Source organism: Bradyrhizobium sp. HKCCYLRH1034, assembly GCF_051168375.1.
Taxonomy (GTDB): domain Bacteria; phylum Pseudomonadota; class Alphaproteobacteria; order Rhizobiales; family Xanthobacteraceae; genus Bradyrhizobium.
Window position 1 is genome coordinate 280487 of record NZ_JBNPUW010000004.1, and the last position, 53656, is coordinate 334142.

General features: G+C 65.7%; 58 protein-coding genes and 1 pseudogene (1 of these 59 only partly in view). 25 read left to right on the forward strand and 34 right to left on the reverse strand.

Translation table 11 applies throughout. From position 1 onward, the window contains the following. Positions 1-74 precede the first annotated feature (74 nt). Entirely contained in the window at positions 75-665 is a 591-nt protein-coding gene (locus ACQR0W_RS11550; RefSeq protein ID WP_315712309.1) for an NADPH-dependent FMN reductase, read from the forward strand. 69 nt (positions 666-734) lie between these two features. On the opposite strand, the gene ACQR0W_RS11555 is transcribed toward ACQR0W_RS11550, so the two are convergent. Continuing rightward, positions 735-983: a hypothetical protein gene (locus tag ACQR0W_RS11555; protein ID WP_315712308.1), complete on the reverse strand. Its 249-nt coding sequence runs from the start codon at positions 981-983 to the stop codon at positions 735-737. A gap of 376 nt (positions 984-1359) precedes the next feature. Here ACQR0W_RS11555 and ACQR0W_RS11560 point away from each other — a divergent pair, with 376 nt between their 5' ends. From ACQR0W_RS11560 to ACQR0W_RS11575, 4 genes are all read left to right on the forward strand, one after another. Continuing rightward, entirely contained in the window at positions 1360-2247 is an 888-nt protein-coding gene (locus ACQR0W_RS11560) for a LysR substrate-binding domain-containing protein (RefSeq protein WP_315712307.1), read from the forward strand. A gap of 120 nt (positions 2248-2367) precedes the next feature. Next, positions 2368-3657: a 4-aminobutyrate--2-oxoglutarate transaminase gene (gabT, locus tag ACQR0W_RS11565; RefSeq protein WP_316170431.1), complete on the forward strand. Its 1290-nt coding sequence runs from the start codon at positions 2368-2370 to the stop codon at positions 3655-3657. Between the two features lie 40 nt (positions 3658-3697). Then, a complete protein-coding gene (locus tag ACQR0W_RS11570; protein ID WP_316235110.1) occupies positions 3698-4996 on the forward strand; it encodes an ArgE/DapE family deacylase in 1299 nt (432 codons plus the stop codon). Then, positions 4993-5919, forward strand: a complete 927-nt coding sequence (locus ACQR0W_RS11575; RefSeq protein ID WP_316170526.1) for a 2-hydroxyacid dehydrogenase — start codon at positions 4993-4995, stop codon at positions 5917-5919. Before ACQR0W_RS11570 ends, ACQR0W_RS11575 begins: the two co-directional genes overlap by 4 nt. A 13-nt stretch (positions 5920-5932) precedes the next feature. On the opposite strand, the gene ACQR0W_RS11580 is transcribed toward ACQR0W_RS11575, so the two are convergent. Together ACQR0W_RS11580 and ACQR0W_RS11585 are read right to left on the reverse strand one after the other, a co-directional pair. Continuing rightward, positions 5933-6316 carry a hypothetical protein gene (locus tag ACQR0W_RS11580; RefSeq protein ID WP_315712303.1) on the reverse strand — a complete coding sequence of 128 codons (384 nt, stop codon included), beginning with the start codon at positions 6314-6316 and terminating at the stop codon, positions 5933-5935. 145 nt (positions 6317-6461) lie between these two features. Further along, positions 6462-6695, reverse strand: coding sequence for a DUF6894 family protein (locus ACQR0W_RS11585; RefSeq protein WP_315712301.1), 234 nt, complete (start codon positions 6693-6695; stop codon positions 6462-6464). A 207-nt stretch (positions 6696-6902) separates the two neighbouring features. On the opposite strand from ACQR0W_RS11585, the gene ACQR0W_RS11590 reads away from it, so the two are divergent. The 4 genes from ACQR0W_RS11590 to ACQR0W_RS11605 all read left to right on the forward strand — a co-directional run bounded on the left by ACQR0W_RS11590 (position 6903) and on the right by ACQR0W_RS11605 (position 9747). Further along, positions 6903-7085, forward strand: coding sequence for a hypothetical protein (locus tag ACQR0W_RS11590; RefSeq protein WP_315712640.1), 183 nt, complete (start codon positions 6903-6905; stop codon positions 7083-7085). Between the two features lie 222 nt (positions 7086-7307). Then, the gene (locus tag ACQR0W_RS11595) at positions 7308-8192 is read left to right on the forward strand and encodes a hypothetical protein (RefSeq protein WP_316170433.1); all 885 of its coding nucleotides are present in this window, start codon (positions 7308-7310) and stop codon (positions 8190-8192) included. Further along, positions 8182-8571, forward strand: a complete 390-nt coding sequence (locus ACQR0W_RS11600; RefSeq protein ID WP_434840679.1) for a cytochrome C — start codon at positions 8182-8184, stop codon at positions 8569-8571. Before ACQR0W_RS11595 ends, ACQR0W_RS11600 begins: the two co-directional genes overlap by 11 nt. A gap of 339 nt (positions 8572-8910) precedes the next feature. Next, complete coding sequence (locus ACQR0W_RS11605; protein ID WP_315712295.1) at positions 8911-9747, forward strand: HD domain-containing protein; 837 nt, start codon at positions 8911-8913, stop codon at positions 9745-9747. A 10-nt stretch (positions 9748-9757) separates the two neighbouring features. Here the strand turns inward: ACQR0W_RS11605 and ACQR0W_RS11610 are convergent, their stop codons facing one another. The 6 genes from ACQR0W_RS11610 to ACQR0W_RS11635 form a co-directional block, all read right to left on the reverse strand. Then, complete coding sequence (locus ACQR0W_RS11610) at positions 9758-10432, reverse strand: HAD family hydrolase (protein ID WP_315712294.1); 675 nt, start codon at positions 10430-10432, stop codon at positions 9758-9760. Positions 10433-10601: 169 nt separating this feature from the next. Then, positions 10602-11009 carry a hypothetical protein gene (locus ACQR0W_RS11615; RefSeq protein WP_315712293.1) on the reverse strand — a complete coding sequence of 136 codons (408 nt, stop codon included), beginning with the start codon at positions 11007-11009 and terminating at the stop codon, positions 10602-10604. A gap of 106 nt (positions 11010-11115) precedes the next feature. Then, complete coding sequence (locus tag ACQR0W_RS11620; RefSeq protein ID WP_315712292.1) at positions 11116-11322, reverse strand: hypothetical protein; 207 nt, start codon at positions 11320-11322, stop codon at positions 11116-11118. 133 nt (positions 11323-11455) lie between these two features. After that, positions 11456-12349 carry a hypothetical protein gene (locus ACQR0W_RS11625; RefSeq protein WP_315751739.1) on the reverse strand — a complete coding sequence of 298 codons (894 nt, stop codon included), beginning with the start codon at positions 12347-12349 and terminating at the stop codon, positions 11456-11458. 521 nt (positions 12350-12870) lie between these two features. Continuing rightward, on the reverse strand, positions 12871-14937 hold the full coding sequence (locus ACQR0W_RS11630; protein ID WP_316170435.1) for a sensor histidine kinase: 2067 nt from the start codon (positions 14935-14937) through the stop codon (positions 12871-12873). 64 nt (positions 14938-15001) lie between these two features. Beyond that, positions 15002-15739, reverse strand: coding sequence for a Crp/Fnr family transcriptional regulator (locus ACQR0W_RS11635; RefSeq protein ID WP_315712288.1), 738 nt, complete (start codon positions 15737-15739; stop codon positions 15002-15004). Between the two features lie 393 nt (positions 15740-16132). Here ACQR0W_RS11635 and ACQR0W_RS11640 point away from each other — a divergent pair, with 393 nt between their 5' ends. Further along, positions 16133-16486, forward strand: a complete 354-nt coding sequence (locus ACQR0W_RS11640; RefSeq protein ID WP_315751738.1) for a hypothetical protein — start codon at positions 16133-16135, stop codon at positions 16484-16486. Between the two features lie 31 nt (positions 16487-16517). On the opposite strand, the pseudogene ACQR0W_RS11645 reads toward ACQR0W_RS11640, so the two are convergent. From ACQR0W_RS11645 to ACQR0W_RS11670, 6 genes and pseudogenes are all read right to left on the reverse strand, one after another. Then, a pseudogene (locus tag ACQR0W_RS11645) lies at positions 16518-17076 on the reverse strand (DUF4142 domain-containing protein). 42 nt (positions 17077-17118) lie between these two features. Then, positions 17119-17913, reverse strand: a complete 795-nt coding sequence (locus ACQR0W_RS11650; protein WP_315826941.1) for a DUF72 domain-containing protein — start codon at positions 17911-17913, stop codon at positions 17119-17121. Positions 17914-18008: 95 nt separating this feature from the next. Beyond that, positions 18009-18215, reverse strand: coding sequence for a hypothetical protein (locus ACQR0W_RS11655; protein ID WP_315712284.1), 207 nt, complete (start codon positions 18213-18215; stop codon positions 18009-18011). A gap of 132 nt (positions 18216-18347) precedes the next feature. Beyond that, positions 18348-18545, reverse strand: coding sequence for a hypothetical protein (locus ACQR0W_RS11660; RefSeq protein WP_315712282.1), 198 nt, complete (start codon positions 18543-18545; stop codon positions 18348-18350). 38 nt (positions 18546-18583) lie between these two features. Continuing rightward, positions 18584-19924 carry a PQQ-dependent sugar dehydrogenase gene (locus ACQR0W_RS11665; protein ID WP_315826831.1) on the reverse strand — a complete coding sequence of 447 codons (1341 nt, stop codon included), beginning with the start codon at positions 19922-19924 and terminating at the stop codon, positions 18584-18586. Next, complete coding sequence (locus ACQR0W_RS11670) at positions 19921-20385, reverse strand: DUF2231 domain-containing protein (protein WP_315751734.1); 465 nt, start codon at positions 20383-20385, stop codon at positions 19921-19923. The genes ACQR0W_RS11665 and ACQR0W_RS11670 overlap by 4 nt, the downstream gene beginning before the upstream one ends. A 439-nt stretch (positions 20386-20824) precedes the next feature. Between ACQR0W_RS11670 and ACQR0W_RS11675 the strand changes: the two genes are divergently transcribed. The 6 genes from ACQR0W_RS11675 (at position 20825) to ACQR0W_RS11700 (ending at position 26088) form a co-directional block, all read left to right on the forward strand. Further along, complete coding sequence (locus ACQR0W_RS11675) at positions 20825-21676, forward strand: 3-hydroxybutyryl-CoA dehydrogenase (RefSeq protein ID WP_315751733.1); 852 nt, start codon at positions 20825-20827, stop codon at positions 21674-21676. A gap of 892 nt (positions 21677-22568) precedes the next feature. Beyond that, on the forward strand, positions 22569-22865 hold the full coding sequence (locus ACQR0W_RS11680; protein ID WP_315712278.1) for a copper-binding protein: 297 nt from the start codon (positions 22569-22571) through the stop codon (positions 22863-22865). Positions 22866-22953: 88 nt separating this feature from the next. Next, the gene (locus ACQR0W_RS11685) at positions 22954-23730 is read left to right on the forward strand and encodes a DUF2066 domain-containing protein (protein ID WP_316170436.1); all 777 of its coding nucleotides are present in this window, start codon (positions 22954-22956) and stop codon (positions 23728-23730) included. A 113-nt stretch (positions 23731-23843) separates the two neighbouring features. Then, complete coding sequence (locus tag ACQR0W_RS11690; protein WP_316170437.1) at positions 23844-24683, forward strand: SH3 domain-containing protein; 840 nt, start codon at positions 23844-23846, stop codon at positions 24681-24683. Positions 24684-24815: 132 nt separating this feature from the next. Further along, positions 24816-25538, forward strand: a complete 723-nt coding sequence (locus ACQR0W_RS11695; RefSeq protein ID WP_315751730.1) for a DUF3750 domain-containing protein — start codon at positions 24816-24818, stop codon at positions 25536-25538. A 115-nt stretch (positions 25539-25653) separates the two neighbouring features. Next, entirely contained in the window at positions 25654-26088 is a 435-nt protein-coding gene (locus tag ACQR0W_RS11700) for a Rieske (2Fe-2S) protein (RefSeq protein ID WP_315712272.1), read from the forward strand. A gap of 27 nt (positions 26089-26115) precedes the next feature. On the opposite strand, the gene ACQR0W_RS11705 is transcribed toward ACQR0W_RS11700, so the two are convergent. The 6 genes from ACQR0W_RS11705 to ACQR0W_RS11730 all read right to left on the reverse strand — a co-directional run bounded on the left by ACQR0W_RS11705 (position 26116) and on the right by ACQR0W_RS11730 (position 29249). Further along, positions 26116-26346 (reverse strand): FmdB family zinc ribbon protein, encoded by a 231-nt coding sequence (locus ACQR0W_RS11705; protein WP_316170438.1) that lies wholly within the window; start codon positions 26344-26346, stop codon positions 26116-26118. Between the two features lie 228 nt (positions 26347-26574). Further along, positions 26575-26790: a hypothetical protein gene (locus tag ACQR0W_RS11710; RefSeq protein WP_316170439.1), complete on the reverse strand. Its 216-nt coding sequence runs from the start codon at positions 26788-26790 to the stop codon at positions 26575-26577. A 477-nt stretch (positions 26791-27267) separates the two neighbouring features. Beyond that, positions 27268-27459, reverse strand: a complete 192-nt coding sequence (locus ACQR0W_RS11715) for a hypothetical protein (RefSeq protein ID WP_315712266.1) — start codon at positions 27457-27459, stop codon at positions 27268-27270. A 63-nt stretch (positions 27460-27522) separates the two neighbouring features. Further along, positions 27523-27873, reverse strand: a complete 351-nt coding sequence (locus ACQR0W_RS11720; RefSeq protein WP_315751729.1) for a zinc ribbon domain-containing protein YjdM — start codon at positions 27871-27873, stop codon at positions 27523-27525. Between the two features lie 129 nt (positions 27874-28002). After that, a complete protein-coding gene (locus ACQR0W_RS11725; RefSeq protein WP_315712263.1) occupies positions 28003-28287 on the reverse strand; it encodes a DUF2312 domain-containing protein in 285 nt (94 codons plus the stop codon). Positions 28288-28433: 146 nt separating this feature from the next. Next, positions 28434-29249, reverse strand: coding sequence for a transglycosylase SLT domain-containing protein (locus ACQR0W_RS11730; RefSeq protein WP_409999243.1), 816 nt, complete (start codon positions 29247-29249; stop codon positions 28434-28436). A gap of 128 nt (positions 29250-29377) precedes the next feature. Here ACQR0W_RS11730 and ACQR0W_RS11735 point away from each other — a divergent pair, with 128 nt between their 5' ends. Both ACQR0W_RS11735 and ACQR0W_RS11740 read left to right on the forward strand, forming a co-directional pair. Beyond that, positions 29378-31447, forward strand: a complete 2070-nt coding sequence (locus ACQR0W_RS11735; protein WP_316170440.1) for a methyl-accepting chemotaxis protein — start codon at positions 29378-29380, stop codon at positions 31445-31447. A gap of 835 nt (positions 31448-32282) precedes the next feature. Further along, positions 32283-32516, forward strand: coding sequence for a DUF2171 domain-containing protein (locus tag ACQR0W_RS11740; protein ID WP_315751727.1), 234 nt, complete (start codon positions 32283-32285; stop codon positions 32514-32516). Between the two features lie 35 nt (positions 32517-32551). Here the strand turns inward: ACQR0W_RS11740 and ACQR0W_RS11745 are convergent, their stop codons facing one another. Then, on the reverse strand, positions 32552-33133 hold the full coding sequence (locus tag ACQR0W_RS11745) for a DUF488 domain-containing protein (protein WP_316170441.1): 582 nt from the start codon (positions 33131-33133) through the stop codon (positions 32552-32554). Next, positions 33130-33366 carry a DUF2945 domain-containing protein gene (locus ACQR0W_RS11750; protein WP_315712256.1) on the reverse strand — a complete coding sequence of 79 codons (237 nt, stop codon included), beginning with the start codon at positions 33364-33366 and terminating at the stop codon, positions 33130-33132. Before ACQR0W_RS11750 ends, ACQR0W_RS11745 begins: the two co-directional genes overlap by 4 nt. A gap of 223 nt (positions 33367-33589) precedes the next feature. Here ACQR0W_RS11750 and ACQR0W_RS11755 point away from each other — a divergent pair, with 223 nt between their 5' ends. Then, the gene (locus ACQR0W_RS11755) at positions 33590-33877 is read left to right on the forward strand and encodes a hypothetical protein (RefSeq protein ID WP_315712254.1); all 288 of its coding nucleotides are present in this window, start codon (positions 33590-33592) and stop codon (positions 33875-33877) included. Here the strand turns inward: ACQR0W_RS11755 and ACQR0W_RS11760 are convergent. After that, on the reverse strand, positions 33850-34359 hold the full coding sequence (locus ACQR0W_RS11760) for a CPCC family cysteine-rich protein (RefSeq protein WP_410051827.1): 510 nt from the start codon (positions 34357-34359) through the stop codon (positions 33850-33852). The genes ACQR0W_RS11755 and ACQR0W_RS11760 overlap by 28 nt on opposite strands. A gap of 185 nt (positions 34360-34544) precedes the next feature. On the opposite strand from ACQR0W_RS11760, the gene ACQR0W_RS11765 reads away from it, so the two are divergent. Beyond that, positions 34545-36086 (forward strand): hypothetical protein, encoded by a 1542-nt coding sequence (locus ACQR0W_RS11765; protein ID WP_316170442.1) that lies wholly within the window; start codon positions 34545-34547, stop codon positions 36084-36086. A gap of 111 nt (positions 36087-36197) precedes the next feature. On the opposite strand, the gene ACQR0W_RS11770 is transcribed toward ACQR0W_RS11765, so the two are convergent. The 4 genes from ACQR0W_RS11770 to ACQR0W_RS11785 form a co-directional block, all read right to left on the reverse strand. Next, positions 36198-36443: a hypothetical protein gene (locus tag ACQR0W_RS11770; protein WP_316170443.1), complete on the reverse strand. Its 246-nt coding sequence runs from the start codon at positions 36441-36443 to the stop codon at positions 36198-36200. A 2-nt stretch (positions 36444-36445) separates the two neighbouring features. Then, positions 36446-36814: a hypothetical protein gene (locus ACQR0W_RS11775; RefSeq protein WP_316170444.1), complete on the reverse strand. Its 369-nt coding sequence runs from the start codon at positions 36812-36814 to the stop codon at positions 36446-36448. Positions 36815-36968: 154 nt separating this feature from the next. Then, positions 36969-37229 carry a hypothetical protein gene (locus tag ACQR0W_RS11780; protein ID WP_315712249.1) on the reverse strand — a complete coding sequence of 87 codons (261 nt, stop codon included), beginning with the start codon at positions 37227-37229 and terminating at the stop codon, positions 36969-36971. A 108-nt stretch (positions 37230-37337) separates the two neighbouring features. Next, the gene (locus ACQR0W_RS11785; RefSeq protein WP_316170445.1) at positions 37338-37595 is read right to left on the reverse strand and encodes a hypothetical protein; all 258 of its coding nucleotides are present in this window, start codon (positions 37593-37595) and stop codon (positions 37338-37340) included. A gap of 206 nt (positions 37596-37801) precedes the next feature. Between ACQR0W_RS11785 and ACQR0W_RS11790 the strand changes: the two genes are divergently transcribed. Continuing rightward, positions 37802-38296 carry a phosphatase domain-containing putative toxin gene (locus ACQR0W_RS11790; protein ID WP_316170446.1) on the forward strand — a complete coding sequence of 165 codons (495 nt, stop codon included), beginning with the start codon at positions 37802-37804 and terminating at the stop codon, positions 38294-38296. A 314-nt stretch (positions 38297-38610) separates the two neighbouring features. Here the strand turns inward: ACQR0W_RS11790 and ACQR0W_RS11795 are convergent, their stop codons facing one another. Continuing rightward, the gene (locus ACQR0W_RS11795) at positions 38611-39375 is read right to left on the reverse strand and encodes a metallophosphoesterase (protein ID WP_316170447.1); all 765 of its coding nucleotides are present in this window, start codon (positions 39373-39375) and stop codon (positions 38611-38613) included. A 212-nt stretch (positions 39376-39587) separates the two neighbouring features. Here ACQR0W_RS11795 and ACQR0W_RS11800 point away from each other — a divergent pair, with 212 nt between their 5' ends. Continuing rightward, entirely contained in the window at positions 39588-40634 is a 1047-nt protein-coding gene (locus tag ACQR0W_RS11800) for a hypothetical protein (RefSeq protein ID WP_316170448.1), read from the forward strand. Positions 40635-40659: 25 nt separating this feature from the next. After that, positions 40660-40812 carry a hypothetical protein gene (locus ACQR0W_RS11805; RefSeq protein ID WP_316170449.1) on the forward strand — a complete coding sequence of 51 codons (153 nt, stop codon included), beginning with the start codon at positions 40660-40662 and terminating at the stop codon, positions 40810-40812. Positions 40813-40816: 4 nt separating this feature from the next. Here the strand turns inward: ACQR0W_RS11805 and ACQR0W_RS11810 are convergent, their stop codons facing one another. Both ACQR0W_RS11810 and ACQR0W_RS11815 read right to left on the reverse strand, forming a co-directional pair. Further along, positions 40817-41818, reverse strand: coding sequence for a hypothetical protein (locus ACQR0W_RS11810; protein WP_316186926.1), 1002 nt, complete (start codon positions 41816-41818; stop codon positions 40817-40819). Between the two features lie 114 nt (positions 41819-41932). Continuing rightward, positions 41933-45709, reverse strand: coding sequence for a vitamin B12-dependent ribonucleotide reductase (locus ACQR0W_RS11815; RefSeq protein WP_316170451.1), 3777 nt, complete (start codon positions 45707-45709; stop codon positions 41933-41935). An 818-nt stretch (positions 45710-46527) separates the two neighbouring features. On the opposite strand from ACQR0W_RS11815, the gene ACQR0W_RS11820 reads away from it, so the two are divergent. Continuing rightward, positions 46528-47421: a DMT family transporter gene (locus ACQR0W_RS11820; RefSeq protein ID WP_316170452.1), complete on the forward strand. Its 894-nt coding sequence runs from the start codon at positions 46528-46530 to the stop codon at positions 47419-47421. Here the strand turns inward: ACQR0W_RS11820 and ACQR0W_RS11825 are convergent. The 3 genes from ACQR0W_RS11825 to ACQR0W_RS11835 form a co-directional block, all read right to left on the reverse strand. Next, entirely contained in the window at positions 47418-49676 is a 2259-nt protein-coding gene (locus ACQR0W_RS11825; protein WP_316186927.1) for a CHASE3 domain-containing protein, read from the reverse strand. The two genes, ACQR0W_RS11820 and ACQR0W_RS11825, sit on opposite strands and share 4 nt — an antisense overlap. A 122-nt stretch (positions 49677-49798) precedes the next feature. Then, a complete protein-coding gene (locus tag ACQR0W_RS11830; protein ID WP_316170454.1) occupies positions 49799-52117 on the reverse strand; it encodes a CHASE3 domain-containing protein in 2319 nt (772 codons plus the stop codon). Positions 52118-52573: 456 nt separating this feature from the next. Then, positions 52574-53236 carry a BA14K family protein gene (locus tag ACQR0W_RS11835; protein ID WP_315751713.1) on the reverse strand — a complete coding sequence of 221 codons (663 nt, stop codon included), beginning with the start codon at positions 53234-53236 and terminating at the stop codon, positions 52574-52576. A gap of 164 nt (positions 53237-53400) precedes the next feature. Here ACQR0W_RS11835 and ACQR0W_RS11840 point away from each other — a divergent pair, with 164 nt between their 5' ends. After that, positions 53401-53656, forward strand: the 5' portion of a protein-coding gene (locus ACQR0W_RS11840; RefSeq protein WP_315712239.1) for an NADH:ubiquinone oxidoreductase subunit NDUFA12. The gene runs 155 nt beyond the window's last position; the window shows 256 of its 411 coding nt (coding positions 1-256); its start codon is at positions 53401-53403; the stop codon falls past the right edge of the window.

Here is a 53656-nt window from a genome sequence, read left to right on the forward strand (position 1 = left end):
GTGACCATAATGACCTCCATGACATGACGGCGTGGTAGTCTGGCGCGGATCGTCCGGCCAGGAGTTGACCCGCCATGAGCTTCCGCATCCTCGTCCTCTACGGCTCCTATCGCTCCGACCGGATGGGCATCCGGCTCGCGCAATTCGTCGTGGACGGGTTGCGCGCCAAGGACCAGGACGTCGAGCTGATCGACGCCAAGGCGGTCGGCCTGCCGATGCTCGACCGCATGTACAAGGAATATCCGTCCGGCCAGGCGCCAGCGGCCATGGCCAAGCTTGCGGCCAAGATCCGTGCCGCCGACGGCTTCGTGTTCGTCACCGGCGAATATAACTGGGGCATGCAGCCGGGACTGAAGAACCTCACCGACCACTTTCTCGAGGAATGGTTCTGGCGTCCGGCGGCGATCGCGAGCTATTCCGCCGGCCGGCTCTCCGGGGCCCGGGCCGCCACTGCGTGGCACGGCACGTTGTCGGAGATGGGCATGGTGGTGGTGTCGAGCACGCTTGCCGTCGGCCCGATCGGTCAGGCGCTGTCCGCCGACGGCAGGCCGACCGGCGATTCCGGCCAGTCGCTGGAACGCGCGTTTCCGCGTTTTGCCGACGATCTCTTGTGGTGGGTCGAGGCGGGCAGGGAGCAGCGGGCGCGCCGGGCGCCACCTTACTGAGCGCGGGCATCAGTGCGGGCCGGAGCGCAAGCGCTCCGGCTCTTGCGCCAAGTCCGCGAACCAGGTCCGCTAACGTTGTTCGGCGCTGCCGGTCCCGTTGGTGACCGCGCGCTGACGCGCCGGGGCGCTTGCGCCCTGGCCCTGACAGGGCCGCTCCATCCAGGTTCCGTCGGGGGCCTGCTGGTAGGCGCGGCACGGCAGGGACGACGTGGTCTGATCATCCGGCTTGGGCGTCTGGGAGCTTTTCGCCAGTGCGGGGGCGGCCGTCGCGACGAGGGCTGCCAGCGAACCGACGTAGATCATTTGGCTGATCCGCATCTTGGGGGTTCTCCTGCTCGAAGCACTCCCGATTCAAAGTCGAATTGTGGAAACTTTTAGGCAAATGGCGCCTGCCATGGCGGGAGGCTTAAGGATCGTTTGCGACGTGGCCTGCCTCGTTAAGACGTCCGCGGAGGTCCAGGCCGCGCGCGTGGCTTTCTCTGGGCTGGCATTGCGCCAATGCTGACGCTAAGAGCGGCATGACGCGCGAAAGCGCCCTCGTGACCGCGATGCGGCGCTCCGCCCGGAACGCCTTGTGCGGACAACGGACGCCGCCATGGCAGCCGGCGCTCCGACATCAGCCGCGCGATCACGGATCGCGGCGGTTCCGCTTCAGGGCGGGAGGGAGATCGCGCAGGCTGAGAACTGTGCGAGCATGACGAGACCCCGATTGCCCTCCCTGATCGCGCTGCGTGCCTTCGAGGCCGTCGGCCGCAAGGGCAGCGTGCGCGCCGCCGGCGACGAGCTCGCGGTCAGCCACACCGTGGTCTCGCGCCATCTGCAAAATCTGCAGCGCAGCCTGGGCGTGGCGCTGGTGCGGGCGGAGGGGCGGGGCCTCGCGCTGACCGAGGCCGGACGTCAGTTTCATGCCGAGGTCAGCCAGGCCTTCGACATCATCGCCCGCGCGACAATCTCGGTGCGGCCCGTGGCGCGTCCGACCCTGAACATCTGGTGCATTCCGGGCCTCGCGAATCGCCGCCTGCTGGCGCGGCTGCCCGAGCTGAGCGGCCCGCCGCGCAACTGGGACATCAATCTGCAGCCGACGCTGGCGCACCCCGATTTGCAGCGCGGCGAAGCGGATGCGGAGATCGTCTATGCCGAAGCGGTCGACCGGAGCGGCGGCCTGGTCGCTGAGGAGCTGGTGCGCCCACGCGTATTCCCGGTCGCAAGCCCGGCCTATCTGGCAAGGTTTCCGGCGATCGCGACACTCCCGGGCCTCGCCAGGGCCTCGCTGATCCACGAGGAATCCACCGCGCAATGGGAACAATGGTTCGAGCTGGCGGGGTATCGGGAGCCGGTCACGTTGCGCGGTCAGCGGCTGTGGCACGCGCATCTCGCCATCGAGGCGGCCCGCTTCGGCCAGGGCGTCGCGCTCGCCAACGAGGTGTTGGTCGCCGATGATCTGCGCAGCGGTGCGCTGGTCGAGGTGATCCCCTCGGCACTCCACATGGGAGCCTATCAGCTCGTCGCGCTGCGGGAGCGCTGGGACGAGCCCGCGATCGTCGCGCTGCGGGCTTGGCTGAAGAATGTGCTCGCCGCGTAGCTGCGCGCTCGTCCCGCTGGGTCCGGTGCATTGCAGGCACCTGTCGTCGGGAACAAGCTGATTGATCGCGACGGCTCTCGGCGTAGCCTGCGGCTCGATTTTCCCACGAGGAGTTGAGCCATGGTTGCGAATTCGGCTACGAACGAAGACCTGCTGGCGCGACGACACGAGGCCGTCGTCCGGGGCGTGAGCTATGCGACGCCGCTGTTTGCTGACCGCGCCCTCAACAGCGAGGTGTGGGACGTCGAGGGTAAGCGCTATGTCGACTTTGCCGGCGGCATCGCGGTGCTCAACACCGGCCACTGCCATCCGCATGTCGTTGCCGCGATCCGGGCGCAGCTCGACCGCTTCACCCACACCTGCTTCCAGGTGCTGCAATACGAGCCGTATGTGCGGCTGAGCGAGCGGCTCAACGCGCTGGCGCCGATTTCGGGGCCGGCCAAGTCGATCCTGCTGACGACCGGCGCGGAGGCGACCGAGAACGCCATCAAGATCGCGCGCGCGGCCACGGGGCGCAGCGGCATCATCGCCTTCACCGGCGCGTTCCACGGCCGCACCGCGCTCGCCAATGCGATGACCGGCAAGGTGATGCCGTACAAGAAGCATTTCGGGCCGCCGCTGCCAGGCGTCTGGCACGCGCCGTTCCCGATCTCCGGCAGCAACGTGACGGTCGAGGATACGCTGTCCTACATCAACTTCATCTTCAAGGCCGACATCGACGCCTCGCAGGTCGCGGCCATCATCATCGAGCCGGTGCAGGGCGAGGGCGGCTTCCACCAGGCGCCGCCGGACCTGATGCGCGGCCTGCGCCGCATCTGCGACAGCAATGGCATCGTGCTGATCGCCGACGAGGTGCAGACCGGCTTCGGCCGAACCGGCAAGATGTTCGCGATGGAGCACTACGACGTGCAGCCGGACCTGATCTGCGTCGCCAAGAGTCTCGCCGGCGGCATGCCGCTGTCCGGCGTGATCGGACGTGCCGCGATCATGGACGCCGCGGAGCCGGGCGGCCTCGGCGGCACCTATGGCGGCAATCCGCTGGCCTGCGCGGCGGCGCTCGCCGTGCTCGACGTGTTCGAGCAGGAGAAGCTGCTCGACCGCGCCAATGCGATCGGCGAGCGGCTGCGCGCGGCGATCGAGCGCTTCTCGCGCGCCAACAACCTGGTTCCGGTTTCCGGGCCGCGCGGTCCTGGCGCGATGGTTGCTTTCGATATCCTGAAGCAGCGCGGCAGCGACGAGCCGGATTCCGAAATGACCAAGCGCGTGACCCGCGTGGCGCACGAGAATGGCCTGATCCTGTTGTCCTGCGGTGTCACCGCGAGCACCATTCGCATCCTGGTGCCGCTGACCGCCTCGGACGAGATCGTGGACGAAGGGCTCGCGATCCTGGAGAAGTGCCTGGCCGCCTGACGCGCGGCCGAGATGAACGGGAAGGCTGGAGGTTTGAAACGTGACTGACGCTGCGGCGGCTGTGCCGAATGACGTGATGGAGCGGCTCGCCGCCGCTGTCGATGCCAACTTCGCCAGGCAGGTCGCCTTCCTGCAGCAGCTCGTGCAGTTCCGCAGCCTGCGTGGCGAGGAGGCGCCGGTGCAGGACTGGCTGGCTCGCGAGTTCGCGGCCCGCGGCTATCAGGTCGACCGCTTCAGCCTCGAGGACGTCGACCTGATGCGCCATCCCAAGGCGGCGCCGATGGACAGCATCGCGCTCGACGGCTCGCAGCAGGTGGTGGCGACGCTCGACGGTGCGGGCAAGGGCCGCAGCCTGATCCTGCAGGGCCACATCGACGTCGTGCCGGAAGGGCCGACCGATCTCTGGAGCGATCCGCCCTATGAGGGGATCGTGCGCGACGGCTGGATGATCGGCCGCGGCGCGCAGGACATGAAGGCCGGCGTCTCCGCGATGATCTTCGCGCTCGACGCGATCAAGGCCGCCGGCTTCGTGTCGGACGGACGCATTCACCTGGAGACCGTGACCGAGGAGGAGAGCACCGGCAACGGTGCGCTCTCGACCTTGATGCGCGGCTACACGGCGGATGCCTGCCTGATCCCGGAGCCGACCGGCCACACGCTGACCCGCGCGCAGGTCGGCGCGATCTGGTTCCGGCTGCGCGTCCGCGGCACGCCGGTACACGTTGCCTATGCCGAGACCGGCACCAATGCGATCCTCTCGGCGATGCACCTGATCCGCGCCTTCCAGGAGCACACCCAAGAGATCAACGTACGCGCCAAGTCGAACGCATGGTTCGCGTCGGTGAAGGACCCGATCAAGTTCAACGTCGGCATCATCAAGGGCGGCGATTGGGCGAGCTCGACGCCGGCGTGGTGCGATCTCGATTGCCGGCTGGGCGTGCTGCCGGGCGAGACGCCGGCGCAGGCCATGGCCGGCATCGAGCAGTGTCTCGCGAAGGCGCAGGCCGCAGACAGCTTCCTGTCGGAGAATCCGGTCGAGCTGGTGTGGAGCGGCTTCCAGGCCGATCCTGCGGCGTGCGAGCCCGGCAGCGCCGCGGAGGCCGCGCTCGCCGAGGTACATGCGCGCGTGTTCGAGCAGCCGCTCGACGTGCGGCTCTCTACGGCGGTCAACGACACCCGCTACTATCAGGTCGACTATGGCATCCCGGCGCTGTGCTACGGGCCCTATGGCATCGGTCCGCACGCGTTCGACGAGCGCGTCGATCTCGACAGCGTGCGCAAGACGACGCTGTCGATCGCGATGTTCGTCGCGCAATGGTGCGGACTGCGGCCGGCATGATCACGGTCGCGCTCCTCAGCCGTCCCGGACTGATGGATCCGATGCAGGCGCTGCTCGCGCGCGAGCTGCCGGGCGTGACCGTCGCGTCATGGCCGGAGTCGGCGGCACACGACGCCGACCTTGCCGTGTGCTGGAAGCCGGAGCCCGGCGCGCTGGCGGCGATGCCGAAGCTGAAGCTGATCCATTCGATCGCAGCGGGCGTCGACAACATCCTGTCCGATCCGACCGTGCCGGACGTGCCGCTGTGCCGGATCGTCGATCCCGATATCTCCGCGGCCATGACCGAGTTCGTGCTGTGGGGGACGCTGTATTTCCACCGCGATTTCGATCGCGTCGTCAGCAATGCGCGCAACGGCGGGTGGCGGCGTTACGAGCAGCGCGCCGCGAAGGACCGCCGGGTCGGCATTCTCGGTCTCGGCGAGCTCGGCTCCGCGGCCGCGATCCGTCTCGTCGATCTGGGCTTCGGGGTGAGCGCGTGGTCGCGCTCGCCCAAGGCGCTCGCCGGTGTGCGGACCTATGGCGGCGCCGATGCGCTCGACGCCTTCCTCGGCGAGACGGAGATCCTGATCTGCTTGCTGCCGCTGACGGCCTCGACCGTGGGCCTGCTCGATGCCGGGCGCCTGGGCCGCCTGCCCAAGGGGGCCGCGCTGATCCTGTGCAGCCGCGGCGAGCACCTGGTGACGGAGGATATGGTCGCGCTGCTCCGCAGCGGCCATCTGCGCGGCGCCGTGCTCGACGTCTTCGCGCATGAGCCGTTGCCCGCGGACGATGCGCTGTGGCGCGAGCCGGGCGTGCTGGTGACGCCGCACATGGCGGCGATCGCCTCCTGGGAGGTGATCGCGCAGCAGGTCGCGGAAAATGCGCGGCGGTTGCTGCGCGGAGAGACGTTGCGGAACGTCGTCGATCGCGCCCGCGGCTACTGATTTACCAGCGTGTCTACTCGAGTGTCTGTACCGGCGGCGCGACCGGGCCGCGCGGCGCCGGCGGAGCGACAGCGACGGTCCGTGCAGGCGGGGGTGCGCTGCGCGGCGCGGCCTGCGGCTGCTGCTGAGACTCGGTCATCGCAGCCTGGCTGTCCCTGACCGGACGCCGAACCTGCTGCGACCGGGCTGCACGCGAGCGGCGGAAGCCCCAGGAGCGCGCGATCGAAGGACCTGCGGTATAGCCGACGACGGCGCCGGCAACGGCCCCGACCGGTCCAAATACGACGGCGCCCGACAAGGCGCCCAGTGCGGCATCGCCGCCGCGGTGCTCGTCGGCCATCGCCGCCGATGCCGTCAATGTCAGCGCCAAGGCCGCGGCCGTCAGCAGTCTGGTCATGAGATGTCCCCTCCGTCGCAACAGCGCCGAAATGGCGGACAAATGTGGCGAGAAGAATGCGAGGAGCGGAACTTGTAAGGAAGCCGGTAACCCTAATGCGGACACAATGTCTCAGCGCCGGGGAGGGCGCAGTGCGCAGCTCCGTTCAATGCATCGGGCCGAGCACCGACGTGAATGGCATGGCGATGATTTCCTCGCCGAGATCGTCGGAAATGTGCAGCACCCAGTCGCGCCAATCCTCCTCGCTCTCGGACGAGATCAGCGACTGCATGACGCGCTCGGCGTGATCACAGGCCTCGGCGAGATCGATGACCGCGGTTCCACGCCGATCGACGAGGAACTCATCGGGATTGGAGCAGTGGAAGAAGACCTGCGTCATGTCCGTCTCCTCAATCGCCCTCCGGCGAATCTCAGTCAGAAGTAACAGCGTGGCGGCGCGCGCGAAATCGGATTGATCACGTAAGGTAAATTACGGGGCGCAGTCTGGGCCGGTGGAACCGGACGTGCAGTGATCCAGCTCACGGAACGCATCGGCGCAGAGGAAGTTGTCGCGAACCATTCGATCCGGCGACAGGAGCTCGACATGATGTCTGAAGTCCAGATCCACGCGATCGCCCGGCAGATGCTCGAGATGCACGGCGCCTCGGCCGTCGCGCAGGCTGCGCAGAAGGCGCAGCAATGCGAAGCCAGTGGCGAGGCCGAGGAGGCCCGCGAATGGCGCCACATCGCGGACGCCATGAGGATGATGCGCGGTCCGCATCAGAGCTGACATCGGATTCCATTTTACCGAATATCGCCGCGCGGTCCGTCGGATCCGCCGACTCTGCTCCGCACCAGCCGGCGGTGGATACGTTCGGTCAAGGGGAACGTGTGCCGCATCTCATCCTAGTTTCCGACCCATTTTCCACGCAAGAATCGGGCAACATGATTCGGCAGTGGATTCGCCGCTGACCAACGTTGCCGGCGCGCCCGCCGTCCAGGGATTATTGCCATGGTCTTCTTCAAGCGCGAGCTGAGCCCCGTCGAGATCTTCGAGCGTGCGCTGAAGGACAAGCAGGCCGCGCGGCAGCGGCTGACGGACCGTCTCCGCGTGGCCGAGGCGGCGCTGGACGAGAAGCGCGTCGCCGCGGAGCGGCTCGCCAAGGCCGGCGCCAGCAACGGGCAGCTCGATCGTGCCGAATCCAAGATGCAGGCCGTCGAGCAGAAGGCCAAGGCGCTGCGCGCATCCGTCGCCGAGTGCGACGAGCAGATCATCCTGGCGGAGCGCGCCTTCGCCGACGCGGTGGCGCAGCGCGACCGCGACCGCGCCGCCAACGACATCGAGGCCGTCGCCACCGCCATCGAGCAGGCGGTTCCTCGCTTCGAAATCGGTGCGGCGGCGCTCGTCGATGCGGTCACGCGCGGCCGCGCGGCGCTGAGCGAGGCCAGCCGTTTCGCGTCCGATGTCGACGACATCCGCCGCGAGGTGCTCTCCGCCGCGGAGCTGATCTGCTGGGAGCTGCGCGCCGCCGCAAGCCGCACGCGGGCCGGCAACATCAACGTGGCCCTGCTGGCGCCGCCCGAGACGCGGCAACTGCCCGCGCCCGAGACCGACCGTCAGATGATCTATACGCTGAGCCCGCTGACCTGGCGCGAGGGCGAGGAGGTGAAGCGCGTCGCCGCGTTCACCATGACGGCGCTGCCCAAGGCCCTGCTGCCGCTGGCGCTGGCGCATCAGCACGTCGACTATCTCAACGCGCGCCGGGTCCAGACGCTGATGCACGTCCATGGCGGCGGACAGCAGCAGAGCGAGCCGATGCCCGACGATCCGGCGCTGGTCGATCTCGATGCGCTGGGTGCGCAGGCCGAGGAAAGCCCGCAGGCTGATGTCGCCTGAGCGCGTCCACGCGCGCAGGCGCGCCGGAGCGCGGCTGAAGCTCGTTGGATCGGCCGTGCTGCTGCTGATTGTCATCAGCGCTGCACGGGCGGAAAATCTCGATGCCGGCAAACCCGCTGCGCGGCTGTTTGCGGACAGCTGCGCCACCTGTCATCGCTCGGCACGTGGGCTCGCCAAGGGGCGCTTTCGCCTGACGCTCTATCTGTTCCTGCAGAAGCACTACACCAGCAGCGACGCCGCCGCGTCGGCCTTGAGCACCTATCTGCAGTCGGTCGATGCGCCGGCAGCCGCGCCGGCCCGCCGTCCCCCTTCGCGGCGCCCGGCCCATCGTGGTGAGACACGACCGCCGCGGCCGCCGCTGCCGGTGCGGGGACGTTAGCGATCGCCTGCACGTCGCGCTCCGCCTCTCTCGTCACGTGAGGTGAACGGGCCGCGGCGATCGAATTTGAGCTGCTCAGGTGCAGCCGCTCGGCCCGCAGTTTTCCGGTGTGTGCCCGTCCGGGTGTGGCCGATATCCTCGACCTGGGCTATGCTCGTCGGCCAAGGTGCTCGACGCCCCCGGGAGGCCGATCTCGCGCGTGTCCGTGCGAAGCTGGCCGTCCCGAGCCGGATCATCGTGACGTCTCAGTCGTGCCACGAGCCGCGTTATCGTGATTGTGTTTTCGGGCGTTATGTCTTTTGACGTTGTGTTTGGGCTGTCTGAGGCGGGGCAGCGGCGATGATGACCTTACCGGAGCTCGCGGCAGCGGCGTTGGAGCGTTTCCTCAGCTCCTATATGCGACGCCGTTTCGGATCGTCTCATACCCAGTTGACGGAGATGCTTCCGGCAGCTGCGCGCATTGCGCTGGAATGCATCGGCAACAGCGATGCGCTGTATCACAACGTCGAGCACACCTTGCTGGTGACGTTGGCCGGCCACGAGATCCTGCGCGGCCGTGCGCTGCACAGCCACATGACGGCGGACGACTACGTCCACGTCATCCTGGCCTGCCTGCTTCACGACATCGGCTATGTCCGCGGCTTGTTCAGGGAAGACGATGTCAATGGCTTCGTCGTCGATCGCGGCGGCCGCAAGATCTGCCTGCCGCGCGGCTCCTCCGATGCCAGCCTGATGCCGTATCACGTCGACCGCTCGAAGCTGTACGTGATCAACCGCATCGAAGGCATGGCGCCGCTGGACAAGGACCGCATCGCCCGCGCCATCGAGGGCACGCGCTTTCCGCCGCTCGCCGGCCAGCAGTTCGACGAGGAGCAGTCGATCGTGCGCGCCGCCGACCTGATCGGCCAGCTCGGCGACCCCAACTACATCCGCAAGGCCAACGCGCTGTATCACGAGTTCGAGGAGGTCGGCATCAACCGGCAGCTCGGCTATGAGTCACCGGCCGACATCGTCAATCGTTATCCGCAGTTTTATTGGAACAGCGTCGCCCCGCACATCCAGACCGAGATCCGCTATCTCAACATGACATCGACGGGGCGCCAGTGGATCGCCAACCTCTATGCCAACGTGTTCCGCGCCGAACGCGACATCTCGCTGTCGGGCCCGCAGAGCTGACTGGCTGGAGTCAACGCCGGCCCCCGACCTCGTCGATGTGGTCGAGCAGGTCGGCCGGGTCCTCGTAGACGCGGATGGCGCCGGACTGGCGCAATTCCTCCGAGCCATAGCCACCACTCAACAGGCCGACGCCGAGCGCCCGGCAGCGGGTTGCGGCAAGCATGTCCCAGATGCTGTCGCCGATCACGACCGCGCGCTCGATCGGCGCGTCGAGGCGGGCGGCGGCCGCGAGAAACAGGTCGGGATCAGGCTTGGCGTAGCGGACCTCGTCGCGGGTCACGACGGCGCTGGTCTTGGGATCGACGCCGAGCGCGGCGAGATTGACGGCCGCCGTTTCCATTCTGCCGCTGGTCGCGATCGCCCAGGGGATGCCGGCATCGGTCAGGAAACCCAGCAGCTCGCGGGCGCCGGGCAGGGGCCGGACCTGGCCTCCGAGCTTCTGATAGGCCGCCGCATGCGCTTTCCGCAGCCGCTCGATCCGCTCGGGCTCGATGGCAAAACCGGTCTCGCGCAGCAGCTGGTTGGTGAACAGGCCGCCGCTCATGCCGATCTTGCGGTGGATGCGCCAGACCGAGAGCTCGATGTTCTCGGCATCCAGCGCCGTCTTCCAGGCGAGCACGTGCTGATAGACGCTGTCGACCAGCGTGCCGTCGAGGTCGAACAGGAAGGCGGTTTCGATGCGCATGGCTCGCTCCGGGCTGGATGTCTGCTGCGTAGCAGCTCAAGGCCAAGCGGCAGCGGCCATCCGGGTTCCTGCCCGCCGCCGGGCTGTGCCGTGCCCGCTATGGCTGTGCGCAGACCGACGAGCCGTGCGGTCTTTCCACTCCGTCGGTAGCCCCGAGGCCGCTCCGGGGTCAGCCCTTGGGACGGATGAAGCCGGCCAGCGTCTTCTTCTGCTCCTCGCACCAGTTCGTCATGCCGAGGCGGCGCTGATCCATGTCGATGGCCTGCGTGGCGACGGCCACCTCCGCCATCAGATCGTCGTCCTGCTTCTCGCCCATCTTGCCGCCGGTGTGCATGTAGGCGATCGCCTTGCGCACCTTCTCGGTCGTGCCGTCAGGCATCTTCATGTCCTGCGCCTTCTGGACCAGATCCTGATAGACGACATCGACGCCGGGACATTCGACCTTGGTGGCGAACGCCTCCAGTACCATGGTCGTATACATGTGGCGTGGCTCGGCGCTGCCCGGTGTCAGGGCCGCCAGCAATGCCGCGATGGTCAATGCCGCAAGGGTTGACGTGTAAAGCAGACCGTTTCGCATTCTCTGGCTACCTCCCGCTTGTTTTCGGCGAGGCTAGCCTGTGGGCGAAGCGCGGGCAACAACGAGCGCAGTGCAGCACGCGCGAATTGATCGAAGGGGTCGCCGGCTATTTGTTCAGCCGCCGCTCCTGCTCCTTGAGCAGAACGTCGAGCTCCTCGCTCTGCTGCGCGAGGCGGTCGGCGTTGCGCTCCTCGTCCGCGGCACCCGACTGCGAGGCGGCCTGCTCGGTGATCTGGCGGATGTTGTCGCGCAGGATCGCGATGCGGTCTGCGAGGTCGGAGGCGGACAGGACGGTCGGATCGGTCAGGCTCATGAACCCCTCGGGGATGCGCATTGTCAGGCGCAGTTCCTTAGCTCGGAAAGCCGCGTCGCCACAAGTGGATCGACGACATCGATCACCGCCGCGCCGATCGGCGCGGACCAGCGCGGGCGCCTGTGCGGATCCTTCAGCGCACCGGCATTGGCGGGCGCACCACGGGCTGATCCGGATCGACCGGCGCCGACGGCAGCGGCATCGGGGCGGGCGGCGGAGGGGCCATGCTGGTTGCGGCCGGCGGCGGCATGCGCGGCCGGTGCGGTGCTGCCGCACCAGGCTGTGCCGGGGTCACGGCCGCCGTTGCAGGGCGCGCGGCCGGGCGCGGCCGGATCGTCTGCTCGATGGCGCGCGGATCGAACGACCGTGCTTCCGCGGTCCGCTCGCTCGGCCGCTCGGCGGGCCTGTCGCTGGACTTGGCCTCGGCGACCCGCGCCATGTCGCGGACCATCTGCTCCTGCCCGGCCTTCAGCTGTGCGAGGCTCGTCTTCAGCTCGCCGATCTGCTGGCTCAAGGCAGCGAGGTCGTGGGCCATCGATTGCAGCAACTGCGCCTGCTCCTGCGAGGTCGCGCCAACCGCGCTCGTTGCGTGCTCCTGCACCTCGGCCGGCGCTTCTGCGGCCGCCTGCTGGGGCGCGGTCGCGGCTGGCTGTGCCGCGGCATCCTTGTCGGCGTTCGAAGCCAGCGAGATCCGCGGCATCCAATGCGCGATCATCTCCTGGGCCTGGTCTCCATAGCTCTGCCAGGCGGCTGCGGCGACGGCGCTGCCGACCGCGAACAGCACCGCCAGAATGGTGCGCACGGCCCAGGTGGCGAACGTGCTGCGCTCTCCGGTGACCGCGAAGTCGCTGGTCGCCTGCGTCCTGTAGTCAGGGTCGATCTTCGGCGAGGGCACGTCCGGTGGCCGTTGCGAGCTGCGCCTGTCCGCTTCGGCGGCAGTGCGATCGGCGCGGGCCGCCAGCACGATCTCGGGATCGATCACGGCATGAGGCTGCTGATCGCCGTCCTTGGTCGTCGTTGCAAGCATTGACGCTCCGTCCTCCGTTGTCGTCCGCCTCGCAGGCGGCGCTCGGCTCTGTTCCGATGCGTCGTCCTACCAACGCCTCGTGCACCCACGCTTCGCGTACTCACGCTGCATCGTACTGACGCTTCGTGACACCAACGTCGGATGACGACTGCGCCACGAAACGCTCGGCCTCTCCGGCCGCATCAGCACAGAACCTGGATACCGGTTGTCCCTCGTGCCCACGCATCTGCATGTTCACGGTGATCCATCTTGGCCAGAGCCGCATACTCGGGAACGTCCCATCATCGTTCCGTCGCGCCGACGCTCTGCTGATTCCCATTCTCATCGACACTTGGTCATATCCGCCCCAACCAAGGCGAAGACATGGCGGTTGCGCGACCCATGCGACCTCCACCTCTGGCCGCAGGCGGAGCATACCCCGAATGCACCGCGAAGGCTATGCCGACGGCGTTTCGCCGTGCCGGCGAGATCCTGGCCATTGTTACCGACCGGTGCCGCGAAATGAAGCGTCGATCGGCCCGTCAACGCTTGAGAATGTCGCCCGTGGGCACCCGGATCTCGCAGCAGAGGCCGCTCGGTTCGAAGCGCCGGACAACGCGGGCACCGACCTCGTACGGCAGCATCTGTTCCAGCAGCACGGTTCCAAAACCCTGGCGCTGCGCACCCAGCGGACGGCCGGACATGCCGGTCTCGGTCCAGTCGATGACCAGCCAGTCGGCCGCGTCGCGCTCATCGAGCCGCCATTCGATCCTGATGAAGCCCCGCGGCACTGTCAGCGCACCGTATTTCAGCGCATTGGTCGCGAGCTCGTGCATGGCAAGCCCGATGCTCTCGGCCGCCTTCGGCTTCAGTCGCACCTGGGGGCCCGACAGCGAGAATTGCCTGTCCTCGCGCGCGGCGCCGGCGCGCAGCTCATCGGCGATCAGTTCGGCCAGATCGAAACCGGCGAGGGGATCGCGCGTGACGACCGCCTGGATGCGCGACAGCGCTGTGATGCGGCCTTCGAGGTGACTGGCGAAATCCTCGACACTGTCGCTCGAGTCGCCCGTGCGGCGGATGATCGAGCGGATCACGGCGAGCATGTTGCGGACGCGGTGCTGCAGCTCGGCGAGCAGCAGCTTCTGGTGCTCGGAGGCCGAGACCAGCGCCGTGATGTCTTGGGTGATGCCGCCGATGCGCTGCACCCGTCCCAACTCGTCGACCATGGGAAAACTACGGATGCGCAGCCAGCGCGTGACGTCGTCCGGCTGGCTGACGATACGGACATCCAGGCTGTCGCGCTGGCCACGCCGGGCGCGCTCGAGGCTCTCGATGGCGCGGGGCCGGTCCTCCGGCAGCATGAGCTCGGTCCACGATGCCAGATGGTCGCCGCGGAGCACAGCGCTGCGCGGGACGCCATAGATCGTCTCGAATGCGGGGCTGAGATATTCCCAGCGCAGGGTCTCGGCATCGCGGATCCACACGACGTCGGAGGATGCTTCGCCGAACTGGCGGAAGCGCGCCTCGCTGTCGCGCAGCGCGGCCTCGGTGCGCTTGCGGTCGTCGATGTTCATCGCGAGCCCGACCAGGGTGCCGTCGCCGAGGTCACGGCCGGCGAACATCATCCAGGCGCGTTCCCCGTCCTTGCGAAAATACTGCTTCTCATAGGGACCGATCCGGCCGGTCTGCCGCAGCAGCTCGATCTGGTCGCTCGATGTGCGCATCCATTCCGGGGGTGTCAGGCTCTTCCAGGTCAGCTCGCCGCTGTCGATGTCCTGGCGCGAATAGCCTGTCATCGCCAAGAAGGCCTCGTTGGCGTCGATCAGGGTGCCGGCTGCATGATCGAAGAACAGCACGCCGACCGAATCGATCTCGAGGAGGCGGCGCAGCCGATGATCGCCGGCATCGCCGCCGTTCGAATGCGGCTGCCGTGCGGACGGCCCTGCCTCCGGCAGCTCGCTGCACCCGAGGCAGACGGCGAGCTCGGGATCGGTCTGTGCGAGGGCAAGCACGTCTGAATCGATCGCAAGCAGGTGTACATCGGCCCAGAAATGGGCTGTGCGCAGATAGGCGAGGAAGGCCGCCAGCAGATCGAACCTGGTGTTGCCGAAGGCATGTCGGATTGCGCGCCGCGAGCGGTCGGAATCAGCACGCTGCATGAACAGCACCGACGCGGCCTCGAACAGGTCCGCCTCACCATCGCTGCCCGGCTCCGGGATGTCGAGCGGGGGTTGGATGAGTTCAAGCCGGTCGAGCGCCGCCGCGGCGCGCGCGGGATCCGCGAGCGGCCGCGCGAGCAGGTGACGCGCCCGATCGATCGTCTCCGGGCGAGACGTCGAGTCACCCGCGGGCTTGCCCAATCCGACCAGAAATCCGAAATGCCGGGTCAGACAATAAGGCGAGCGGTTGAGGCGCGACAGATGGACGGCGAGCCGCTCCTTGAAAAGGGCCGGAAGCGGGGTGTCGAGATAGGCGCATTTGGCGAACTGCCAGAGCTGTCGGGTCGCCTCAGGCGCCGACGGCGCCGACCTGAACAGGTTGGGCATCAGCCCGAGGCGCTGCACGATCTCCTGCTCGAAGGGTCCGTCCACCATGCGCTGTTCGACCATCGCCGTTTCCCCGGCAGAGTGCCGACACGGTCAGCATAGCGCAAGCGCCAGCGCTCCGAACCTCTCACTCATTCGCGTCGAGCTGACGGCCTTCGCGGTCCAAATGCAAGTAATTCGCGTTGAACAGGCCGGCGCTCATCAGGCGCTCGAGGTCCGGAAGTACCAGCATCTTGCCCTTGAGCACGATCAGGTTGCTGGCGCGCAGTTCCTGCAGCGTGCGGTTGACGTGGACCTTCGACAGGCCTGTCGCCTCGGCGAGATCTGCCTGGGTGAGAGGGAAGCTGCAACTGCTGTCGTCGGCCAGGCCCGCCAGCCGCAGCCGGAAGAACAGTTCGCACAACAGGTGAGCCATGCGTTCGGACGCGGTGCGTTGCCCGAGATTCATGGTCCATTCGCGCTGGATTGCGGCGTTGACCAGCGTCTCCCACCAGAACGCCGTCGCAATGCGCGGATAGCCGGCGCTGATCTCGTCGAAGAACTCGCGCGGCAGGTCGGCGATCGACACCGGCGTGATGGTGCCGATCGAATGGTCCATCTCGCGCAGGATGAAGATGTTGAGATCGCAGATATCGCCAGGCAGGAAGAACGAGACGATCTGGCGGCGGCCGTCCTCGAGCTGCTTGTAGCGGCAGGCCCAGCCGTTCAGGATCAGATGCACGTCCTTGGGCTTCTCGCCTTCGCGCGCGATGTCGGTGCGTGGCGCGAAGGTCCTTACCCGTTGAGCCGCCGCGCGGTTGAGCATCAGGCGGTCGGCCGCAGAGAGGCGGACGAAATTCTCGAGCTTGCGGACCAGATGACTCAAAGAGTGGTTCCCCCGAGTTGGTTTATTGGGGTTCCATTCGGTGCGACTTCAATAACTTATGTTAGCATGATACCGCGTTGACCGCTGATCTTTCTGCACCTGCGCGCGGAACCAAAGTGCGGCCCGCGGCCGGGGACTGCTGCGGCATCTTGGCGATGCTCCTGCCCTCAGCGATGCTCGGAGCTGGGCAACATCGCGCGAGTCCGACCAGTCCTTCGCGCCCCTGTCGTGGAACTCTCATGAAATCTGATGCGGCATCACCGTCGAAGCCCGTGAAATTACGGGACCCGATGCGTGATCGCGACGATCTGGCGCTCGGCGAAACCTGTGTAGTTAAGGCCCCCTTAGTTCCGGCTTCTGGGTTGATCAAAACAAGCAACTGGAAATGCATCAATGCGAGTCGGTCAGCTCTTTTCGGCATCGATGCTCTCGGTCACGGCGCTTGCCTGTGTTCTCGGGGGCGAGGTGCTGGTATCTCACTATCGCGCCTACGCGAGCAGAACCGAAGCGATCAAGTCCGTCGACAAGGCCGGGCAGCAGGCCGACGCCGCCTTCGCCAAAGCGAAAGCGGCCGTTGAGACGCTCTCCGACAGCCAAGCCATCTTCGACGGACTGAGCGCTGCCAAGGCAAAGCTCACCGACGTGCGCGCGATGGTCGACCGCGCCGCAAGGCCGGATCGAGGTCGATCGCGTACGGATCGAGTCGAGCATCGATCAACTCGGCAATCCTCCGTCCGCGCCGCCTGACGACGGGACTGCACGGCACAGCATCCGAACATCATGAGGGCCAGCTCGGACCGGCGCTCATATCGTTCGCTCGCTTGCCCTTGTCGAGGTTCTGCGCCATTTCGAGATGATGCTGCAGGGCCGGCAGGTTCTTGCCGGCCCATTCCTTCAGCGCCGGATTGTCGCCGCCCTTCGCATAGCGCTCGAACAGCGACACCGCGTCCTTGTGGGCGCTGACCTGCATGTCGTCGAAATCCGAGCTGAAGTCCTTGCCGCTCGCGGCCTTCAGCTTGTCGAGCTTGCTCTGATGCGCGCTGTCGAGAGCGGCGGGCAGTTGGACCTTGACCTTGCCGCTCTCGACCATGCTCTTCAGCTCGGTCGACGTCTTGGTGTGATCCTTGACCATCTGCGCGGCGAAGCTCTTCTCCTGCGCGTTGCCCTTCTGCTCGGCGAGCTGGTTCGACTGTAGTTCGAACATGTCGCTGATGGCGACCTGCTTGACGAAGTCCTCCGTGCCCGGCGACAATGCCGAGCGCCGAATTCACCCCGGTCTTTTCGCCGACGGATTGGGCGAGGGAAGGGCCCGCCAGCACCAGGCAACCGAGCGTGATGAGTGTGCGTCGCGCGGATCGTTCCTCTCGTTGGTTGCAGACCTAAACCGAGAGATGTGCACGATGTTCGGACGAGCTGGCGCGCGCTGCGCGGCCTGCCCGGTGAGAAGACGCCGCGAGCAGCCGACGTAGCCGCAGAGCGTCGGCGGGTGCCGCGCTCTTCTGGTCGTTGTCGAAATAGACGTAGACGTCGATGCCGCGCGACGCCCAGGCGCGCATGCGCTTGGCCCAGGCCTCGAGTGTCGCGTCCGGATAGTTGTCCTTGTAGCGGCCGCCCGGACCATGGCCGCGCACATAGACGAAATCGGCCGTGCGCCTCCACGGCGCCGGCGCGTCGTGATGGTCCGACAGGCAGAGCGAGATGTTCGCGTCCCTCAGCAGGCGCATGATGGCCGGTGTGTACCAGCTCGGGTGACGGAATTCGAAGCTGTAGCGCCGGTGCGTCGGCAGCAGCGGCAGAAACGACTCGAGCCGTTCTGGATTCGCTTCGAATTGCGGCGGCAGCTGGAACAGCACGGGGCCGGCCTTGTCGCCGAGCAGCGACAGCCGGCTCTCCATCAGCGCGATGCTGTTGACCGAGCGCGCAGACAGGCGCTTCCAATGCGTGATGAACTTGGAGGCCTTCCAGGCGAAAACGAAATCGGGCCCGGTCTGATCGCGCCAGCCGCGGACGGCAGCTTCCGTCGGTGTCCTGTAGAACACGCCATTCAGCTCGGTGGTCTCGAACTGGCTGGCGTAGTAGGGCAGCCGATGTCTGATCAGCAGTCCCGGCGGAAAGAACGCGCCGCGCCAGGACTCGTAGTGCCATCCCGATGTGCCTATCACGACCCGGGCCATCATCGTCCTCTCGCTGAGACAAGACCTCGAAAGCAAAGCGTCGTGATGGCGTTCGGGTTCCTTTCAGAGCCGCAGCAGACGATACGGCGCGTGGTCTAGCGCTCCGCGGCGTGCAGCACCGGCGCGCTCAACAGCTCGTTGATATGCGCCGCCGTCTCCGCCTGCATCGCCTTCTTCAGCATGATGTCGCGTTCGGGGCCTGCGGGAAGACGTGCTGCCGCCTCGCGGGCAGCGGCTGCAGCCTGCTGCAGCCGCTGGCGGAACGACACTGTCTGCTTGCGCCGGTTCCGGGTGACCTTCATGGCGAAACTCCTGTTGATCCTCCGAACATGAGTCTGCTGCCCTGCCGAGGGGCTGTCGCTAACACACGTTAGCGTGCACTTCACTATCCCTGGAGGTCCCGTCGGAACCCACGATGAGTGTTGTGGTGCTGATTAGTTGTTCGAGCGATCGGGGTCATTGCCCGGAACGCTGAGATGCACCTCGTGGCCTTGCTTGATGGCCAGCGTCGCAGCTGATGCAGCGGATTCGAACGCAGCCTCTTTGGTCGCGTAGTCGCCATGGGCGTTGCCGTCATGCAGCACGCTCCAATGATCGCCGACTGCAACGATGGCGTATTGAGCCAGTCCCATATCGTCCTCCATTCTTCGCGTCATTCGGCTGAAGGCCGTCAGCCGCCGGATGCCGTGACGCGCCAGACCGTATTGCCGACATCGTCGGCAATCAGCAGGGCGCCGGTCTTGTCCACGGCGAGACCGACCGGCCGGCCGCGCGCCTCGTTCCGATCATTGAGGAAGCCGGTCACGACGTCCTGGGCTTCGCCGTTCGGCTTGCCGCCATCGAAGGGGACGTAGACCACCTTGTAGCCGTTCAACGGCGTGCGGTTCCAGCTGCCGTGCTCGCCGACGAACGCGCCGCCGCGATAGGCCTGCGGCAGTGCGCTGGCGGTGTAGAACGTCATGCCGAGCGGCGCGACATGCGAGCTGAGCGCGTAGTCCGGGACGATGGCCTTTTCGACCAGGTCCGGCCGCTGCGGCTGCACGCGGGGATCGACATGCTGGCCGTAATAGCTGTATGGCCAGCCATAGAAGCCGCCGTCCTTCACCGAGGTCATGTAGTCGGGCACGAGGTCCGGACCGATCTCGTCACGCTCGTTCACGACCGTCCACAGCGCGCCGCTCTGCGGCTCGAAGCTCAATCCGTTCGGATTGCGCAGGCCGCTCGCGAATACCCGCCAGCGTCCCGTGGTGCGATCCACCTCGAGAATGGCGGCACGGTTCTTCTCGGCCTCGATGCCGTTCTCGGTGATGTTGCTGTTGGAGCCGACGCCCACATAGAGCAACCGGCCGTCGGGGCTCGCCACCAGGCTCTTGGTCCAGTGATGATCGATCGGGCCGCCCGGCAGCGCGGCAAGCGTCGTGCCCGCATCCTTCATCTGGGTTTCGCCCGGCGTGTAGGGATATCGAACGATGGCGTCGGTGTTGGCGATGTAGAGATCGTTGCCGACCAGAGCGATCCCGAACGGCGAATTGAGATGGTCGATGAACAGGCTCTGCTGCTCGGGAATGCCATCGCCATTGGCGTCGTGCAACAATGTGACGCGGTTGCTCGCTCCGGTGTTGCCGCCCGACGTGGCCCAGGATTCGACGAGGGCCATCACGAGATCCTTCGGCCGTTTCGCCGGCGGCGGGGGCGGCGCTTTCGATTCCACCACCAGGACGTCGCCGTCCAGCAGCGTGTAGAGCGAGCGCGGATGCTGCAGGCCGGTCGCGAGCGCCTCGATCTTCAGGCCCGGCGCGACTTTGGGAGTCTCGCCCTGTTTCCAGCCGACCACCGTGGCGACGTTCATCGGCGGCAACAGGTATTGCGTCAATGCGGGCAGCTTGACGTTGGCGCCGATCTCGGCGTTCGGATCGCCGCCTTCGTTGCACGCGGTGAGACCAAGCGCGGATATTCCGAGCAGGAGGGCTGTGAGCAGAGGCGCGAGGCGGGAGGAGCCGGACGGCGTCATCGTGCGACTCCCACCCTGTGACGATACACGAGCGACCAACCGAGCCAGCCGGTGACGGGCAGGATCAGCACCGTGACGAGCGACAGGATGAGGCCGGTCGGCACGACCGAGGTCCAGGCATCGCGTGAATGGACCAAGTTGTTGAAGAAGGCCAGCACCAGGGCGATGAGGTTGCCGGCCATGTGCGGCCAGGCCGGTGCCTGCGACCGGATCAGCCGATTGCCAAGGAAGTCGATGAGCCCGGCGATGCCGGCCAGCACGCCCATGATCAGTCCGACCAGCAGCAGCCAGGCGGAGATATCCGCCCACATGATTTCAGCGGTCCGCCAATAGGCGATGTCGGTGACGAACGCTCCGATGAAGCAGACGATAGGGAACGGCACCAGCATCGGATGGATCGGATGCCGTGCGATCTGCGCCGTTGGCTCCGGGGATGGTCGGGTGGTTTCGGCGGTCGCCACGGCGGTCTCCTCGATTGGACCTGTTGCAGCGTGGAGAACCGTCGGCCTCAACAGGTGTTCCGATGACACCGACGGATTTGGCGTGGCGCTCACGCAACGTCACGCGACGGCCGCCGCCGCCCGGGCGCCCGTGCCGGCGTGTCGGTCAGCGGTCCTGTTCAGCGGACCGGTGCCGCGCGCGCTGTCGCCGGCCGCGTCGTTGCGCGGCGCCGTCGGCGCGGGTGCGGGCGGCTGGCTCTGGCTGGGCGCCGTGCCGGTTGTCTGCCGGCTCTTGGTTTGGACCCCGGGGCGACCGTTCGCTCCCGGTGCCGTCGAACCGCGGGGCAGCCGGCCCCTTCTCAGCCCGCCGCCTTGGGTCTACCCGGCCGGCCGATAGCCTGTTAAGCAACTGCGCAGGACGGGGCGGTCCCCGCGGATACGAGACTGAGAGGAAGCGGCAATGATTCAGACGGTCGGCATCATCGGAGCAGGCACCATGGGCAACGGCATCGCGCAGGTGTGCGCCGCCGCGGGCGTTCCGGTCGTCATGGTCGACATCTCGGAGCAGGCCGTGGCGCGCGGGCTGGCGACGGTGGGCTCCAGCCTCGATCGCCTGGTCAAGAAGGAGAAGATGACGACCGCCGACAAGGACAGGGCGTTGTCGCTCATCACCGGCACCGCCGACAAAGCGAAGCTGTCGAACTGCGACCTGGTCATCGAGGCCGCCACGGAGAACGAGGAGTTGAAGCTCAAGATCCTCAAGGACCTCTCTGCCGGTCTGAAACCCGAGGCGCTGATCGCGACCAACACCTCCTCGATCTCGATCACCAAGCTGGCCACCGCCACCGACCGGCCCGACCGATTCATCGGCATGCACTTCTTCAATCCGGTGCCGATGATGGCGCTGCTCGAACTGATCCGCGGCCTGCAGACCTCGGATGCGACCCATGCGGCCGCCGCCGATTTCGCCAAGCGGATCGGCAAGGTCGCGATCACCGCGAAGAACAGCCCGGGCTTTGCCGTAAACCGCATCCTGTGCCCGATGATCAACGAGGCGATCTTCGCGTATTCGGAAGGCATTGCCACCGCGGCCGACATCGACGAGGGCATGAAGCTCGGCTGCAATCACCCCATCGGTCCGCTGGCGCTGGCCGATCTGATCGGTCTCGACACGATGCTGTCGGTGATGGAGGTGTTCTACAACGGCTTCAACGATCCGAAGTATCGGCCGGCGCCGTTGCTGAAGGAGATGGTGGCCGCAGGCCAGCTCGGCCGCAAGACCGGCAAGGGCTTCTACGACTACAGCAAGTAGCTGCGGCAGATTGCTTCGGCGGCGGGTGGCGCCTGCACCCGCCGTGCATCAGGCGATGAAGGATTTCGTTCGGGGATATTGGTCGGGGACATTGGGAATGCGGCGATGCCGCGAGCGGGTATCTCGGCTGCCATTGGTCAACTGATTGCTGCACGCGATCGACTGATCACACGTTCCAATGTTCGCGTTGCGCAGTATCAACCCGAGTATCGGGCCTCAAGCCGCAGATAGCTACAAAGCTCGCGCTGAAGTGATCCAGATGGACGGCACAGCGCCGGGCGGGCAAGGGGCCATGCCTCGCTGATGCAGCCCACTAAGCCGCGACCCGGCGTGCCGTTCGTGATTTGCCGCTATGCGATGGTCCGAAGCGAGTCCCGTCGCACTCAGCGGATCTGGTACGGAGGTGGAGTCATAGAACCTCCCTGCAATCAGATGGTTTGTTGTCGTTCGGACATCGCGGCGTCGTCAGGAACGGCCACCGAGATTGGACGACGCGGTTATCGTCCTCCCGGCTGCCTGTGCTGTCAAGGCGCATCCTGACGCATTGATGAATTCGGCGTTACGGGGCGTCGATACTGCGAGTGCAGGAAAACTTTGATCACGCGCTGGTCTGATGACAAATCCGTGCAAATCACTACATGAGGGTGGCCGAGCCGTGTCGGTCGAAGAAGGTTCGCGATTGCGCCCGGTCGAGCGCGCGTCGTCCGCAGCGGCGGAGACGATCAGCATGTTTTATGTAGGCGTAGTGCTTGGGGGCGACAAACGGGCTGCACGGCGCATTGATGTGGCGCGTTAGACGGCCCAAAGTCGTCAGCGACGAAGCTGAAGGTTCCGGGAACCAAAGAATTCGTGGTGTTTTGTTTGCCGCGAGAAGCAAGGCAGGAGAACAGCGATGAGAGCAGTTGGCATTACTCTGGCGACGGTCGCCCTGTTTGCGGGGACTTGGCCCGCTCTGGCAGCGGAGCAAGACACGGCGGGCATGGTCACGGGGATCAACCGTCTCAACGGCACGATCGCGATCAAGCGCGTTCCCAACGGGACCGTCGGTGCCAACACGGCCGGAGCGGCCCAGGAGTTCAAGATCAAGGACAATGCCATGATCGAGAACATCCACGCCGGCGATCGCGTGACGTTCTCGACGTCCGACGCCGCCACACCGACGATCGTCAAGCTCGACCGGCAGAAATAGCCGACATAGCCGGATCGAGGGCGCGATGAGGCAGAGGCAGTGCGGTGCTCTCCGCGGTTGGGGCGTATGGCGTCTCGGGCTCTGGGCGATGATGGTCGTCGGGGCCTGCACTATTGCGAATGCGGCTCCGACCGACCTGTACCAGGCGCAGACGGTCGTGACCGGTCAGGGCGAGGACAATCGCCGGGCGGCATTTGCAGCATGTCTGGAAGACGTGCTGATCAAGGTGTCCGGTGCATTTCAGCTCAGGAACGACGCAAGGCTCGCGCCACTCGAGGCGCGGGCAGCGGAGTTCGTCACCGGCTTCGATTATCACGATCAGATGTCGGGCAAGCCGAAGCACGACGAGCAGGGCACGCGCGACCGTCCGTATGACTTGACTGTGTCATTCGATCGCGCGCGGATCGATCAGTTGCTTGCGAGCTTGAACATCAAGCCGTGGCCAGCGCCGCGCCCGTCGATTGCCGTGATCGTGGCGATGACGTCGGGCGGTCGTACTTTCTTCGTTGCATCCGACGACCGGAGGACCGATCTGCAGCGCGACGCGCTGCGCGCAGCGGCCGTCAAGCGTGGACTCGAGATCGCTCTGCCAAGCGCCTCCGAGGTCTCGAAGGCCGCCATTGAGCGGACCAAGTTGAACGATGTCCAGTCCGCGGCGGTTGCGCCGTGGTTTCCCGGCGCTGATGTCATGCTCTTTGGCGATCTCACCTGGGACGATGCCGAACTGGGCTGGGTCACGCAATGGCGCCTCGATCGCGCTGGCAAGCAAGATCGGTGGCAATTCCGTGGCGTGACGTTCGACGAAGCATTTCGCCGTGCTCTCGGTGGAGCAGCGCAACTCCTCTCCGACAACGGAGCGCCGTGAGGTTGCCGCGATAGTCTGCAACCATCCCCGTGGACCGGATGCCTGAGCCGCGCATGCGGGGCGCGAGAGTCTCGCGCCCGAGCTCGCTCGGGCAAACAGACAGGAGGGCGCCCGTGGTGAAACTCAGACCGTGTCTCGTTGCTGCGCTGTTGATTGTCACGCCCGCCTCGCTGGCGGTGGCCGCGCCGGGCCTGGTGCGCACCGCGGCCACCATGCGCGCAGGACCCGGCCCCGGTTTTCCCGTCGTCGAGCGCATTCCAGTCGGCGCCAGGATCACCATCCATGGCTGCATTCAAGGCGGCGCATGGTGCGATGTCAGCTTCGGAGGCGAACGCGGCTGGGTCGCGGCGCGGACGCTCGCCTATCTGTATCGTGAGCAGTACGTCTACCTGCCCGAATATGTCGAGTACGTGCCGACTGTCGGCTTCACGCTGACCACCTATTGGAGCAGCTTCTATTTCGGACGGCCTTGGTATCATCGGCACGCGTTCTGGAACCGCTACTGGCATCGCCATCCGCCGGTCATCGCGCAAAATCCGCCTCAGCCTGGCATGACCCCGGGGATGCCGGGTCGTGGTCCCGGCGGGATGATCCAGCCTAGCGCCGGAGCGGGCGCGGTCGCCGGCACGGGCCAACGATCCGGACCGCCTTCGGGCATGCAAGGTCGTGTGCCGCCTGCGACTGCCGCCGGCCCCGGCGCACCTCCGGTCGTGGTTGGTGCTCCCGCTCGAGCTGCAACGCCACCCATGGTGCAGCCATTGATGAGCCGAAGCAGCGGTGCGCCGCAGAGCGCCCGCGCGCAGATGGGCGGCATGCGCATGATCGGGACTTCGCCGCAAATCGGCTTGGCGCATATCGGGGGCGGCCCCGCCATGGGCGCTGCGCGTGTCGGCGTCAGCGGCCCTCGCGGCGGCGGGCGTTCCGGCCCGGACGGTGGTTTCCGTCGGCACTGAGTCATCAGCGCTGCCCTGGTGTCCGGATTGTGAAGGTGGCGTGCCGGCCGGCGCTGGCGAGGGCGGGCGCGATGACTACATGGCTGTCACTCCTCGGTGCCTCCATTGTTCTCGCCCATCGTGAAAAAGCCCGTGCTCGCTTTCCTCCTGCTCATCTTCGTGCCCATCTCGCTGTCGGCCGCGAACTATCTGCGCGGCGATCGTCGCGGCAGCTGGCAGACTGCGGACCGTTCGAGCGCGGGCCTGCTGCCATCGCCGGCGCAGCATGCCGACGCGATGGTGCGCGTATTCGCTGCGCGCACGGTGCGTTGGCGTGGCATCTTCGCGGTCCACACCTGGATCGTCGTGAAGGAGAAGGGCGGCCCGCGCTACACCCGCTACGACTACACCGCGTGGGGTGAGCCGATCCGGGTCGATGGCTTCGCGCCCGATGGTCGCTGGTTCGGTGCATTGCCGGAGACAGTGCTGGCCGTCGACGGCGATGAAGCCGAGCGGGTGATCCCGAGGATCCGCAGCGTGATCGAGAACTACCGCTTCCGCGCCTATGGCGACTACAACGCCTGGCCGGGGCCGAATTCGAACACCTTCGTGCAGGCGGCGCTGAACGCGGTTCCTGAGCTGAACGCCGTGCTGCCGCCAACCGCAATCGGCAAGGACTTCCCCTTTGACGGCTGGTGGGGGCGCACGGCCTCCGGGACCGGTCTGTTCGTATCGCTCGGCGGCTATCTCGGTGTCACCGTCGGGTGGATCGAGGGCGTCGAGCTGAACTTCTTCGGGGGAGTTCTCGGCGTCGATCTGCGTCGGCCGGCGCTGAAATTTCCCGGGATCGGCCGCCTCGGCATGCGAGCGGTCTGAGGCCCGCGATCTGCCTGTCAGGCACTGGCTGGCATGCTGCTTGCTGCGACCCTCTTCAGCGCGCCTGTGATGTCGCGGATGCGCCAAGAACGCCGGGCGAGGCGAGAAGAGGCGGATGATGAGCACGCTGTTTGCGATCTGCGCGACCTATGAGGTGGACGATGGCGCGGCGCGGGGCTTCGTTCTCCAGCGCCGCGAGCCCGACGGCAGCGCCAAGCCTTGGCCGATCCTGGTCACGCGCAAGGGCAACAATTTCTATGGCTTCGAGAATGCCTGCCCGCATCAGGGCGCCCGCCTCGACAAGCATCCGGGCGAGTTCATGGACGAGGAAGGCAATTTCCTCGTTTGTGGCGAGCATGGTGCGCAGTTCGACCTCGATACCGGACAATGCTTCATCGGGCCCTGCCAGGGCCGGACGTTGTCCCCGGTCGAGCTCGTGATCGACGACGGTGACATCTGCCTCTCCGGGATCGATCTGGACGAGGAGGATGGCCTCGACATCGACGATCCCGAGGATGACGTGCCCGAGGTGCAGATCACATCGGACTGAGGCCGAGGGCCGGCGGCCGCGGCCGGGTCAGCGCTTCTTCCGTTCGGCGCGGCTGTAGTTGCTGAGGTGCCCCTCGCGTGCTGCCTGGCTGCGCGCCGCCTTGATCAGGCCGGGGCTGCGCGCTGGCGGCGCCGGTAGCGAGGGCAGGCGGGTCAGCTTGCGACTGCCGCAGGTCGGACAGACCGGCCTTTCAGAAATCCCGATCAGCAACTCGATATCCTCTGCGCAGGCTGCGCAATGGAAGCTGTAGAACGGCATGACGTCATCCCTCATTGTCGCTGAGGGGCGTTGCACGAAGCGGGCCAGCGCCATTGCGCATCGAATTCGCCGATTCAGGGCGCGTTTGCACGCTGACGGCAGCGTTTTTTGCTGCGCATGTCCCGAATGCGACGCGACTGGGGTCGAACATTCGACAGCAGTGCAGAGCTCTTCCGCCTGGCCGGCCGGCCCCGGATATCCGGGCGCCAGCCGGACGGACAAAGCGGATCAGGCGTTGGTCTTCGGCACGTACTTGCCGGCGACACACTTGTAACTCTGCAGATGCCACTCGTGATAGGGACCCTTGGACATCCAGTCTGCGATTCCGATCTGCGCGCTGACGGCGCAGGATGTCATCGTGATGCCGGACATCTCGCTGTTGGTGACGACCTTCTCCATGCAGAGCTGGCCGTTGCATAGCATTGCGACGAGAGTGACGAGCACGTTGATTCTGCCTCCAAAGAGTGGGACCCGGTCAGGATCGGGAAAGCAGAGTTCATGCCAAGTTATGAATCCACGCCGTGCTGCTACGGAACGGATTGCTACGGGTGTCACTTCATGACCACAGAAGCGTGACGGATTCACTGCTTGGATCACGCAGCGTTGGGCAACCGGCCTGCGTTTGCTGCTCGATCAATTGGCGATTTGCCCGTGTTGTGCTGTTCGGCCTGAGTGCCGGGCCTGAGCCGGACCTGTTGCGTCAAATAACAGGCAGCGCCTGCGCAGTCCTGCGGCGCCCGCGGACATTGTTTTCGGTCTTCGGGCGGAATATCGCCGTTCATTGGGTGAATCAGAGTTCGATTCGCAAGGGTGTCTGCAGACGAACCGCCGATTCCCCGCATGATATTTGGCCGGATGCCAGACTTTCCGGTGGCGCTGATACCGACGCCCCGATGCCCGGTGCTGCGAGCCTCCGGTCCGTCAGGCCTCGTTCAATCCGGCACCTCGATCGGTCAGGATCTTCTGCCCCTTCGCCGTCAGCTCGTAGATGTCGCCGTCCTTGGCGACATAACCTTCGCGGATCAGTCCATCGAGTTCGTCCTGCCGGTCGGGCGAGAAGGCGATCGCCTGGCCGATATCCGAAAGCGTCGCGATCTGGTCGTCCGTCAGCATGGCCATCCTCCCGTTGTTGATCCGAACGCCATGGCGTCGCGAATGTTCCGGGAGCACTAGGCTCTACGCCTTGCGCACGAACTCCGACTTCAGGTTCATCTGGCCGATGCCGTCGATCTTGCAGGCGATGTTGTGGCCGTCGCTCGCCTCCTGCAGGCGGATGTTGCGCACCTTGGTGCCGCCCTTCACCACCGACGACGATCCCTTCACTTTCAGGTCCTTGATGACGATGACGCTGTCACCGTCGGCCAGAACGTTGCCGTTGGCGTCGCGGATGCTGGCGTCGTCGCCGGCCGATGCCGCAACGGCGGCGTCGCCGCTCCATTCATGGCCGCATTCGGGACAGACCCATAGCGCGCCGTCCTGATAGGCGTGCTCGGAGCGGCATTGCGGGCAGGTCATTGCGTCGGTCATCTCATCCTCGGGCGCGGGCAGAAGCGTAGCGCAGCGTTAGAGGCTCGGATGGAACCGGGCAAGGAAAATCCCGGGGAGGGCAGCGCGCGGCGCAGATGGGCTGCGCGCCGCCATCGTCGGTCGGCAGCGTCACGCCGCCTTGCGCTCGGGGGTTTTGCTGGCCGGCCCGGTCTCGGCCGCTTCCATCGCCCGGAGATAGGTGTCGAGCAGCGTCTCGTGCTCGTCGCGCTCGTCCTGGTCCTGCTTCCTGAGCTTGATGATCTCCTTCAGGATCTTGACGTCGAAGCCTTCCCCCTTGGCCTCGGCGAACACTTCCTTCTTCTGCTCGTTCAGCTCCGCCAATTCGCCATCGAGGTGCTCGATCCGCTCGATGAAGGACCGGATGCGCGCGCCGGGAATGCCGATCTCTGACATGGTGACTCCTGTACTAATGGGACGGAGAAAATGCGCGGCAGTTCGTTGCCAATGTCTTAACGGGCGCGCTTTGCCCACATCAGTGAATCCGACGTGCTTAACGCGGAACCGGGCGGGCTGCGATGTTGCCGAGCGGGCGCCATGCGCTAGCTCTGCTCCGCCGCCGAGAGCTTCTGAAACTGCTTCTTCATCGCATTGACGCGGCCGAGATAACCGGCGACCGAATGGTCGCCGCAGCGCTCGCCATCCGCCGGCTTGAAGCCACGGCGCGCGAACCCGGCCGCCGGCCCGGCGCCGCACAGATGAATGACGGCCGCGAGATCCTGCCGCTGCTGCGCGCTCGGCTTGGCGCCAGGCTGCCGCGCGAGCACGGCAGCGACCTGGCGGTCGAGCGAGATCACCGTGAGCGCCACCGCATGCGCCGGCCATGCGCGGACGTACAGGCTCGGTGACCCACAGCCGTCGCTGACCACCTCGTGATCCCGGATGCAGAACCGTGCGGCGTCGGCAAAGGCGCCGTCGGTCATCTGGAACAAGCCGACGGCGCTGGACGCCGGCTGATACAGCGCGAACGGATTCCATGCGAAGCGCCAGCGCCAATAGGTGCGCGCCACCGGATTGCCCGAGCTCTCGGTCTGCGCCAGGGCGGCGAGCAGCTCCGGCGTGATCGATCGTGTCGAGCTCTCACGGAACAGCGCGCCATATTGGCGCCAAGTCTCTTCCGGCTCCTTGTCGAGCGAATGACCCGTCACCACGAACAGCTCGGTCGGCTTGCGCAGGACGTGATAGGCCAGATTGACCAGCGCGAAGGTCACGAGCAGCACCAAGGCGCCGCAGGCGATCTTGATCCATCGCGGCGCCGCGCCCACCGTCCGGCCCAGCCACTGCGCACCGCGCCCTGCGATTCGCTTCGCATCGCGCCGCAGCGCGCGCCAGCGGCTGCCGCGTTGCGGCTTGCGCATTTTTTGTTGGCGTGGGGCAGGGGATTTCGGCAACTGATTACCTCGGCCGCCGGTGTGCCGGTCCATGGTTAAGGAAGAATTTGTGCAATCGCGTCATCCTGCCACTTTCTGGTGTGGGGCGGGGCGTGATGAAGAAATCGGTCAGTACTCTGCTGATGGTGCTGTTGTCGGTGCTGGCGGCGGGCATCCTGGTGTCCACGGCGATCCTGATGAGCGGCGCCGCGGGCCGCTATCGCGAGAGCGTCGCGACCGAGCAATTGACCGCGGCCGACAAGGCGATCTTCCAGAACGTCCTGGTCATGCGCGCCCACCGCGGCGACATCCAGAGCGTGCTGCTGAGCGAGGACGATCCGCGCGCCAAGCTCACCGAATATCAGGGCATCGAGGCCAAGGGCTATGACGGCATCGTCGCCGCGCTCGCCGGCGTCGACATGCCCGAGCGCGACGACCTCATGGCCGGGTTGAAATCGAGCTGGGACGCCACGGTTCCGCAGTTCAAGCTGCTGTTCGATGAAGCCGCGAAGCCGCGCTCCGAACGCGTGCTGGCGCGTACGCAGGCCTGGTACCAGGCAATGACCAAGACGCTGGACGTCGCCAACGCCGCCTCGCTCGCCGTCTCGAACCGCGCCTGGATGACCGATCCGGCGATCGCCAAGATGGTGCAGGCGCGGCGGCTGGCCTGGCAGGTCCGCGACCGCTACGGCCTGCAATGCTCGGCGCTGCGTCCCAACATCAACGCCTCCAAGCCGCTCGACGACGCCCAGAAGGGCGCGATCGCGCAATGGCGCGGCACCGTCGCGGCCGGCTGGTCCGGGCTCGACGACCTCTTGGCGGGGGGCGGCAGCACCGGGCTCGCCGGGGCCGTGAAGACCTCGCGCGCCGAGGTCGAGGCCGCGCATCAGCGCATGGACCAGCTCGCCAAGGGGTTTGACGGCAGCGGCAAGCCGGCGATGCCGGCGCCGGAATGGAACGCGTTCTGCCAGGGCCCGTTCGCCGGCATCATCGCCATCGGCATGACCGCGCTCGACGGCTCGATCGCGCGCGCCGAGGAGATCAAGACCGCGGCGCTGAGCAGCCTGATCGTCCAGTCGCTCGCCTTCATCACCGCGCTCGTGGTGGCCGGCCTGGCGCTGCGCGCGGTGCGCGTCCGCCTGATGCGCCCGGTCGGCGTCCTGATGCAGGCGATCCAGCGCATCGGCCAGCGCGACTACCAGACGCCGGTGCCGCAGTTCGCTCATGCCGACGAGTTCGGCGCCATGGCTGCCGCCCTCGAGGGCCTGCGCGAGAGCGCCGCCACCGCCGAGCAGCTGTCGCGTGAGCGCGAGCTCGACCAGGGCCGCCGGCTGGAGCGCTCGCAGGCGATCGACAGCGCCTGCAAGAGCTTCGACGACACCGTGCAGGCGGTCATCGTCAGCATGGGCAACTCGACCGGCCAGCTCGATTCCAGCGCCGGCGAGGTCCGCAAGCTGGTCGATGAGTCCACCGAGCAGACGGCCGCGGTCGCCAGCGCCGCGGAGACCGCGACCACCAATCTCGAGACCATCGCCGCCGCCACCGAGGAGCTGACCGCGTCGGTCTCCGAGATCGCGGTCCAGGTGCAGGCCTCGGCGGCCGATGCGCGCCAGGCGGTGGAGAAGGCGGCGCAGACCAACGCCACCGTCGAGATGCTCGACCGCGCCGCCAACCGCATCGGCGAGGTGGTCAAGATGATCACCGCGATCGCCGCGCAGACCAACCTGCTGGCGCTCAACGCGACCATCGAGGCGGCGCGCGCCGGCGAAGCCGGCCGCGGCTTCGCCGTGGTCGCCGGCGAGGTAAAGAACCTCGCGGCGCAGACGGCGACCGCCACCGACGACATCACCCGCCAGATCGCCGAGATCCAGGCCGCCACCGGCGAGTCGGTCGAGGCGATCCGCGCCATCAGCCACAACATCTCCAGCATCGACGAGAAGATGACGGCGATCGCCGCGGCGGTCGAAGAGCAGCGCGCCGCCACCACCGAGATCTCGCGCAACTTCCAGCATGCCGCCCAGGGCACCCGCGCCGTGACCGACACGATTGGCTCGGTCGCAGCGCTCAACCGCCAGACCGGCAATGCGGGCGCGGCGATGGTCGACTCCGTCCGCCGCATGTCCACCGATGCCGATCGTTTCCGCGTGGCGGTGGAGGGCTTCCTCTGCACCGTGCGCAAGGCGTAGCATCGCCAAGCGGGCGCGATCCCGCGACGCAGATGGCGCCCGAGCCTTGCCGGTCGTTGGCCCTCTGAAGGGAGAGGGCGCGGGGAATGCCGGGCGCTGGCCGCACCCATGGCCCGCCTGCAGAAGATAAGCAGGCGGCAGTCACCACAGGTTCAGCCGAGGCATCCCGGCATTCCCCGCGCGATGGTTTTCACGCTTATGTCGCGATCTCCCCGGTGTCCGGCTTGTTAGCCACCGTCGCACGGCGCGATCATCATCACCACCGCACTTGGCGCCAGCTTCGGGGCGCCAGGACCACGCGTCTTCACGTCCGCAAGCGTGCCGTTCGTCGGCGGGCCTCAAGCCCGCTGCGGCACACTCACAGCCACCGCATCTCCGGCCCACGTCTCGTGACGATCGCGATGCACCCCTCTCGGCGGGCCGGGATGGGCGTAGACAATCATGATTTTTGAAAAAGCGAAAGTGATTTATTTTTCACCGAAGGACTGGACAGGCCAGATCAGCTTGAGGCCGCTGATGAAAATGGCCTGTCGGCGCAGGCGGATTTTCGCGTCAAGGCCAGCCGACGGGTCCGCGCCGAGGCGCAGCCCGTGCCAGGATCCGCGGCACTCCAGAATTCTCGTGCCGCCCTGGATTGCTTCGTCGCCTTCGGCTCCTCGCAATGACGAGAGTCCGTAGGGCGGGGTTTGGCGCAGCCGTAACCGCTGCCTGCGGAGGAATGGCGGATCACGCTGCGCTGATCCGCCCGACGGCTAGGTACGCGGACGGAACAGTTCGGGCACCCCGCCGGTTGAGGCAGTTTCAGACCCATCATCAGCCACGAAGGAGACGCGTCATGCAGGACATCAGGGAACACATGGAAGTCATCGGCGCCGACGGCGTGCATGTCGGCACCGTCGACCGCGTCGACGGCAACCGCATCAAGCTGACCAGGAAGGACAGCGGCGAGGGCAGCCACAAGGGGCATCATCACTTCATCGACAAGGGTCTCGTCGCCGAGGTCGAAGGCGACAAGGTGCGGCTGTCGGCCATCGGCGCCGTCGCGGTGACGATGGAGGAGGAGACCTAGCCTGCGGAGCGCGTCGGCTGCGCGCGAGTTGCGTGTCATTCGTTGTTCGAGCCGGGATAGGTCAATCTGTCGCCGGCTCGCACCGCACCCTCAGATAACGTCGCCGCACGAACCTCGTCGTGGCCCATGAGATGATACACGGCGCGGCCGGCATCGATCAGGTAGTCGGCGACGATGCGACGATGACAGCGCCACCACACCGCCTCCGCGCACATGATGGCCGTGCGTTGCGCGGCCGACACGGTCAGCAGGCGATCGAAGCCGCGCCGGAAGTCATTGGACAGGGCGTAGTCAGCGTAATGATGGAAGCTCTTGTTGGTCCAGAAGCCGTTCGTGTCCGGTGAAATGCCGCTCGTCTTGCGCAGGCCGCCGAGCTCGGCAATGCGCAGATGGCCGATCTGATGGCGCGCGAGCTCGGCCGGCAGCACCTCCGAATTGTACTGCGGGTTGGTCCGCGAGCGCGGGATGCGCCTGATATCGACGACGAGCTGAACCTCGCCGGCCCGCAACAGCGTGACGAACTCGGCGATCGTCCGCGTGGAGTGCCCGATGGTGAAGACGGGAAGCGCGTCGCGCGCCCGTGTCATTGCGGTCTTGGCGGGTGAGTGCTCGGTCATCCCTGCGAACCGCGAGCCTCATCGCCGCTCACCCTGGTCAAGGCGCTCTCCTTGTGAGCGGCGATGTGGTCGCTCTTGTCGCTCTTGATCTCGTATTGCGGAGAGTCCTTGCTGGCGCGGTGACGATAGCCCTTGTAGTCGAAGTCGCGCACATGCACCGCGACGATGCGTCCGGTCACGCGGCCGGCCTCCGAGTTCCAGGAGACGTGGTCGCCCTTCGCAAACTTGGTCATCTGTCTGCTCTGTAAACAGCCGCGATCCGCACTTCACCCAGGAACGGCTCAGGCAAAGGCATGTTCCATTCATCGCTGGTCAATCCGCTCCGGCGAGCCGCGATTGCCTAGTCCCGCGGGATATCTGATCCAGATCAATCCGCAGCCGCCCGCGACCTTCAGAGTGCTCCTGTCGAGGTCGCGGCCGGATGGTCGATGTGACATGCAAAGGGAGAGCTGTTCCATGCGTACTTTTGCCTTCATGATCATCTTGCTGGCGTCAGTCAGCCTCAATCCCTTGTTCGCTCAGGGGCAAGGAAAACCTTCCCCCAATCCCGCGGAGACCAAAGCGAGTTCAGGCGTGCCGGCAAGAGAGAAGGGGCAGTCGACCAGCGAACGTCAGAAGCAGCACACGCTGCATCGGATGGGACCCGGCATCGATTGGGACCACCGTAAGGCAGGTCGCGACTGGAAGATCTCTCCTCAGCGCGAGAAGAACGACGCTCATGGCAAACGAGACGGAGCGAGCTGAACGGCTCGTTCCCTGCGACATGACGCTAGCGCTCGGTGCTCGCCTGCGATCGCTATGCTGGCGTGGTGGCATCCAGCGATGACAACATCCGGCGTCTCCCGTCGGGCCGATGACGGTCCCGCATCGTGCGACGAGCTAGCGTTCGCCGTCCGCCGGGGGAGACGGACGCACGCACGATGCGCCGCCTCCGAGGCGCCGAGGGTCTTGAAATTGGCGCGTGCCTCGGTCAGCGACAGCGCTCCATTGGGACCACCCCGGACGAGGTCGGCATCGTGGTCGTCCTGGCCGTCGTCCTCCCAATAGCAGACCGGGCAGATCTCGAACCCGCCGCGCTCACCCAGGGTGAGGAAGCGGCAGCACGGGCAGCGATAGCGCACCTCCGACGGCGGCTCGGTGACATCGCGATACATCAGGGCGTGATGATGCGAGTCTGAAAGACCTGCGTCAACGGCGAGCCGTCGGCGGGCCAAGCAGCGCGCCATCTTTGCGAAAGCGATGCATTCGTCATAACAACTATAGGTTGATATTTTGATCGAGATGGGGGCAAATCATCCTCGCCGAATCCGCGAGGCAAGCCTCACGCAGCGTTTCGCGTGGCTTCAGAGACGTGGCGTTTGGCCATCGTTCAGTCCCGACCAACTGGATTTCAATCACCAAGGAGTTTTGCATGCGCATTGGCTTTGCATTGTCGACCCTCTCCGTCGTCGTGGGATCGTCCGTTCTCGGCTGGGGCCTGACCGCGCCGCACCCTGCGCAGGCGTTCCTGGAGGACATCTGTATCCCGCGCGTGAAGGAAGGCTTGAGGAATTGTCTCGCGCCGGCCAGCGCGTGCCGCAATCCGGCGGAGGCGCTCAACCGGGGCTGCCTGCTCGAGGCGGTGCAGTTCGCCGTCATTCCGCCCGGCCGCAGCATGATCCACGCCGACTCGACCTATTTCATCGCCCAGGCGCTCGGCTATCGCGCCGACGTGGCCTATTGGATCGCCGCCTACAACGAGAATTCCGACTACGCACAATATGCGCCGATCGACCAGTGCGGCGGGCAGGCGACATCGACCAATTCGGGCGCCAGCTACATCACCGCCAAGTTCAACGGCTTCCAGCGCACCAACAACACCACCGACGGGCCGCTGTATCATTACCTGCTGAACTTCTCGCCGAACGGGCAGGGCACCGACGTGCACGGCGCCAGCGGCGTGCAGGCGGTGTATCCGTTCCACTATCCGCCGCCCGGCTATCCCGTGACCATCGACAGCGTCTATCAGGGCACGCTGTACGATCTCCGGCAATGGGCGATGAAGCCCGACGACGGCCCGGGCCTGCTGTGCACCGCCGGATATACGGTGCCGAACGGCTCCTCGAACTTCAGCGGCCCGCAATGCCTGGCGAACGTGCCGATCAGCGGCAACGTGCCGCTGCTGGAGAACTACGCCATCGGACCGGCCATCAACATCACCTCGGGACCGAAGGTGCTCGACAACAGCAACGGCGTCGTCGACTACACCCAGCTCAAGTCCTGGCTGGACGACAAGAGCCGGACGACCGGCGTGCTGTTCGACGATCCCAGGAAGTCGCCGGTGCCGGTGCAGATCGCCCGGATCGGGCTCTATCTGCACTCCCTGCAGGATGCCTCGTCGCATGGCACCTTCTGCGGCGACGACGCGCCGTCGCCGCCGGGCGGCTCGGATGTCGGCAGCTACATGGCCATGAGCTCCGGCAGCATCAAGCTCAGCTTCGGCACCTATTGCGCCACTGGGCCGCATCTGGCGAGCCACGTCCAGGAGACCGGCACCGGCGACGCCAGCCTGCCGCTGCGCGACTATGTGGCGCTGAACAACACCGTCGACGAGCTGATCCTGTTCGGCAACAACGTCGCCAAGCCGCGCGGCTGGATCGTCAACCCGAGCCTCTTGCCGCCGAACGTCGTCGGGGCCAAGAGCGCGGCCGGTGACAGCGCTGCCGATTTGAAGTCGCGCCTCGTCGGCCGCATCGTGCAGGGCAAGCAATGGTCCCGCGCCGAGGTCTACAACTCTGGCGTGGTCACCCTGCCGCTGCAACGCACCGACGCCCAGGACCGGCTGAACACGATGAACGCCGCGCTCGGCGCCTATTCGAAGCGGCTGCTGGCCGCCAACCCCAAGCTGACCCCGCTGCGGCCAATGCCGGGCAATTCATTCGACCCGAACGACAAGTCGGTGTGTTTCAAGTAGCGCCGTAGGGCAGGCAAAGCGCCGCCGCAAGGCGGCGCGTGCCCACCATTGCGAACCGCCCCTACGGGGCTGTCCGGCTCATCCGAGCCTCCTGATGTTTCGTGCGCCGCTTCAGGGGGATTCCGTCGTCGAGAGCGTCTTCCAGAGCAGATATCCGCCCAGCACGATCAGGATCATCGGCATGAGCGGCAACGGCAAGGCAAGAAGATCCCACAGGCCGGCCGCAAGAATGATGACCCCGATGACCACGCCGAACCTGTCGACCTTTAGGCTCCGTTGCGTCCGCACCATCTGTGCGCCCAGGATGAGGATGCCGACGCCCACCAGGAACCAGCCCCAGGGAAGCCCTGCGAGCATGACTACGCCGAGCCAGATGAAGAATACGGCCCAAGCGGCTGAATCGATTTGACGGTGCGGATCGGGCGCGTCGTGGGATGGGACGAGAGATGCTTGCGAGTCGGCCATGATACTGCCTCCGCTTCTCTGACGATGACAGCTTGATGCGGATTCACTTCGACCCTGTTGATGCAGGTCAACCAAAGCGCGCGGGAAGCGCGTGGTCGTGTCCACAGCGTGGCGCCCGCAAAGCGCACGCCCGCGAGCACGACCGCCTCGTCTTCTAGGAGATGCACGCCGAACCGCGCCGCCTCGGCGCGCGCCAGCTTCAGCTCTTCGGGAAAGGTGCGGTGATCAAATTCATGGTTGCCCATCACCATGACGATCGGCACGCCATGATGTGGAGGTTCATGGCGGGCGGGGAGGTGGAGCCCAGGGCTCGCTGCGTAGGGCGCGTTAGCGAAGCGTAACGCGCCGATCTGGTCGAGCGGCGGATTACGCTCCGCTCATCCGCCCTACGCTTGCTAACGCTCCTGGTCCGGCTGATCAGCACCATCCCTTCTTCCAGTGGCCTGGCGGACAGTGATGACCGCGCCAACCCACCTTTCGGCCGCGACTCCAGCCGAAGGCCCGGTGACCGCCGCCGCGGCCCCAGCCGTGACCATGACCATGGCCATGACCGCCTCTCACCTCGATGAGATCAGATGCGCCGCGATCGACCTGAAGGGGAGCGCGAGGCAACGCGCTGGCGGGCACGATCAGCGCGGTTGAAATCGATGTTGCCAAGATGAAGATCGCTTTGCGCATGTGACTCCCTCGGATGTCTGGAAGATGAACTGAGAGGCTTACGGCTTTTCTGTGTCTTCAAGCGAAAGGGGGGGCCGAGAAGCGGGATCGTTCCCGTTCGCGCGCCCACTACTTCCTATGCGTGCTGGAGCCGGTGGTCGTCATGCGCTGGCCAGGAGCGCTCTCGGAATGCCCCGGGCCGGCGGCGGTGTTGCTCTGATGACCGGGCGCGTACTCCGAAGCGCCGGGCGCCGTCGACGGCTTGCTACGCTGCATCTGCTGACCGGGCGCTTTCTTCGACGCGCCGTGCGAACTTGCGCCGGTCTCTGCGGCGAACACAGGCGAAGCGGCGAACAGAGCCGCCGTCAAGACGATTGCCATCTTCATGAACGAACCTCCTTCGTTGTTGGGTTCGTAGCAAACTGCGGCGTGTCGGCGATCGTTCCGCTGCTCCGGGAAATCCTGGGGATCGAGTAGCGGACGCGGTATGATGTTCGGGGGCCTGAGAGTGCATCCGTCTCGGCAGCCGCGATCCCGGATGTCGCTCTCGCTCATCCGGGTTACGAACGCTCATTCATGACAGGACCATCACCATGTCCCGCCTGCACCGGATCGACCTGCCCACCGCCGGCCGCCTCGCCATCGCGGCGCGGCCGCGGGCGGAAGACTGGCTGGCGGACGACATCGGCGCCTGGAAGGGCGAGGGCGTCGCTGTCGTCGTCAGCCTGTTGGAGCCGGCTGAGGTTCATGACCTCGGCCTGCAGCGCGAGGCCGCGCTGTGCCAGTCGCACGGCATGGCCTTCGTGTCATTTCCGATCCCCGACCGTGGTCTTCCTGAGAGCCGCAGCGTAGCGTTGCGGCTCGCACACGACCTCGCCGCGCGGCTGACGGACGGCCAGACGGTCCTGATCCATTGTCGCGCCGGCATCGGCCGCTCCGCCGTCATCGCGGCCTGCGTGATGATTCGGCTGGGCATTGATGGAGCTGAGGCCTTCGACCGGATCGCCGCCGCACGCGGCGTGCGCGTGCCGGATACGGAAGATCAGCGGGAGTGGGTGAGGACGTTCGAGCGCAAACAGATCGAGTAAAGTGCAGCGTCACTGTAGCTCCCGCTACGGCCGATGCCGGGGAATTCGTTCGCGGCGGGCGACAAGGCGGTGTGCTTCAAGTAGCGCCGGAGGCCGAGCCGGCAGAAGGGTGCGTGTTCTCTCCCCACGTCATTCCGGGGCGCGCGCAGCGCGAGCCCGGAATCCATACTCACAGGCCGCGGGGCTGGGCACACATCGCCGCGGCCTGCATCTCGCAACTCATAGCCGCTCGTGCTTATGGATTCCGGGCTCGCGCTTTCGCGCGCCCCGGAATGACGGAGGAGAGAGCCTGCCCAGCCACGCCGAGCAGGCGACTACACCTCCACCACCAGCTCCGGATCGAAATCCGGGTTCTCGCGGCCATAGCCGTGCGGGTTGCAGATCACGCGGGTGGTGCCGACGCGATAGTCCGAGGGCGTGTGGATGTGGCCGTGGATCCACAGTGCCGGCTGGGTGGCGAGGATCAGCCCGGAGAGGTCGGAGGCGAAGGCGGCGGTGGTCAGGTCGTTGTGATAGCGCTCGGCGACCGAGCCCCAGCCGGGGGCGTGGTGGGTGACGACGACGGTCGGGCCGTCGTACGGCGTCTCCAAGAGGCCCGTGAGCCAGGTGCGCGATGTCAGGTGCAGGCCGAGCGCCTCCCGCGGCGTGAACCGCAGCCACGGCTCGTCCTGCCAGATGATGCAGCGGTGGTCGTGCATCGTGTCCCCGCAGGCGGCCATGGCCTCCGCCTCGCTGCCGGGGCCGAAGATCGCATAGTCGGTCCACAGCGTGGCGCCCGCAAAGCGTACGCCCGCGAGCACGACCGCCTCGCTCTCCAGGAGATGCACCCCGAACCGCGCCGCCTCGGCGCGCGCCAGCTTCAGCTCCTCAGGGTAGGTGCGGTGATAATATTCATGGTTGCCCATCACCATGACGATCGGCACGTCCTCCGCCACGATCTCGCGCAGCCGCGCAAACCCGTTCACCGCCCCCTCGCAGACATCGCCGGCGACCACGACCACATCGACCCCGGGCAGCGCCTCGATCGGCTTGATGTCGGCCATGTCGGCGTGGAGATCGGAGAAGATGTGGAGGTGCATGTGGGAGAAGGGGTAAGCCCAGGCATCGCCGCGTAGGGCGCGTTAGCGAAGCGTAACGCGCCGCTCCGGTCAAGCGGCGGATGACGCTGCGCTGATCCGTCCTACGCTTGCTGCGTCGACTTTAGGCCGAGCGATGCGCAAGCGTATTCTGCACCTTGCGGTTGCTTCTCACGTTGACTTATCGTCAGATTAAGACGCAAAGGGAGAGATTCGTGCCGATCTACGAGCTAGACAACAGGTCTGTTACGCCACTCACAGAGATCACGTTCGCATCCAAGAACATACTCGAACAGGATATTCAGATAGCTCTAAGGTCGCATATTCAGGCGATTGCGCCGGACACGATGGTCCTAGCCGAGGAGTTTGGCGATTGGGCTGATTCATGGCGCAGTATCGATCTTCTCTGTTTGGACAAGGAAGCCAATCTTGTTGTGATTGAACTCAAGCGCACCGAAGATGGTGGCCATATGGAGCTTCAGGCTATCCGGTATGCGGCCATGGTTAGCAACATGACATTTGCTGACGCGGTAGCTGCGCATGATAAGTTCCTTAAAAAGCGTGGCCTGGATGGCGCCCAGGCCGACAATGCCATCCTGACCTTTTTGGGCTGGGAGGAGCCGCGGGGGCAACAGTTTGCTCAAGATGTGCGCATTATCTTGGTCTCTGCGTCATTCTCTAAAGAGATCACGACAACTGTGTTGTGGCTCAACGAACGCGATTTGGACATTCGATGCGTGAGAGTTCGACCATACGAGTTGAACGGAAAAGTCTTGATCGACGTTCACCAAGTCGTGCCATTGCCCGAGGTCGCCGAATATCAGGTCCAACTCCGAAGGAAAGCCGCTGAGGAGCGCAAGAGTTCAGTCGGAGGCCTCGACTGGACGCGGTATGACCTACAGATCGGCAATGACGAGTACACGAAGCTCTACAAGAGGGCGCTATTTCTCGCTTCAGTGAAGGGTTTTGTTAAAAGCGGGGTAGCTGTTTTACAATTGCAGCAGGTGCTGCCTTCCAGTAAATTTTTGTCCGTCCCAGGGCAGGTTGATGGGCCCGAATTTAGGAAAGCCGCCGCCGAGATGCGGACCCCGTCGGGAGCGCCGTACGACCTGAAAAGGTTCTACACCGACGACGGGGATCTCTTCTTTTCAGATGGAAAAACGTGGGCATTGAGTAATCAGTGGTCCATCGACTTTCTTCCGCAGTTGGATCAGCTCATAGCGAAATATCCAGATGCTAAGATAAGTTACAGCGCCGCTTAGCCACAAGTATTTGGCGTACTAGGGGATGCGTAACGCGCGATCCCGTCTCGCCAACATCGTCGGCGACCACGACCACATCGACCCCGGGCAATGCCTCGATCGGCTTGATGTCGGCCATGTCGGCGTGGAGATCGGAGAAGATGTGGAGGTGCACGTGATTGTGATAGCCAAAGGCTAGGAAATCAGACCGGATTTTTGGCGGCAAGATCAATGGCGATCTTGGCGTTTTGTTCAGGCATGAGATATGAAAAAGTATTCAAAATATACCTTGGTCCGTCCACGCCTACGAGTCTTTGACGAGACGTCTCAACGATCAGGCTATCAACCCCTTTTAGGGAGTATTCGAGCGCTAGTACATTATCTTTGAATCTCACGTTCAAAGCGGACGAGGGAAATACCAAACCGAATGCTTCGACGCTGGCGATGTCCTTGACTGCAGTATCAAGCCTCTCTTGGGTTAGATGCGGCTCAGTGTTGGTTATGAGTAGAGTGGGGACGCCATCCTCTCGGTACAAAAAATGCGCAAATCGCGTTCTATCTCTTGAATGTGTTGCTGCTGCGATCCCCCCGCCCATTGGCACGATTGACCATGGTTGGAACTCTTTGGGGTGCCAGCGTACTTTCAGGTCGTTCAGTTCTTCCTCGGCGAGAAAATGCATCTGCTCGGGAAGCACAGATGAAGCCAATGAGACAAGTCTTGGATCGACACCCATCCGATAGACATAGTCTATCAGCATTGCCGAAACCAGCTGGTGGTGTGAAACGTCAAGCGCGCTAAAAAGTTTAGCGAAGGGATCTCTAAGCGAGAGTTCGTTATAGAACTGATGTACTCCAAACTCCCCTGCGGAAACTGAGCGATGCAATCCACCAAGGAAGGCAAAAGAGCAAGCTGATGCACAGAAGCCAGGCGCTCGGCGCCAATGGCCATATTCATCGGGCTGGCTTTGTCCAACCTCAGTGTCGAATTTCAGCTGCCGAACCAGTTCTCCGAGCTTGATGCCTCCAGATAAGCTGCCGCCTGGGGAGTGAAAACGTATTGCCGGTCTACCTGGGTTGTGGGTGTGGCCGAAACTGTCGAGGAATGCTCGCAAATTGTCGGCGGTCGTATCTGTTATGACGCCTTCGGCAGCAATCCATTCGCATCCGGCTAGATTTCCCCCATTGTCGCGCAGATCAAACCTCATTTCATCCGACGGATTCATATGTGTCGCGATGCCTCAAAGGGGGATAGTAGCTCGAAAGGCGGCCCATGGGCCGCCTTTCGTCTTCAACGCTTGATCAAACAGCAACTGCCGGCTTCACGAACACCCCGTCGTGCTTCCGCACGTATCGCACTTCATGCACGTGCCGTTCCGCACCAGGGTGAAGTTGCCGCACTCCGAGCACATCTCGCCTTCGTAGCCCTTGGCCTTGGCTTCGGCGCGGCGTTCGGCCTTGGAGGCGCCTTGCGCGTTGGCCGTGCCGGCCTTGCTCCATTGCAGGGCCTCGAGCTTCTCGGTGGGCGAGAGGTCGTGCTGCGGCTCCTGCTTCAGGGCGACGGCGCCGTCGAGGGAGTCGCCGGCGCGGGCGTGGGAGAGGGCGGTGAGATTCACCCCACCCCGATCGGAAGCGGTGCTTCCGATCGACCCTCCCCCTGCAGGGGAGGGGGACGAGGAGCCGCCGCGCATCACCACGAGGTTGTCGGTGCGGGAGCGGGTCAGGCCGCGCGAGACGTATTTCGTGGCCTGCTGGCTCGGGCCGTCCTCCGACGGCTTGCCTTCGTCGACGCCGCGGCCGAGCGCGTCGAAATTGCTCTCGGAGGGGTCGACATGGGCGAGGTCGAAGCGCGACATGTAGCTGACGGCGAGCTCGCGGAACACGTAGTCGAGGATCGACGTCGCATACTTGATCGAGTCGTTGCCCTGCACGGGACCGGCCGGCTCGAAGCGGGTGAAGGTGAAGGCGTCGACATACTCCTCCAGCGGCACGCCGTACTGGAGGCCGAGCGACACCGCGATGGCGAAGTTGTTGATGAAGGAGCGCAGTGCCGCGCCCTCCTTGTGCATGTCGATGAAGATCTCGCCGAGGCGGCCGTCGTCATACTCGCCGGTGCGCAAATACACCTTGTGGCCGCCGACGACCGCCTTCTGGGTGTAGCCCTTGCGGCGATCCGGCATCTTCTCGCGCTCGCGCATCACGACGATGCGCTCGACCAGCTTCTCGACGATCTTCTCCGAGACCTGCGTGGCGCGCGCCGCCATCGGCTTGTCGTAGAAGGACTCGACCGCATCGTCCTCGTCGTCATCGTCGGCGATGAGCTGCGAGTTGAGCGGCTGCGACAGCTTCGAGCCGTCGCGGTAGAGCGCGTTGGCCTTCAGCGCGAGCTTCCAGGACAACAGATACGCCGCCTTGCAGTCCTCGACCGTGGCGTCGTTCGGCATGTTGATGGTCTTGGAGATCGCGCCCGAGATGAACGGCTGCGCCGCCGCCATCATGCGGATGTGGCTCTCGACCGAGAGATAGCGCTTGCCGATCTTGCCGCAGGGATTGGCGCAGTCGAACACCGAATAGTGCTCGGCCTTCAGATGCGGAGCACCCTCGACCGTCATCGCGCCGCAGATGTGCACGTTGGCGGCCTCGATCTCGCGCTTGGTGAAGCCGATCGCGGTGAGCAGGTCGAAGGTGGGGGCGGCGATCGCATCAGTGGTGACGCCGAGCTGCTTGACGATGAAGTCCTCGCCGAGCGTCCACTTGTTGAACACGAACTTGATGTCGAACGCGGTTGGCAGCGCCTTCTCGACCTTGGCGATGGCCTCGTCGGTGAAGCCCTTGGCCTTCAGGGTGGTGGCGTTGACGCCGGGGGCGTTCGACAGCGAGCCGTGGCCGACCGCATAGGCCTCGATCTCGGCGATCTCGCTCTCGCGATAGCCGAGCACGCGCAGCGCCGCGGGCACCGCGCGGTTGATGATCTTGAAGTAGCCGCCGCCGGCCAGCTTCTTGAACTTCACCAGCGCGAAATCAGGCTCGATGCCGGTGGTGTCGCAGTCCATCACCAGGCCGATGGTGCCGGTGGGGGCGACCACGGTGACCTGGGCGTTGCGGTAGCCGTTGGTCTCGCCGAGCGCGAGCGCGTCGTCCCAGGCCTGGATGGCGTGGCTGACGAGCGAGACCTGCGGGCAGTGGGCGTGGTCGAGCGGCACCGGGGCGACCGAGAGCGCCTCATAGCCGGTCGCCTCGCCGCGCGCGGCGCGGCGATGGTTGCGGATGACGCGCAGCATGTGCGCGGCGTTCTTCTTGTAGCCGGGGAAGGATCCGAGCTCGCCGGCCATCTCGGCGGAGGTCTTGTAGGCGATGCCGGTCATGATCGCCGAGAGCGCGCCGCACAGCGCGCGGCCTTCCTTGGAGTCGTAGGACAGGCCCATGGTCATCAGCAGGCCGCCGATATTGGCATAGCCGAGCCCCAGCGTGCGGAACTCGTAGGAGAGCTCGGCGATCGCCTTCGACGGGAACTGCGCCATCAGCACGGAGATCTCGAGCACGACCGTCCAGAGCCGGCAGAGATGCTCGTAGGCGCCGACGTCGAAGTGCTTCGTTTCCGTATTGTAGAACGTCAGCAGATTGGCCGAGGCCAGGTTGCACGCGGTGTCGTCCAGGAACATGTATTCCGAGCACGGATTGGACGCGCGGATGTCGCCGGACGCCTTGCAGGTGTGCCAGTCGTTCATCGTGGTGTTGAAGTGCAGGCCGGGATCGGCCGAGGCCCAGGCGGCGTGGCCGATCTTCTCCCAGAGGTCCCTGGCCTTCAGCGTCTTGACGACCTTCTTGTTGGTGCGGCCGATCAGGCTCCAGTCGCCGTCGGTCTCGACCGCGCGGAGGAAGTCGTCCTTCAGCGACACCGAGTTGTTGGAGTTCTGGCCGGAGACGGTCAGATACGCCTCGGAATCCCAGTCCGTGTCGTAGATCGGGAAGTCGATGTCCTTGTAGCCCTGCTTGGCGAACTGGATGACCCGCTTGATGTAGTTGTCGGGCACCAGCGCGCGGCGCGCGAGCTTGATCTCGCGGCGCAGGGCAGGGTTCTTCTCGGGATCGAAGCAGTCGTCGCCGGAGCCCTCGCAATTGACGCAGGCCTTCATCACGGCCTTGAGGTGCTTCTGGTTGATCTTGGAGCCGGTGACCAGCGCCGCGACCTTCTGCTCCTCCTTCACCTTCCAGTCGATATAGGCCTCGATGTCCGGATGGTCGGCGTCGACCACCACCATCTTGGCGGCGCGGCGCGTCGTGCCGCCCGACTTGATGGCGCCGGCGGCGCGGTCGCCGATCTTGAGGAAGCTCATCAGGCCGGACGAGCGGCCGCCGCCCGACAGCCGCTCGCCTTCGCCGCGCAGCCGCGAGAAGTTGGAGCCGGTGCCGGAGCCGTATTTGAACAGGCGCGCCTCGCGCACCCACAGGTCCATGATGCCGCCGTCATTGACGAGGTCGTCCTCGACGCCCTGGATGAAGCAGGCGTGCGGCTGCGGATGCTCGTAGGAGGACTTCGACTTGGTCAGCTTGCCGGTCTTGTAGTCGACGTAATAGTGGCCCTGGCCGGGGCCGTCGATGCCGTAGGCCCAGTGCAGGCCGGTGTTGAACCATTGCGGCGAGTTCGGCGCGACCATCTGCTTGGCGAGCATGACGCGGAGCTCGTCATAGAACGCCTGCGCGTCCGCTTCCGAGGAGAAGTAGTTGCCCTTCCAGCCCCAATAGGTCCAGCAGCCGGCGAGACGGTCGAACACCTGCTTGGCCGAGCGCTCGCTGCCGTAGCGCTCGTTCTCAGGGAGAGCGGCCAGCGCCTCGGTGTCGGGCACCGAGCGCCACAGCCACGACGGCACGCTCTCTTCCTCGACCTTCTTCAGCTTGGCGGCTACGCCGGCCTTGCGGAAATACTTCTGCGCCAGCACGTCGGAGGCGACCTGCGACCAGAACTCGGGGACCTCGACATTCTCGAGCCGGAACACCACGGAGCCATCCGGATTCTTGATCTCGGACGTGGTCAGGCGGAAGTCGATCCCTGCATAGGGCGACTGTCCTTCGGTGGTGTTGCGCCGTTCAATCCGCATCGCGAGCCCCAATTGTTCTTGCCGGACCGCGTTGTTGGCGGCCGGGATCATTGCATCCAAGGGCGGCGGCTGGAAGTCCCCGGACGCTGCCGGAAAATTCGTCTGCCGCCGCAGTTCAACCGGTTGCCCGGTCCGCATCTGTTCAGCCTCGAAGACGAAGGCCTTGCGCCGTTGTCCGGCGTCTCGCCCCGTCTTCCTACGCGGCGCGTGCAGCCCGTCCGCTGCCCGCACCGTCCGTTCTCAACGCGTCACTCCCGCCGTTCTGCTCCGTCGTCCCTGCAGGGGAGGCCCCACATCTAGTGGGTTCCCCGTCGGGGCGCGTCGGCGCAGCGATGGTCTACAGGGCAGACGGCGACCCACGCCCGCTGCCGTGGCGACGGCGGCGTGGTCGTCTTCGAACCCTCTCGAGGGAAGCGGCCGGCCAGACCCGAAACATGACTGTGCGCCGAACCGGGCCGGAAGCTAGGACGACTCCGCTTCCCACGTCAAGGACTAGTGGGGGTTCCCTAACCAAACACTAAATATGGGGGAAAGTACGGGATAACCAGGGCGTGTGCCGGTATCGTGATGGCCGTAACTATCGGCGAGTCCTCGCGGATTCGAAACCGAAAAAATTTGTGCCGCAGGCTGTCCACAGGGCTTCGTCCCGCTGTTCACAGGGGCAGATTTATTCGCGTGCCAATGACGTGTTTCGCTTGCATCAGCGGGACTCACGGGCGCCTACGGAGCGTGCGCGGGGCAGGCATGCCCCACAATCCCTGGTGTGGCCGGGAAAACGCCGGCAAGCTCATCGTCCCACGGACGGCGCCGGTGATTCCATGACAGACAAGCCAGTGGCCAGCGGGCGGATCACGCCCGCCGGGCTGATGTTCCTCGCCATCACCTCGCTCGGCTGGGGCTTCAACTGGCCGGTCACCAAGCATCTGGTCGGCGTGCTGCCGCCGCTCACTCTGCGCGGCACCACCGGGGTGGTGGGGGCGCTGCTGTTGGCGCTGCTGGCCGTCATCCGCCGCCAGAGCCTCGCCGTGCCACGGGAGGTCTGGCCGCGGCTGATCCTGGCCGGGATGCTCAACGTCACCGCCTGGATGGTGCTGATGGGGCTGGCGCTGCTGTGGCTGCCGGCGAGCGAGGCGGCGCTGATCGCCTACACCATGCCGGTGTGGGCCTCGCTCTTGGCCTGGCCGATTCTCGGCGAGCGGCCGACGCTGTTGCGCGTGCTCGCGCTGGTGCTGGCGTTCGCGGGGCTGGCTTCGATCATGGGCAGCAACGGGCTCACCGCCAGCCGCGACAAGCTGCCGGGCATCCTGATGGTGCTCGGCGGCGCGTTCGGCTTCGCGCTCGGCACGGTCATGGCCAAGAAGCTCCCGATCAGGCTGCCGCCGCTGTCGGCGGCGGCCTGGCAGATCGGCATCGGCTGCGTGCCGATCGTGCTCGTGGGCTTCGCGGTCGAGCATTCCGACTGGACGAAGCTGGATCAGCTCGACTGGGCGCTGATGTTCTATTCCACCGTGATCCAGTTCTGCGTCGCCTATGTCGCCTGGTTCGCGGCGCTGTCGCGGCTGCCGGCCTCGGTGGCGGCGATCGGCACCATGGCGGTGCCGGTGATCGGCGTCCTGGCCTCCGCGATCGCGCTGCGCGAGCCGCTCGGGGCAGGGCAGGTGGCCGCGCTGGCCTTCACGCTGGCCGCGGTGGCGATGGCGACCCGCGGCTAACGCCAGCCGGCCGCCGGCTTGCCGTCCAGCGCCTGCCGCACCATCTGCGCGAGCTCGGCGCGGCGATAGGGCTTGGTCAGCAGCAGCGCGTCCGGCACGAGCTGCCGGTTCTCGACCATCTCATCGCCGGTATAGCCGGAGGTGTAGAGCACTGGGAGCGCGGGGCGCGTGGTCATGATGGTTTCGGCGAGCTGCCGGCCGCTGATGCCGCCGGGCATGATGACGTCGGTGAACAGCAGGTCGAAGGGCTGGTTCCGCGCGGCGATGGCCAGCGCCTCCGAGGCCTGCGAGGCGACGAGGGTGGTGTAGCCGAGGCCCTGCAACTGCGCGAGCACGAAGTCGCGCACCAGCGGATCGTCCTCGACCACCAGGATCGTCTCGCGGCCATGCGGCAGCGCCTGCTCGTGCTCCGTCTCGATCTGCTGCGTCGCCTGCGCCGCCGGCAGATAGAGCCGGATCGTCGTGCCGCGGTTCTGCTCGCTCTGAAGCTTGACGTGGCCGCCGGACTGCCTGACGAAGCCATAGACCATGCTGAGGCCGAGACCGGAGCCCTTGCCGGCATCCTTGGTGGTGAAGAACGGCTCGAAGGCGCGGTCCTTCACCTCCCGCGGCATGCCGCTGCCGGTGTCGCTGACCGCGACCATGACGTAGGAACCGGGCACGATGCCGGGATTGGCCGCTGCATGGGCCGCGTCGAGCGTGGTCTTCGCCGTCTCCAGGAGCAGCCTGCCGCCATCGGGCATCGCATCGCGCGCGTTGATCGCCATGTTGACCAGCGCGTTCGCGAGCTGCGCGGAATCGACATGGGCGATGAGATCCTCGTCGGCAAGAACGGTCCTGATCTCGACCTGCTCGCCGAGGGTCGGCCGCAGCAGCTTGGCGATGTCCTCCACCGTGGCGTTGACGTCGATGTCGCGCGGACGCAGCGGCTGCTTGCGGGCGAAGGCGAGCAGATGCCGGATCAGCTCGGTGCAACGATCGGTGGCCCTGCCGATCAGGGCTGCGAACTCGGCCGCCGCCGGCCGGTCCTGCACCGCGTCGATCAGGACCTCGATCGACCCGGTGATGATCGTCAGCATGTTGTTGAAGTCGTGCGCGACGCCGCCGGTGAGCTTGCCGATGGCATCGAGCTTCTGCGCCTGCTGCAGCAGGCGCTCGGTCTCGTGCACGTCGGTGACGTCGTGATACACCAGCGCGGCGCCGCTGATCGCGCCTGCGGAATTGCGCAGCGGCCGCCCGCTGACCATCAGGCGAAACTGCGGCCGGCCGTCGGTCGGCTTGACCACGACCTCGCGGCGGTCGAACGACAGCCCGCACAAGGCGCGCGCGATCGGGAGCTCCTCATCGACGATGCGGGTGACGGCGTCGCTCTCGTAGAACTGGTTGGCGGCCTGCATCTCGGCGAAGGTCTTGCCCACATTCGTTCCCAGGAAACGTCCCATCGCCTGGTTCGACAGCATGATCGTGCCTTCGGGATCGACGACGAGGACGCCCTCGGCCATGCTGTTGAAGGTGTTCGTGAGAATGGCGGAGAAGCGGCGCAGCGCGTCATAGGCGGCGGCGAGATCGCTGCGCTGCTGCACGGCCTGGGCTTCCAGCGAGGTCGCGGTCTCCCGTGACCGGGTGAGGGACGAGCGCAGCGCCCGGTCGGAAAGATGAGCGCGCCGGACGAGATAGGCCGACATCAGGAGCAGCAGGCCGACGCCGGCGAGGTCGATCGCCAGTAGCCAGGATCCGGTTCGTCGCGAGATCGTGGCGCGGTCCGCCAGCAGCCGGCGCTCCTCATCGGTAAAGGCGTCGAGCGCCTGGTTGATCGTCGTCATCGCCGCCGGACCGGCCGCGCTCGCCGCCAGCGCCTGCAGGCCGTCGCGATCGTTCGCCGCGTGGCGACGGATCAGCTCGCCGGCAAGCTGAATGCGCCGCTGCACGATGCCATAAATCGATCGCAGCCGCTCGCTCTGCGAGGAATTGTCCCGGACGAGCCCTTGCAGGTCCGCCCAGGCCGCAGGAATAAGTCCACTCGTCGCCTGAAACTCTGCGATGAACCGGTCGGCTCCGGACAATGCGAAGCCGCGCGAGGCGGCTTCTGACTGTCGCAGCAGGGCGCGGAGCTCGGAGGATTTCTCCAGCACCTCCATCGTGTGCTCGACCAGGGCGGTATCGTTGCGCGCCTTGATGTCCAGTCCCGTCGACGCGGCGCCGATCGCGAGCAGGGTTCCAAGGCCGAGCCCGATCACCACCCGCCGACGGATCATCGGTGGCCTCCAATGGCGCGGGATGCCGTCGCGTCCTGCCAATTGCATGGGGTAGGTTTCCATTGGAATTTGTGGCGCCCAGATCCGTGACGATCGCAGTTCCGATCCGCGCGATGGTCAAGTCAGGAGAAGTGAGCGCGCGTCGGTGCGTCCTCGGAAAAGGCGTTCTCGGCCAAGGCATCATCGGCCAAGGCGTCATCCACGGGGCCTGCCAGCGCCAGCCGCACCATCTTGGCGAGCTCCGACTTGCGATAGGGCTTGGTGAGCAGCAGCGCAGCCTGGTCGAGGCGACCGTGCTCGACCATCGCATTGTCGGTATAGCCGGACGTGTACAGCACCTTGGTGCCGGGCCGCTGCCGCAGCGCCTCCTCGGCGAGCTCCTTGCCGTTGACGCCGCCGGGCATGATGACGTCGGTGAACAGGAGATCGAAGCTTTGGCCGGAGTCGATCTTGGCCAGCGCCTCGACCCCGGTCGATGCGGTGATGGTCTTGTAGCCGAGGCTCTGCAACTGTGAGACGACGAAGTCCTGCACCAGTGGATCGTCCTCGACGATGAAGATGGTCTCCTCGCCGCGCGGCGGCGGGGGCTCGGGCGGAGCAGGGCTCGCAGCCTGTCCCTTGGGCACAGGGATGTAGAGCCGGATCGTGGTGCCCCGTCCTTCCTCGCTGTAGATCTTGATGTGGCCGCCGGATTGCTTGACGAAGCCGTAGACCATGCTGAGGCCGAGGCCGGAGCCCTTGCCGGCTTCCTTCGTCGTGAAGAAGGGTTCGAAGGCGCGGTCGCGGACCTCCGGCAACATGCCAGTACCCGTGTCGCTGACGGCGACCATGACATAGGGGCCGGGCGTCACGCCGGCGTTGGCTGAGGCATAGGCCTCATCGAGCTCCACCCTGCGCGATTCCAGCAGCAGCTTGCCGCCATTGGGCATCGCGTCGCGGGCGTTGATCGCCATGTTGACCAGCGAGTTGGCGAGCTGCGCCGAATCGATGTGCGTGATCAGCGTCTCCTCTTCGAGGATCGAGTTGATTTCGATCTGCTCGCCGAGGGTCGGACGCAGCAGCTTTGCGATGTCGAGAATCGTGCTGTTGACGTCGCTGTCGCGCGGATGCAGCGGCTGCTTGCGGGCGAAGGCGAGCAGATGCCGGATCAGCTCGGTGCAGCGGTCTGCCGCCTGTCCGATCAGCGCCGCGGTCGCCGCGGCGGCGGGGCGGTCCTTCACCTCGTCGGCCAGCGTTTCGATGGTGCCGGTAATGATCGTCAGCATGTTGTTGAAGTCGTGTGCGACGCCGCCGGTGAGCTTGCCGATCGCATCCAGCTTCTGCGCCTGCTGCAGCAGCCGCTCGGTCTCGTGCGCCGTGGTGATGTCGTGATAGACCATCGCCGCGCCGGTAATGCCGCCCGCGGCGTCGCGCAGCGGGCGGCCGGAGATCATCAGCCGCAGCGTCTCGTCCCGGTCGGGCCGGTAGACGATCAGCTCGCGGCGGTCGAAGCTCTCGCCCCGCAACGCTCGCGGCGTCGGCAGGTCGTGTGCTGCGACAGGCGTCACGCCGTCGCTTTCGTAGACGCGGAGGCGCGCGCGGACGTCGGCCAGATTCTTTTCCGGGCTGTAGCCGAGCAGATGTTCGACCGCGGGGTTCGAGAATACCACCGTGTCCGTGGCATCGATGACGAGCACGCCCTCTGCCATGCTGTTGAACGTGTTCTGCAGGATCTCGGCGGAATGGCGCAGCTTCTCATGGGCGGCGATCAGGTCGAGATGCTGTTGCTCGGCCTTTTCCGCCAGCGAGTTGGCCTCGGCTTCGGAGCGGACCAGCGACGCGCGCAGCGCACGATCGTGGAGATAGGTCCGCCGGATGAGGTAGAAGGCGATGATCAGCAGCAGCGCGAGACCGCACAGGTCGATCGTGAGCAGCAGCGATCCGGTGGATTTCGACGTCATCGAACGCTGCGTCAGCAGCTTGCGCTGATCGGCAACGAAACGGTCGAGATGGGCCGTGATCTCGCTCATGGTCGCCGGCCCTTCGGCGCGGCTTCTGAGGGCTTCGAGCCCCGCACGATCCGAGGCGGCGTGCAACCGGATCAGCTCCGCAGCGAGCTCGACCCTGCGGACAATCAGGGCTTCGGTCTCGGTCAGAAGCTTCAGCGGTTCGGGATTGTCGGCCACGGCGCGCCGCAGCTCGGCCATGGCGACCGGAATTCTCGTGCTGACATCGGCAAACTCCGTCCTGAACTGATCGTCACCGACGAGTGCGTAGCCGCGAGAGGTCGCTTCCGCTTCGCGTAGCAGCAGACGCAGATCGGAGGTCTTCTGCAGGATGTCGAGCGATGAATTCACCCAGGCCGCGTCGTGGCGCGACTTGATGTCGAGCGCCGTGGACGCGGCGCCGATCGCCAGCAGCGTTCCAAGACCGAGCCCCAATGCGAGGCGCTGATAGGTCATCTGCGTTTCTCAATCATCGACATGTCCGCCAGCTGGGCCGGGGATCATCGCGGCCAGCCCCATGCATCCGAGTTTCGATGCAGCTGCGTCCAAGCAGTGAAGATATGTCGGCAAGGCGCGCCTCCTTGTTCGAAGTTCTTGGCGCGTTCGCGGGCGGCAGGCCCAAGCTGCTCACCCGCGGCGTTTGCACTGCGCGAGTCCCGCGAAAATCCATGTGTCCATCAACTGATATCAACCAAGCCTGCGAAGCGGCCAAACGGGCAGAATCACGAGCTCAAACAATATTGGACCGAAACGGGACGATCATCTGCACGTCGCGGGGCACATTTTGGAATATGGGCGAAAATCGGCCTGCAACGTGGCGCATTAGACACAGAACAAACAACAATACGGCACGAAAAAGGCGGCGAGCATAGGCTCGCCGCCCTCTATTGTCGCAGCTACTATGTCAGACTCTTACGGACATGGATGGCGAAAGCCATCATAGCCGAGATAGGTTCCCGAAGCCGGATCATACGAGCGGTACCTGCGTGCGCAGTAGCTCGGGTCGACGCCTTCGGTTCCAACGATGGCGACAGGCGCGGAGTCGTCATAGTACGAGTAGTCGGAGTAATAGTCGGGCCCGTAATAATACGGATCGTTGTAGTAGGCATAGCTGCTGCCCAATCCGATCCCGACGCCAACGCCGACACCCGGCCAGAAGCCGCCGCCGCGGTGATGCCAGCCGCCACGGTGACCGCCCTGCCAGCCGCCGCCACTCCAATTGCCGCCGCTCCAGTTGCCGCGGCCGCCACCCGTGTTGACGGCGACGTTGGCGCCGGCCGCCGGACCGCGACCCGCCAGCGCTGCGCCGCCAACGGCTGCGCGTCCGGCGAAGCTGCCGCCGCTCATCCCGGCGCCACCCGGGCCCGCCGCAAAGCCGCCGCGTCCGCCGCCGCCGATCGCTCCGCCGCCGCCACCACCGATGGCCGCGCCACCGCCCCCGCCGACGGCGGCACCACCACCGCCCGGACCACGACCGCCGCCGCCGGGACCCTGGGCAAAGCTCGTCGTCGCTGCCGCCAGCGGCAGAATCAGCGCCACTGCCGCCGCAGTGCTCCATCTCTTCAGTCTGGTCATCGCTATCGCTCCATCAGGGGGGAAAGTGACCTAACCGCAGGCCGCGGATGTCGTTCCCCGCCGCGAACCGATACATCGTCGCGGGCGGAGGCGGTGCAACACTGGACAAGATGCGGGCGGGGTGGCATCAGAACCGGGACCTTCACAGAACCGGCCCCAAGCCCATGAAACAGTTCTTTCTAAAGCTCTTCACGTGGTGGAACGGCCAGACTTTCGGCACGCAATTGTGGACCTGGCGCTTCGGCGAGCTCGTGGGGCAGGATGCACAGGGCAACCGCTATTATCGGACTGCCGGCGGCAAGATCGACCCGGTGCTGCATTTCGAGCGGCGCTGGGTGATCTATAACGGCCTGGCCGAAGCCAGCCGTATTCCGCCCGAATGGCACGGCTGGATGCATCATATGGTCGACGTGCCGCCGA

Bases quoted from the DNA above. Each gene is read 5' to 3' on its own strand.
- ACQR0W_RS11745 (WP_316170441.1), bottom strand. From the start codon at position 33,133: ATGACCGAGCACTCACCCGCCAAGACCGCAATGACACGGGCGCGCGAC.
- ACQR0W_RS11795 (WP_316170447.1), bottom strand. From the start codon at position 39,375: ATGCACCTCCACATCTTCTCCGATCTCCACGCCGACATGGCCGACATC.
- ACQR0W_RS11610 (WP_315712294.1), bottom strand. From the start codon at position 10,432: ATGCGCATCGAAACCGCCTTCCTGTTCGACCTCGACGGCACGCTGGTC.
- ACQR0W_RS11790 (WP_316170446.1), top strand. From the start codon at position 37,802: ATGTCCCGCCTGCACCGGATCGACCTGCCCACCGCCGGCCGCCTCGCC.
- ACQR0W_RS11625 (WP_315751739.1), bottom strand. From the start codon at position 12,349: ATGCTTGCAACGACGACCAAGGACGGCGATCAGCAGCCTCATGCCGTG.
- ACQR0W_RS11785 (WP_316170445.1), bottom strand. From the start codon at position 37,595: ATGAAGATGGCAATCGTCTTGACGGCGGCTCTGTTCGCCGCTTCGCCT.
- ACQR0W_RS11805 (WP_316170449.1), top strand. From the start codon at position 40,660: ATGCGTAACGCGCGATCCCGTCTCGCCAACATCGTCGGCGACCACGAC.
- ACQR0W_RS11660 (WP_315712282.1), bottom strand. From the start codon at position 18,545: ATGGGACTGGCTCAATACGCCATCGTTGCAGTCGGCGATCATTGGAGC.
- ACQR0W_RS11765 (WP_316170442.1), top strand. From the start codon at position 34,545: ATGCGCATTGGCTTTGCATTGTCGACCCTCTCCGTCGTCGTGGGATCG.
- ACQR0W_RS11825 (WP_316186927.1), bottom strand. From the start codon at position 49,676: ATGATCCGTCGGCGGGTGGTGATCGGGCTCGGCCTTGGAACCCTGCTC.
- ACQR0W_RS11600 (WP_434840679.1), top strand. From the start codon at position 8,182: ATGTCGCCTGAGCGCGTCCACGCGCGCAGGCGCGCCGGAGCGCGGCTG.
- ACQR0W_RS11830 (WP_316170454.1), bottom strand. From the start codon at position 52,117: ATGACCTATCAGCGCCTCGCATTGGGGCTCGGTCTTGGAACGCTGCTG.
- ACQR0W_RS11575 (WP_316170526.1), top strand. From the start codon at position 4,993: ATGATCACGGTCGCGCTCCTCAGCCGTCCCGGACTGATGGATCCGATG.
- ACQR0W_RS11630 (WP_316170435.1), bottom strand. From the start codon at position 14,937: ATGGTCGAACAGCGCATGGTGGACGGACCCTTCGAGCAGGAGATCGTG.
- ACQR0W_RS11760 (WP_410051827.1), bottom strand. From the start codon at position 34,359: ATGGCGCGCTGCTTGGCCCGCCGACGGCTCGCCGTTGACGCAGGTCTT.
- ACQR0W_RS11675 (WP_315751733.1), top strand. From the start codon at position 20,825: ATGATTCAGACGGTCGGCATCATCGGAGCAGGCACCATGGGCAACGGC.
- ACQR0W_RS11835 (WP_315751713.1), bottom strand. From the start codon at position 53,236: ATGACCAGACTGAAGAGATGGAGCACTGCGGCGGCAGTGGCGCTGATT.
- ACQR0W_RS11665 (WP_315826831.1), bottom strand. From the start codon at position 19,924: ATGACGCCGTCCGGCTCCTCCCGCCTCGCGCCTCTGCTCACAGCCCTC.
- ACQR0W_RS11585 (WP_315712301.1), bottom strand. From the start codon at position 6,695: ATGACGCAGGTCTTCTTCCACTGCTCCAATCCCGATGAGTTCCTCGTC.
- ACQR0W_RS11815 (WP_316170451.1), bottom strand. From the start codon at position 45,709: ATGCGGATTGAACGGCGCAACACCACCGAAGGACAGTCGCCCTATGCA.
- ACQR0W_RS11655 (WP_315712284.1), bottom strand. From the start codon at position 18,215: ATGAAGGTCACCCGGAACCGGCGCAAGCAGACAGTGTCGTTCCGCCAG.
- ACQR0W_RS11580 (WP_315712303.1), bottom strand. From the start codon at position 6,316: ATGACCAGACTGCTGACGGCCGCGGCCTTGGCGCTGACATTGACGGCA.
- ACQR0W_RS11550 (WP_315712309.1), top strand. From the start codon at position 75: ATGAGCTTCCGCATCCTCGTCCTCTACGGCTCCTATCGCTCCGACCGG.
- ACQR0W_RS11820 (WP_316170452.1), top strand. From the start codon at position 46,528: ATGACAGACAAGCCAGTGGCCAGCGGGCGGATCACGCCCGCCGGGCTG.
- ACQR0W_RS11620 (WP_315712292.1), bottom strand. From the start codon at position 11,322: ATGAGCCTGACCGATCCGACCGTCCTGTCCGCCTCCGACCTCGCAGAC.
- ACQR0W_RS11735 (WP_316170440.1), top strand. From the start codon at position 29,378: ATGAAGAAATCGGTCAGTACTCTGCTGATGGTGCTGTTGTCGGTGCTG.
- ACQR0W_RS11755 (WP_315712254.1), top strand. From the start codon at position 33,590: ATGCGTACTTTTGCCTTCATGATCATCTTGCTGGCGTCAGTCAGCCTC.
- ACQR0W_RS11640 (WP_315751738.1), top strand. From the start codon at position 16,133: ATGCGAGTCGGTCAGCTCTTTTCGGCATCGATGCTCTCGGTCACGGCG.
- ACQR0W_RS11750 (WP_315712256.1), bottom strand. From the start codon at position 33,366: ATGACCAAGTTTGCGAAGGGCGACCACGTCTCCTGGAACTCGGAGGCC.
- ACQR0W_RS11605 (WP_315712295.1), top strand. From the start codon at position 8,911: ATGATGACCTTACCGGAGCTCGCGGCAGCGGCGTTGGAGCGTTTCCTC.
- ACQR0W_RS11705 (WP_316170438.1), bottom strand. From the start codon at position 26,346: ATGCCGTTCTACAGCTTCCATTGCGCAGCCTGCGCAGAGGATATCGAG.
- ACQR0W_RS11590 (WP_315712640.1), top strand. From the start codon at position 6,903: ATGTCTGAAGTCCAGATCCACGCGATCGCCCGGCAGATGCTCGAGATG.
- ACQR0W_RS11740 (WP_315751727.1), top strand. From the start codon at position 32,283: ATGCAGGACATCAGGGAACACATGGAAGTCATCGGCGCCGACGGCGTG.
- ACQR0W_RS11680 (WP_315712278.1), top strand. From the start codon at position 22,569: ATGAGAGCAGTTGGCATTACTCTGGCGACGGTCGCCCTGTTTGCGGGG.
- gabT (WP_316170431.1), top strand. From the start codon at position 2,368: ATGGTTGCGAATTCGGCTACGAACGAAGACCTGCTGGCGCGACGACAC.
- ACQR0W_RS11720 (WP_315751729.1), bottom strand. From the start codon at position 27,873: ATGACCGACGCAATGACCTGCCCGCAATGCCGCTCCGAGCACGCCTAT.
- ACQR0W_RS11650 (WP_315826941.1), bottom strand. From the start codon at position 17,913: ATGGCCCGGGTCGTGATAGGCACATCGGGATGGCACTACGAGTCCTGG.
- ACQR0W_RS11725 (WP_315712263.1), bottom strand. From the start codon at position 28,287: ATGTCAGAGATCGGCATTCCCGGCGCGCGCATCCGGTCCTTCATCGAG.
- ACQR0W_RS11685 (WP_316170436.1), top strand. From the start codon at position 22,954: ATGATGGTCGTCGGGGCCTGCACTATTGCGAATGCGGCTCCGACCGAC.
- ACQR0W_RS11730 (WP_409999243.1), bottom strand. From the start codon at position 29,249: ATGCGCAAGCCGCAACGCGGCAGCCGCTGGCGCGCGCTGCGGCGCGAT.
- ACQR0W_RS11770 (WP_316170443.1), bottom strand. From the start codon at position 36,443: ATGCTCGCAGGGCTTCCCTGGGGCTGGTTCCTGGTGGGCGTCGGCATC.
- ACQR0W_RS11715 (WP_315712266.1), bottom strand. From the start codon at position 27,459: ATGCTGACGGACGACCAGATCGCGACGCTTTCGGATATCGGCCAGGCG.
- ACQR0W_RS11700 (WP_315712272.1), top strand. From the start codon at position 25,654: ATGATGAGCACGCTGTTTGCGATCTGCGCGACCTATGAGGTGGACGAT.
- ACQR0W_RS11615 (WP_315712293.1), bottom strand. From the start codon at position 11,009: ATGCGAAACGGTCTGCTTTACACGTCAACCCTTGCGGCATTGACCATC.
- ACQR0W_RS11560 (WP_315712307.1), top strand. From the start codon at position 1,360: ATGACGAGACCCCGATTGCCCTCCCTGATCGCGCTGCGTGCCTTCGAG.
- ACQR0W_RS11810 (WP_316186926.1), bottom strand. From the start codon at position 41,818: ATGAGGTTTGATCTGCGCGACAATGGGGGAAATCTAGCCGGATGCGAA.
- ACQR0W_RS11555 (WP_315712308.1), bottom strand. From the start codon at position 983: ATGCGGATCAGCCAAATGATCTACGTCGGTTCGCTGGCAGCCCTCGTC.
- ACQR0W_RS11780 (WP_315712249.1), bottom strand. From the start codon at position 37,229: ATGCGCAAAGCGATCTTCATCTTGGCAACATCGATTTCAACCGCGCTG.
- ACQR0W_RS11595 (WP_316170433.1), top strand. From the start codon at position 7,308: ATGGTCTTCTTCAAGCGCGAGCTGAGCCCCGTCGAGATCTTCGAGCGT.